This window comes from Paraburkholderia sp. Tr-20389, from assembly GCF_017104565.1.
GTDB lineage: Bacteria > Pseudomonadota > Gammaproteobacteria > Burkholderiales > Burkholderiaceae > Paraburkholderia.
In genome coordinates, this window is record NZ_JAAGPD010000018.1 from 1 (window position 1) to 57,671 (window position 57,671).

General features: G+C 63.7%; 35 protein-coding genes (1 of these 35 running past the window's edge). 27 read left to right on the forward strand and 8 right to left on the reverse strand.

Going from position 1 to position 57,671, the window contains the following annotated elements; genetic code table 11:
• The first annotated feature begins 272 nt into the window (after window positions 1–272).
• The 6 genes from G3N95_RS18210 (at window position 273) to G3N95_RS18235 (ending at window position 12,462) form a co-directional block, all read left to right on the forward strand.
• Complete coding sequence (locus G3N95_RS18210) at window positions 273–1,031, forward strand: YoaK family protein (protein ID WP_205971487.1); 759 nt, start codon at window positions 273–275, stop codon at window positions 1,029–1,031.
• Window positions 1,032–1,377: 346 nt separating this feature from the next.
• Window positions 1,378–1,518 (forward strand): hypothetical protein, encoded by a 141-nt coding sequence (locus G3N95_RS18215; RefSeq protein ID WP_205971488.1) that lies wholly within the window; start codon window positions 1,378–1,380, stop codon window positions 1,516–1,518.
• Between the two features lie 214 nt (window positions 1,519–1,732).
• Window positions 1,733–5,386 (forward strand): exodeoxyribonuclease V subunit gamma, encoded by a 3,654-nt coding sequence (recC, locus tag G3N95_RS18220; RefSeq protein ID WP_241018679.1) that lies wholly within the window; start codon window positions 1,733–1,735, stop codon window positions 5,384–5,386.
• A complete protein-coding gene (gene recB, locus G3N95_RS18225; protein ID WP_205971489.1) occupies window positions 5,383–9,216 on the forward strand; it encodes an exodeoxyribonuclease V subunit beta in 3,834 nt (1,277 codons plus the stop codon). Before recC ends, recB begins: the two co-directional genes overlap by 4 nt.
• Window positions 9,213–11,324: an exodeoxyribonuclease V subunit alpha gene (gene recD, locus G3N95_RS18230; RefSeq protein WP_205971490.1), complete on the forward strand. Its 2,112-nt coding sequence runs from the start codon at window positions 9,213–9,215 to the stop codon at window positions 11,322–11,324. The genes recB and recD overlap by 4 nt, the downstream gene beginning before the upstream one ends.
• A gap of 118 nt (window positions 11,325–11,442) precedes the next feature.
• On the forward strand, window positions 11,443–12,462 hold the full coding sequence (locus G3N95_RS18235; protein WP_205971491.1) for a WYL domain-containing protein: 1,020 nt from the start codon (window positions 11,443–11,445) through the stop codon (window positions 12,460–12,462).
• A 102-nt stretch (window positions 12,463–12,564) separates the two neighbouring features.
• Here the strand turns inward: G3N95_RS18235 and G3N95_RS18240 are convergent, their stop codons facing one another.
• From G3N95_RS18240 to G3N95_RS18260, 5 genes are all read right to left on the reverse strand, one after another.
• Window positions 12,565–13,275, reverse strand: a complete 711-nt coding sequence (locus G3N95_RS18240) for a dienelactone hydrolase family protein (RefSeq protein WP_205971492.1) — start codon at window positions 13,273–13,275, stop codon at window positions 12,565–12,567.
• 193 nt (window positions 13,276–13,468) lie between these two features.
• Entirely contained in the window at window positions 13,469–13,906 is a 438-nt protein-coding gene (locus tag G3N95_RS18245; protein WP_205971493.1) for a carboxymuconolactone decarboxylase family protein, read from the reverse strand.
• Window positions 13,907–14,158: 252 nt separating this feature from the next.
• Complete coding sequence (locus tag G3N95_RS18250; protein WP_205971494.1) at window positions 14,159–15,004, reverse strand: carbohydrate ABC transporter permease; 846 nt, start codon at window positions 15,002–15,004, stop codon at window positions 14,159–14,161.
• On the reverse strand, window positions 15,001–15,891 hold the full coding sequence (locus G3N95_RS18255; protein WP_205971495.1) for a sugar ABC transporter permease: 891 nt from the start codon (window positions 15,889–15,891) through the stop codon (window positions 15,001–15,003). Before G3N95_RS18255 ends, G3N95_RS18250 begins: the two co-directional genes overlap by 4 nt.
• A 178-nt stretch (window positions 15,892–16,069) precedes the next feature.
• Window positions 16,070–17,302 (reverse strand): sugar ABC transporter substrate-binding protein, encoded by a 1,233-nt coding sequence (locus G3N95_RS18260; RefSeq protein WP_012403353.1) that lies wholly within the window; start codon window positions 17,300–17,302, stop codon window positions 16,070–16,072.
• Between the two features lie 299 nt (window positions 17,303–17,601).
• On the opposite strand from G3N95_RS18260, the gene G3N95_RS18265 reads away from it, so the two are divergent.
• From G3N95_RS18265 to G3N95_RS18275, 3 genes are read left to right on the forward strand one after another with little or no spacing between them, the layout of a single operon-like run.
• The gene (locus G3N95_RS18265; protein ID WP_205971496.1) at window positions 17,602–18,375 is read left to right on the forward strand and encodes an SDR family oxidoreductase; all 774 of its coding nucleotides are present in this window, start codon (window positions 17,602–17,604) and stop codon (window positions 18,373–18,375) included.
• A gap of 57 nt (window positions 18,376–18,432) precedes the next feature.
• Window positions 18,433–19,497 carry a sn-glycerol-3-phosphate ABC transporter ATP-binding protein UgpC gene (gene ugpC, locus G3N95_RS18270; protein WP_205971497.1) on the forward strand — a complete coding sequence of 355 codons (1,065 nt, stop codon included), beginning with the start codon at window positions 18,433–18,435 and terminating at the stop codon, window positions 19,495–19,497.
• A 57-nt stretch (window positions 19,498–19,554) separates the two neighbouring features.
• A complete protein-coding gene (locus tag G3N95_RS18275; protein ID WP_205971498.1) occupies window positions 19,555–20,421 on the forward strand; it encodes a MurR/RpiR family transcriptional regulator in 867 nt (288 codons plus the stop codon).
• Between the two features lie 818 nt (window positions 20,422–21,239).
• Here G3N95_RS18275 and G3N95_RS18280 read toward each other — a convergent pair.
• Window positions 21,240–22,049, reverse strand: coding sequence for an IclR family transcriptional regulator (locus tag G3N95_RS18280; RefSeq protein WP_205971499.1), 810 nt, complete (start codon window positions 22,047–22,049; stop codon window positions 21,240–21,242).
• 2 nt (window positions 22,050–22,051) lie between these two features.
• Window positions 22,052–22,891, reverse strand: a complete 840-nt coding sequence (locus tag G3N95_RS18285) for an IclR family transcriptional regulator (RefSeq protein ID WP_205971500.1) — start codon at window positions 22,889–22,891, stop codon at window positions 22,052–22,054.
• Between the two features lie 249 nt (window positions 22,892–23,140).
• Here G3N95_RS18285 and G3N95_RS18290 point away from each other — a divergent pair, with 249 nt between their 5' ends.
• From G3N95_RS18290 to G3N95_RS18345, 12 genes are all read left to right on the forward strand, one after another.
• On the forward strand, window positions 23,141–24,100 hold the full coding sequence (locus G3N95_RS18290; protein WP_205971501.1) for an MBL fold metallo-hydrolase: 960 nt from the start codon (window positions 23,141–23,143) through the stop codon (window positions 24,098–24,100).
• Window positions 24,101–24,143: 43 nt separating this feature from the next.
• Window positions 24,144–25,859, forward strand: coding sequence for an FAD-dependent oxidoreductase (locus tag G3N95_RS18295; RefSeq protein WP_205971502.1), 1,716 nt, complete (start codon window positions 24,144–24,146; stop codon window positions 25,857–25,859).
• Window positions 25,860–25,896: 37 nt separating this feature from the next.
• Entirely contained in the window at window positions 25,897–26,145 is a 249-nt protein-coding gene (locus G3N95_RS18300; protein ID WP_205971503.1) for a DUF2783 domain-containing protein, read from the forward strand.
• Window positions 26,146–26,257: 112 nt separating this feature from the next.
• On the forward strand, window positions 26,258–27,589 hold the full coding sequence (locus tag G3N95_RS18305; RefSeq protein WP_205971504.1) for an MFS transporter: 1,332 nt from the start codon (window positions 26,258–26,260) through the stop codon (window positions 27,587–27,589).
• 65 nt (window positions 27,590–27,654) lie between these two features.
• Window positions 27,655–28,368 carry a 4'-phosphopantetheinyl transferase superfamily protein gene (locus tag G3N95_RS18310; RefSeq protein ID WP_205971505.1) on the forward strand — a complete coding sequence of 238 codons (714 nt, stop codon included), beginning with the start codon at window positions 27,655–27,657 and terminating at the stop codon, window positions 28,366–28,368.
• Between the two features lie 184 nt (window positions 28,369–28,552).
• On the forward strand, window positions 28,553–29,209 hold the full coding sequence (locus G3N95_RS18315) for an RNA polymerase factor sigma-70 (protein ID WP_241018697.1): 657 nt from the start codon (window positions 28,553–28,555) through the stop codon (window positions 29,207–29,209).
• Between the two features lie 55 nt (window positions 29,210–29,264).
• A complete protein-coding gene (locus tag G3N95_RS18320; protein WP_205971507.1) occupies window positions 29,265–29,498 on the forward strand; it encodes an MbtH family NRPS accessory protein in 234 nt (77 codons plus the stop codon).
• A 138-nt stretch (window positions 29,499–29,636) separates the two neighbouring features.
• Complete coding sequence (locus G3N95_RS18325; RefSeq protein ID WP_205971508.1) at window positions 29,637–30,662, forward strand: TauD/TfdA family dioxygenase; 1,026 nt, start codon at window positions 29,637–29,639, stop codon at window positions 30,660–30,662.
• Between the two features lie 2 nt (window positions 30,663–30,664).
• Window positions 30,665–31,510, forward strand: coding sequence for an ABC transporter ATP-binding protein (locus G3N95_RS18330; RefSeq protein ID WP_205971509.1), 846 nt, complete (start codon window positions 30,665–30,667; stop codon window positions 31,508–31,510).
• Complete coding sequence (fhuB, locus tag G3N95_RS18335; protein WP_205971510.1) at window positions 31,507–33,633, forward strand: Fe(3+)-hydroxamate ABC transporter permease FhuB; 2,127 nt, start codon at window positions 31,507–31,509, stop codon at window positions 33,631–33,633. Before G3N95_RS18330 ends, fhuB begins: the two co-directional genes overlap by 4 nt.
• On the forward strand, window positions 33,630–34,433 hold the full coding sequence (fhuF, locus tag G3N95_RS18340; RefSeq protein ID WP_205971511.1) for a siderophore-iron reductase FhuF: 804 nt from the start codon (window positions 33,630–33,632) through the stop codon (window positions 34,431–34,433). The genes fhuB and fhuF overlap by 4 nt, the downstream gene beginning before the upstream one ends.
• Window positions 34,430–35,458, forward strand: a complete 1,029-nt coding sequence (locus G3N95_RS18345; RefSeq protein WP_205971512.1) for an iron-siderophore ABC transporter substrate-binding protein — start codon at window positions 34,430–34,432, stop codon at window positions 35,456–35,458. The genes fhuF and G3N95_RS18345 overlap by 4 nt, the downstream gene beginning before the upstream one ends.
• Before the next feature lie 96 nt (window positions 35,459–35,554).
• Here G3N95_RS18345 and G3N95_RS18350 read toward each other — a convergent pair whose 3' ends face one another.
• The gene (locus tag G3N95_RS18350; protein WP_205971513.1) at window positions 35,555–37,348 is read right to left on the reverse strand and encodes a cyclic peptide export ABC transporter; all 1,794 of its coding nucleotides are present in this window, start codon (window positions 37,346–37,348) and stop codon (window positions 35,555–35,557) included.
• 254 nt (window positions 37,349–37,602) lie between these two features.
• On the opposite strand from G3N95_RS18350, the gene G3N95_RS18355 reads away from it, so the two are divergent.
• The 6 genes from G3N95_RS18355 to G3N95_RS18380 all read left to right on the forward strand — a co-directional run.
• The gene (locus G3N95_RS18355; protein ID WP_205971514.1) at window positions 37,603–47,205 is read left to right on the forward strand and encodes a non-ribosomal peptide synthetase; all 9,603 of its coding nucleotides are present in this window, start codon (window positions 37,603–37,605) and stop codon (window positions 47,203–47,205) included.
• 11 nt (window positions 47,206–47,216) lie between these two features.
• Window positions 47,217–52,199 (forward strand): non-ribosomal peptide synthetase, encoded by a 4,983-nt coding sequence (locus G3N95_RS18360; protein ID WP_205971515.1) that lies wholly within the window; start codon window positions 47,217–47,219, stop codon window positions 52,197–52,199.
• A 16-nt stretch (window positions 52,200–52,215) separates the two neighbouring features.
• Window positions 52,216–53,214, forward strand: coding sequence for a GNAT family N-acetyltransferase (locus G3N95_RS18365; RefSeq protein ID WP_241018680.1), 999 nt, complete (start codon window positions 52,216–52,218; stop codon window positions 53,212–53,214).
• A 64-nt stretch (window positions 53,215–53,278) separates the two neighbouring features.
• The gene (locus tag G3N95_RS18370; protein ID WP_205971517.1) at window positions 53,279–54,667 is read left to right on the forward strand and encodes a lysine N(6)-hydroxylase/L-ornithine N(5)-oxygenase family protein; all 1,389 of its coding nucleotides are present in this window, start codon (window positions 53,279–53,281) and stop codon (window positions 54,665–54,667) included.
• 70 nt (window positions 54,668–54,737) lie between these two features.
• Entirely contained in the window at window positions 54,738–55,688 is a 951-nt protein-coding gene (locus tag G3N95_RS18375) for a GNAT family N-acetyltransferase (protein ID WP_205971518.1), read from the forward strand.
• Between the two features lie 748 nt (window positions 55,689–56,436).
• Window positions 56,437–57,671: the 5' portion of an NCS1 family nucleobase:cation symporter-1 gene (locus G3N95_RS18380; protein WP_205971519.1), read on the forward strand. Its footprint extends 235 nt past the window's final position; 1,235 of the gene's 1,470 nt are visible here — the first part of the coding sequence; it begins with the start codon at window positions 56,437–56,439; its stop codon lies off the right edge, out of view.

The following is a 57,671-nucleotide window of genomic DNA, read 5'->3' on the forward strand; positions in this document are numbered from 1 at the left end:
TTCCGCGCTCGGCGGCAACATTTCGCGCTCGAACTCGTACGCCGACGACTATTCGCGCGGCTACCACCACAAGCACAAGCGTCACCATCACGACGACTGATCGCTGGGCTGGACGCTCGCGGGTTCGCCAAAGCGCGAACTCGCGGGCCTGACGGGCCGGGTCTGACAGGGGTCTGCGACAAATCATCGCAGGCCCCTGTGGCCGATCAAAATGAGATAAGCGCGATTTGAAGGTACGATTGACGTAATTCCCTTCTTTTGCAGGCATCATCGTGCCCGTCAACTACCTGCGCGGCTTCACCTCGGCCGCTCGCACCGATGCCGCCAACCGGCGGCTGGGCCTGGCGCTCGCGGGTATCGCGGGCGCCGCGAACGCCGGCGGCTTTCTGGCGATCGGCCAGTACACGTCGCACATGTCGGGCATGGTGTCGTCGCTGGCCGACAACCTCGCGCTCGGCAACCTCGCGTTCGTGCTGTCGGCGGCGAGTTCGATCGTCGCGTTTCTCGCGGGCGCCGCCAGCTCGGCCATTCTGATCAACTGGGGCAGGCGCAGAGGCACGCACAGCGTGTACGCGATGCCGCTCGTGCTCGAAGGGCTGTTGCTGCTGTGTTTCGGCGTGCTCGGCGCGAATCTCGAGCAACATCGTCTGCTGTTCGTACCGGCCACGGTCACGTTGCTCTGTTACGTGATGGGCCTGCAGAACGCGATGATCACCAAGATCTCCAAGGCGGAAATCCGCACCACGCACGTCACAGGTCTCGTGACGGACCTCGGCATCGAAATCGGCAAGGGCCTGTACTGGAACCGGGGCGTCGCGGCGACGGACGCGGGTTATGTCGGCGCCGACATGCGCCGGCTCGGCTTGCTCGCGTCGTTGCTGGGGATGTTTCTCGCTGGCGGACTGGCTGGCGCGATCGCGTTCAAGCAGGTCGGCTTCGTTGCGACCGTGCCGATGGCAGCGCTGCTGCTCGTGCTGGCCGTCGTGCCCGTCGCGGACGATCTGTTGAGGTATCCGCGGCGCGGGCGGTGAGTTACGCGCGCCGCCTCCGATCGCCCGCGGCATCGATTTCGTCCTGATCCTCGATTCCCGTTTCTTCTCCGCTTTTCCGCGCAGGCAGGTGTAGACGCTCGTCGCACCCGGATCGCGTCCCGACGTTTCGCTGTCTCTTTCTACGGGACACGATTTGTCCCAATACCCGCCTATATTCCCCTCAGCCCGTAGCCACGCGCTAACGCCGATTTGGCTTGTCAGCAAGGCGTTTAAAGAAGACCGGTTGATGTGCCGTAATCGCGCTGGTGCAGCCAGCGAATGATGGAAGCGAGACGCAGGCAATCGCGACGCAGCATGCAACCTCAGCCTGGAAGAGATCAACACGATGAATAACAATTCTCCACTTGAAAGTCTCACAGCGTTTGCCATCGTTTTCGCCACCGGCGTCCTGTCGACACTCGCGCTCGGCAAGTACATCGACGAGGTTCGCCGCGACGCATACGACGCTGCGTCGAACGCGGCCTGAGCAGCGGCACGCGGCCTTCGTCATCAGCGAGCGCTCGCCCGTCCCGAACGCCACCGGCACGTGCAACCCTGACCCGCGCCTGCATCGCCCAGTACCACAACCGCGCATCAACAGGTAGCATGCGCAACCTCATTCCACTCAGGACGATTCGCGACTGCGCGCCCACGCGACGCGCATACGCTCAGTCCGTCCATCCGCGTTTTCGGAGCCTTTCTTGACCTCGAACTCCATCTCACCCGGCCTGATGCTGATTCACGGCAACCGGTCCGAGCGGCTTCGCGATCTGCTGGTCGAATGGATGAAGCGTTATCCGCTCGCGCCGCTCGAAAACGAGACGATCCTCGTGCAGAGTAACGGCATCGCGCAGTGGCTGAAGCTCGCGCTGGCCGCCGATCGTGATCCAGAGACGGGCGCGGGCGGCTGCGGCATTGCTGCCGCGCTGGAAATCACGCTGCCGTCGCGCTTCATCTGGCAGGCGTATCGCGCGGTGCTGGGTGGGTCGTCGGTGGCCGAGGTGTCGCCGTTCGACAAGTCGCGTCTCGTATGGCGCCTGATGCGCGTGTTGCCGGCGTTGATCGGGCTTCCCGCCTTCGAGCCGCTGCGCCGTTTCATCAGCCGCGACGACGACCTCCGCAAGCGGTTTCAGCTTGCCGAGCGCATCGCCGATCTGTTCGACCAGTACCAGATGTATCGCTCCGACTGGCTCGCGAGCTGGGCGCAGGGTGACGACATCGTGCTCGACGCGCGGGGCGAGCCGCAGCCGCTGCCCGACGAACAGCGCTGGCAGGCCGCGCTGTGGCGCGAACTGATTGCCGATGTGGAGCGCACGACGCGCGGCGGGTCGGCGCAGGAAGCGATGTCGAACAGCGGGCGCGCGGCCGTCCACGAGGCGTTCCTGAAGCGTATCGACGGATGGGATAGCGAAGCGCGTCCGGCAGGCCTGCCGCGGCGCATCGTCGTGTTCGGCATTTCGAGCCTGCCGCGCCAGTCGCTCGAAGCGTTGGCCGCGCTCGCGCGCTGGAGCCAGGTGCTGCTGTGCGTGCCGAATCCGTGCGCGCACTACTGGGCCGACATCGTGCCCGACAAGGAACTGCTGCGCGCGCAACATTCGCGGCAGCAGCGCCGCGAGGGCGCGCCCGCCGAATTGCATGCCGACGAACTGCATCTGCACGCGCATCCGTTGCTGGCGTCGTGGGGCAAGCAGGGCCGCGACTTCATCGGCCTGCTCGACGAGTTCGACAGCGCCGAGGCGCGCGAGCAGTATCGTCCGCAGTTTGCGGGTATTGGTCAGCGCATCGACCTGTTCGACGAGCGCGACGCGGAGACGCTGCTGCAACAGCTGCAGGACGACATCCGCGATCTGCGTCCGCTGCGCGAAACACAAACCGAATGGCCCGAAGTCGATCCGGAGTTCGACGACTCGATCCGCTTTCACGTCGCGCACAGCGCGCAACGCGAGGTCGAAATCCTGCACGACCAGTTGCTCGACGCGTTCAACGCGGACGCGAGCTTGCGTCCGCGCGACATCATCGTGATGGTGCCGGATATCGAAGCCTACGCTCCGCATATCCAGGCCGTGTTCGGCATGCTCGACCGCGACGACCCGCGCTACATCCCGTTCAGCGTCGCCGATCGCGGACAGCGCCAGGCTGACCCGCTGGTGGGCGCGTTCGAGACACTGCTCGGCTTGCAGCATTCACGCATGACGGTCAGCGATCTGCTCGACCTGCTCGACGTTCCCGCGCTGCGCCAGCGCTTCGGCATCGACGAAAGCGATCTGCCCAAGCTGCGTGCGTGGATGCGCGGTGCGAACGTGCGCTGGGGTCTGCATGCGGAGCATCGCGAGCGGCTCGGCCTGCCGCGCGACGCGAACGCAGCGGCGCCGCATACGTGGATGTTCGGCCTGCGGCGGATGCTGCTCGGCTACGCAGTCGGCGGCGACGCGCAGGCGTGGTGCGACATCGAACCGTTCGGCGAAGTGGGCGGGCTGGACGCGGCGCTGCTCGGTCCGCTCGTCAGGCTGATCGACGAACTCGACCATGCGTGGCGCACGATGAGCGAGCCCGCGCTGCCCGCCGAGTGGTGCGAACGCCTGCGCGCGCTGAAGCAGGCATTCTTCAGCACCGACGACGGCAACGACGGCAACGACGCGTACACGCTCGCGCGCCTCGACAACATCCTGCAAACGTGGCTCGACGCGTGCACGGAAGCGAATCTCACCGACACGTTGCCACTCTCCGTGGTCGCCGATTACTGGCTGAGCCAGCTCGACGAAACCGGCTTGTCGCAGCGCTTCTTCGCGGGCGCGGTGACCTTCGCGACGCTGATGCCGATGCGCGCGATTCCGTTCCGCCGCGTGTGCCTGCTCGGCATGAACGACGGCGACTATCCGCGCACGCGCGTGCCGATGGATTTCGACCTGATGCGCGGCCACTACCGGCCGGGCGACCGTTCGCGTCGCGAGGACGATCGTTATCTGCTGCTCGAAGCCGTGTTGTCGGCGCGCGATCATCTGCATGTGTCGTGGGTCGGGCGCAGCATCAACGACAACACCGAGCGCCCGCCGTCCGTGCTGATCGGCCAGCTTCGCGATCACCTCGCGAAAGGCTGGAAGCTCGCCGATGCGGAAGACGACGATAGCGCCGCGCTCGTCGATGCGTTGACGATCGGGCATCGCTTGCAGCCGTTCAGCATCGAGTACTTCCCCGTCGATGCCGACGCTTCGACGCTCTTCACGTACGCGGCGGAGTGGCGCACGGCGCCGCGCGAAACGGGCAAGCCGCCGGCGGATGCCCAACTGCCCGCGCTCGTGCGCGATGAGCCTTTGTCGTTGCGCGAACTCGCCGACTTTCTGAAGAACCCCGTCAAGGCCTTTTTCGGCCAGCGCCTGCGCGTCGCACTCGACGCCGAGGAAGCGGTTAGCGACGACCAGGAGCCGTTCGAACTCGACGGGCTCGCCAGATGGAAGCTGCAAGACGAGCTGATCCATGCGCAGGCCGCCGATCTCGACGATGCGAACCAGGACGATGCGTTGATCGTGGCCGCGCGTGAAGCGCGCCTTGCGGTGATCCGCCGACGCGGCGACGTGGTGGCGGGCGGCTTCGGCGATATCGCGAGCGGCGAGCTGGTCGAGCCGATGGACGCGTTTCTCGTGGCGTGCCGCAAGCAGCTGGAACGCTGGCCGACGGCCATTGCGCGCGAACAGGAGATCGGCTACGAGGCACAGGGCGAACCTGGGCTGCTGGCCGTCGCGGACTGGCTCGGCAAGTGGCGCACCGATGCGGACGGGCGGCTCGCGCGCGTGTTGATCGAGACGAGCGAACTCGTCGAAGGAGCGGCGCAGCGCTATCGCTATCCGAAGCTCGTCGGACCGTGGGTGCAGCATCTCGCGGCCAATCTCGCGGGCCGCGCCGTGACGACGGTGATCGTCAGCAAAAAAGGCACGATCGAGTTCTCTCCATTGAACGCGGGCGACGCCGAGACGCATCTCGGCACGCTGCTGCGCATGTGGGAAGAAGGGATGCGCCGGCCGTTGCCGCTCGCTGTTGCAACGGGCTTCGAATGGCTGTTCGCGAGTGGCGCCATTCAGGGCAATGGCCCGAAACAGCACGCCGAACCGCAGGCGGTCTCGCGCAAAAAGTATGAAGGCGATGGCAGCGACTACGCGAAGGGCGAAATGGAAACGAGCGCGAGCTTGCGACGTGCGTATCCCGACTTCGATGCACTGACCGCGAGCGGCGAGTTCGAGTCGCTTGCCAAAACGCTGCTCTTGCCGCTCGAGCGGGCGGTGAAGAAAGATGAGAAGGACGCCAGGAAGACCACGAAGAGCAGGAAGACGGCAACCGCCGCCGCAGGAGCAGAAGAATGAACGCGCCCATCACTCCCATTCACTCGATGCACTCGCCGCAGCCGCTCGATCCGCTGCGCTTTCCGCTCTCCGGCCGCAGCCTGATCGAAGCCAGCGCCGGCACGGGCAAGACCTTTACGATCGCGATGCTCTATGTGCGGCTTGTGCTCGGACACGATCCGTCGAATCAACGCGCGCGGCCGCTCACGCCGCCCGAAATTCTCGTCGTGACGTTCACGGATGCCGCGACCAAGGAACTGCGCGACCGCATCCGTGCGCGGCTGACGGAAGCGGCCGCGTATTTCCAGGCCGATCCCGACGACGTGATGGATCTCGAACCCGGCGAGACCGATCTCCTGCACGCATTGCGCGGCGACTATCCGCCGCAACAGTGGGCCGCGTGCGCGCGCCGCCTGCAACTCGCGGCAGAATGGATGGACGAGGCGGCCGTCTCGACGATTCACGGCTGGTGCAACCGCATGCTGCGCGAGCATGCGTTCGACAGCGACAGCCTGTTCACGCAGACGCTCGAAACCGACCAGTCCGATTTGCTCGCCGAGGTGGTGCGCGACTACTGGCGCACCTTCATGGCGCCGCTCGATGCGGCCGACGCAACCGAGGTCGCCCGGTGGTTGAAAGGGCCGAACGATCTGCGCAAGAAGCTGGGCAACCTGATCGACATCGCGCCGTTGCTGAACGATGCCGCAGCGCCCGCCGATGCATTGCGCGTAAGCCGAGATGAATGCGTGCGCCGGCTAGACGCACTCAAGGCGCCGTGGAAGACGTGGCCTGCGGAGATGATCGGCGTGCTGGATGTCGCGCGCGAGGCCGGTCAATTGGGCCGGCCGTTCGCGAAGGGCAACTGCGACCGCTGGCTGAACGAACTGGCAGCGTGGGCGCACGATCCTGAGAAGCGCCAGCCGGATCTGACCGAGACAGCATGGAGCAGGCTGACGCCCAAGGCGATCGTGGACGAGTGCCAGCACGGCACGCCGCCTTCGCACGCCGGCTTCGACGCGCTCGTGACGTTGCCCGCCGAACTCGCCGCGCTTCCCGACGCGCACAGCGACCTGTTGTCGCACGCGGCGCGCTGGGTCGCAGACCGCTTCGCCGGCGAGCAGTCACGCCGCGCGCAGATGGGCTTCGACGATCTGTTGACGCGTCTCGACGAAGCGCTGCGCGGTCCCAATGGCGAGCGTCTCGCCGAGATCGTGCGCAAGCAGTTTCCCGTCGCGCTGATCGACGAGTTCCAGGACACGGACCCGCTCCAGTACCGCATCTTCGATACCGTCTATCAGCCAGGCGGCGTCGACATGCCGGGCAACGCGCTGATCCTGATCGGCGATCCGAAGCAGGCCATCTACGCGTTTCGCGGCGCGGACATCTACACGTACCTCGCTGCACGGCGCTCGTGCGGTGCGCAGTTGCACACGCTCGCGACGAACTTCCGCTCGACGCACGCGATGGTCGACGCGACCAATCACTGCTTCAACGCCGCCGAGCAGCGCGACGAAGGCGACGGCGCTTTTCTGTTTCGCAGCGGCGACGGCAATCCTGTGCCGTTCGTCCATGTCGACGCGAAGGGCCGCAGCGATGTGTTCGTCGTCGATGGCGAAGCGCCGCGTGCGCTGACGGTCTGGTGGCTTCAGCCTTCCGGCGATGGCAAGCCGATCGCGAGAACGCCGTATATCGAGCGCATGGCGCAATGCTGCGCGACGGAGATGGTGCGCCTGCTCGATCTCGGACAGCGCGGCAGCGCCGGATTTGCCGCCACGGACGGCGCAAGCGCGTTTCGGCCGCTGCGCCCCGCCGATATGGCCGTGCTCGTCAACAACCGGAAGGAAGCCGACGCAATTCGTGCGGCGCTCGCGCGGCGCAATGTGCGCACGGTCTATCTGTCCGATAAGGATTCCGTGTTCCAGAGTCCGCAGGCCGCCGAACTGCAGCATTGGCTCGCGGCCTGCGCCGATCCGGACGACGGACGGCTGGTTCGCACCGCGCTCGCCACCGCGACGCTCGGCCTCGGCTGGGCGCAACTCGATGCGCTCTACAGCAATGAAATGAAGTGGGAAGCATGCGTGCTGCAATTCCGTGGCTATCGCGAATGCTGGCGCCGCCAGGGCGTGCTGCCGATGCTGCGCCGCCTGCTCAACGACTTCGGCGTACCTGCGCGTCTGCTCGGTCTGCACCCGCAAGAGAAGCAACCTATGCAAGCGCCGCAGGCCATGCAGGACGGCGAGCGGACCATGACGGATCTGCTGCATTTGGCCGAACTGCTGCAACAGGCGAGCACGATGATCGAAGGCGAACATGGCTTGATCCGCCATCTCGCCGAACAGCGCCAGGCGGCGGAAGACGGCAATGGCGCTGGTGACGCGCCGCAGATCCGGCTGGAAAGCGACGGCGATCTCGTGAAGGTGGTGACGATCCACAAGTCGAAAGGGCTAGAGTATCCGCTCGTGTTCCTGCCGTTCGTCTGCGCGCATCGGCCCGCCGACGCAAAGGACGTGCCGCTCAAATGGCACGACGCAAACGGCGACTTGCAGGTCGCGCTCGCCGATACGGGCGGCGTGCTCGCCAAGGTCGACCGCGAGCGGCTCGGCGAAGACCTGCGCAAGCTCTACGTGGCGCTCACGCGCGCGCGCTACGCGACGTGGATCGGCCTCGCGGAAATGAAGGAACTCGAACGCAGCGCGATTGGCTATCTGCTCAACGGCGGAAACGTGGTGGCGGCGGGCGGTCTCGAATCCTGTCTGCAGGACGCGTTCGGCGCATCGCCCAACATCGCGATTGCACCGGCGCCCGAAGCCGGCGACCAAAAGCTTCCGCGCCAAAACGAAACGTCACGGCAAGGCGCGGCGCGCAAATCGGCGCGCGTGATGCGCGAGCCGTGGTCGGTCTCGAGCTATTCGAGCCTCAAGAAGATGAGCTACGGCACCCTGAATCAGGGTGTGCCCGTTGCGCCGGACACATCGAGCGAAGAGGACTTCATCGAGGCGCGCGACGCGCAGACGGAAATCGCCGAAGCCGACGCGCCGCTTCTCACGCAGGCGCCGCGCATCGCCGCGACGCAACCCGGCGCACGCGTGTTGCACGATTTTCCGCGTGGCTCCGACGAGGGAAGCTTCCTCCACGATCTGCTCGAATGGGCCGCGCAGCATGGCTTCGCGCAGGTCGCGGCAGACGCCGCGCCGCTGCGCGAGGTGGTTGCGCGCCGTTGCAGCGTGCGCGGCTGGGAGCGCTGGATCGATCCGTTGACGCAATGGATCCAGCAGATCGTGTCGACGCCGCTCGCGCTGAAAGCAGGCGGCGGCATCGAAGCGACGACGGTCGCGCTGTCGGGGCTGCGGACGTCGATTGCCGAAATGGAGTTCTGGCTGACGGCGCATCGCGTCGACACGGCCGCTATCGACAGGCTCGTCAGCGAATACACGATGGACAAGGCAGAACGCCAGGCGATCGAGCCGACGCAGTTGAACGGCATGCTCAAGGGCTTCATGGATCTCGTGTTCGAGCACGAGGGCCGTTACTACGTCGCCGACTACAAGTCGAACTGGCTGGGCAACGACGACGCCGCCTACACGGACGACCGGATTCGCGCGCAAATCTTGCGCTCGCGCTATGACCTGCAATACGTGCTGTATCTGCTGGCGCTGCATCGGCTGCTGAAGGCGCGTCAGCCGGATTACGACTACGACACGCACATCGGCGGAGCGGTCTATCTGTTCCTGCGCGGTCTGAACGCGTCGACGCAGGGCGTGTTTGCAGAGCGTCCGCCGCGCGAGCTGATCGAACGGCTCGACGCACTTTTTACGGGCGAGCTTTCGTTCGATGACCTGGAGGCAGCATGAGCGCGATTCTTTCAGACACCGGCGTTGCGATGGCGGATGACTTCACATCGCGCGAGCGCATCGAGCGGCTGCTTGCGGGCTGGGTCGAGCGCGGCTGGCTGCGCGAGGTCGACGCGGCGTTCGCGCGTTTCCTCGGGCGCGAAGTGCCCGACGCACAAGCGCTGCTGATTCTCGCTGCCGCGCTCGCGAGCCATCAGCTCGGGCGCGGCCACGCCTGTCTCGATCTCGACGCGACGCTCGACGATCCGACCTCGGTGCTCTCGCTGCCGCCCGATGGCGTCGCGATGCGCGACATCGACGACGCCGAAGAAGTGATGCTGCCGTCGAAGGTGCTCGCGGACGTCACGCTGGCGCGCTGGCTGTCGGCGCTCGATCACGCCGCGCTCGTCGGCGGCGGCGCGGGCAACACGCCGCTCGTGCTTGTCGGCATGCGGCTCTATTTGCGCCGCTACTGGCAGTACGAACAGAACGTCTGCCGCGCGGTCGGCGAGCGCCTCGAAGCGGGCGTGCGACTCGAAAGCGCGTTGCCCGTCGACGGCTTGCGCCGCGCACTCGATACGCTTTTCCCTCCCCGGCCGGTTCGTGACGACGCACACGCCGACTGGCAGAAGCTCGCCTGTGCGCTCGCCGCGCGCAGCGGGTTCAGCATCGTCACGGGCGGTCCGGGCACCGGCAAGACGACGACGGTCGTGAAGCTGCTCGCGTTGTTGCAGTCGCTGGCGCTCACGGGCGACGAAGCCCGCCCGCTGCGCATCCGTCTCGCCGCACCGACGGGCAAGGCGGCGGCGCGGCTGAACGAATCGATCGCGGGCGCCGTCGCGCGTTTGCCGTTGAGCGATTTCGCGCAGGGCGAGGCGATCCGCGACGCGATCCCCGTCGCCGTCACGACGCTGCACCGGCTGCTCGGCACGCGGCCCGACACACGTCGCTTCCGGCATCACGCAGGCAACCCGTTGGCGCTCGACGTGCTGGTGATCGACGAGGCGTCGATGGTCGATCTGGAGATGATGAACGCGGTGCTCGATGCGCTGCCCGCACAGGCGCGGCTGATTCTGCTCGGCGACAAGGATCAGCTCGCTTCCGTCGAAGCGGGCGCCGTGCTGGGCGAGTTGTGCCAGCGCGCCAACGAAGGCCACTACACGCACGCGACGCAGGCGTGGCTGCAGGCGGCGACGGGCGAGCAGATCGAGGCGGAACTGGTCGACGCGGCGGGCAGCGCGCTCGATCAGTCGATCGCGATGCTGCGCTTCAGCCATCGCTTTTCGAAGGAGAGCGGTATCGGCCAGTTGGCGGAAGCTGTCAACAGCGGCAAGCCGACGGAGGTCGCGAAAGTGTGGGCGTACCGTCACGCCGATCTCGCACTGCTCGAATGCGCGGAACAGGGCGATGCGGCGTTCAAGGCGCTCGTCGTGGACGGTGTCGTGCGCGGTGCGGTGCATGACGAGGGAGCTATTCACGCGCGGCGCGGCTATCGCCACTATCTGCAAACCTTGCGCGATGGGCAGCCGCCGCACGATGCCGACCAGGACTCGTTCGATGCATGGGCCGACGGCGTGCTCGATGCTCACGGCGAGTTTCAGTTGCTGTGCGCGCTGCGGCGCGGTGCGTGGGGTGTCGAAGGCTTGAACCGGCGTGTCGCGCATCTGTTGCAGGACGAGCATCTGATCGCGGCGACGGGCGAATGGTATCTGGGGCGGCCCGTCCTCGTGACGCGCAACGATTACGAACTGGGGTTGATGAACGGCGACATCGGCATCACGCTCGCGCTGCCCGTGGAAGGCGACGGGTGGAGTCTGCGCGTCGCGTTCCCGGCAGGCGACGGATCGCGCCGCATCAAGTGGGTGCTGCCGAGCCGCCTCCAAGCCGTCGAAACCGTGTTCGCGCTGACGGTTCACAAGTCGCAAGGCTCGGAGTTCACGCATGCGGCCCTGGTCTTGCCCGACACGCTCAGTCCTGTGTTGACGCGCGAACTCGTCTACACGGGCATCACGCGCGCGCGCAGCTTTCTGACGATCGCGAGCGCGGGCGGCGCGGCGATCGTCGAGCGTGCCGTCGAAGCTCAGGTGCAGCGTGCGAGCGGACTTTCTGCGGGGTTCGCGTTTCAGTGACGCTTTACGTCCTTGATTGAAGGGGGCTGCAGGGATGGAACGCAGTGCCCCGATCTCAAGAAACATGCATAGGTGCCGATAAATTCGGGATCATCCATTCAGGCGACACCATCGTTCAATGTCCGATATCGATCGCGAAATCATGCGTGTGCTTCCCGACGCGGCCACGCAAAGCGCCTATCTCAGCACGCCGGATATCCACCGGCGGTTGACGGGCACGGTGCAGAACATGCCCTCGTCGAAGACGATTCACCGGCATCTCGCGAGGCTCGAAGAAGAAGGCCTCGTCGAAATGGAGCAACGCGGCACGGCTTCCGTATGGCGCAAGAAGGCCGGCGCAAGCGGCATGGCGGCGAAGGCGGGCGCGATGATGAATTTCGACGAGGCACTGGCGCTGCAAACGCTCAAGCGCTTCTCGTCGCGGCAGATTCCCGACCTGGTGGCGGAGTCGCTATTGCCGCTGTTCCAGATCGCGGACACCCGGCTGCAGAAGACCAACAACGAAACCGAGCGCAAGTATTCGCGCTGGGCGAGCAAGGTGGCCGTGGAGAGCGGCGGCTTTGCGCTGCACTATCCCGTGATCGATCGCGAGCTGTTCTCCACCGTGTCGCGCGCGCTGTTCGAGGAGCGTCAGCTGGAGATCGTCTATCGTCCGCGTCACAACACCGAAAACGATCGGCCGAAAGTCGTTCTTCCTTATGGTCTCGTCGAGGTGGGCGGCCTCGTGTATCTGGTGGCGGGCATGGAAGGCAAGCCGCATCCGACCATGTACCGCATGGACCGCCTCACGAGCGCGAAGGCGCTGCTCGAACCGTTCGCGTATCCGGCTTCGTTTTCGCTCGATGCGTACGTGCGTCAGCAGCGCAGCTTCGACTTCATGGTCGAGAAAGAGGTGCTGCTCAAGCTGAAGTTTTTTAGCAGTGCGGGCGAGCATCTGCTCGAAGCGCCGATGTCGAAAGACCAGAAGTACTCGCGCAAGGACGATGCGTTGCACGTGCAAGGCACGGTGATGCTCAGCCAGCGGCTGCGCTGGTGGTTGCGCTCGTTCGGCCCGAATGTCGAAGTGCTCGGTCCGGCGAGCTTGCGTGCCGAGCTTGCCGCGGAAGCGGCTGAGCTTGCGAAGATGTACGGCAAGTAACGGCTCGCGGCCTGGATCTATCCACGGCTGGAACACACCACATGTGAGGGGCGCCGCGCGGCGCGGGATCGAAACGCTCACGCGCGGGCCATGTTCATCCGCTTACTTGTCCCAAAGTGTGCGGCCGAAGAACGTCAGCGTGCGGTCCCAGGCCATTTGCGACCAGACGGGGTCGTACTGCGTGCCGGCGATGCGGCTATGACCGACGGCCGTTTCGTTAGCAAATGCATGATGCGCGAGATAGCGATGAAACTCGGCGTCGACCTTCGCTTCGCGCAGTTTCGACTCCAGCGAATCGACCGTCGCGGCAGCGAAGAACACATCCTGCGTGCCCCAATGCGCGAGCACGGGAGCCTTGATCTTCGACGCGTCGATGTATTCGAGCGGAGGGAAGCCGTAGAACACGACGCCCGCCGACACCTCGGGGCTTTGACATAGCGTGAGGAAGGTCAACGCGCCGCCCATGCAGTAGCCCATCACGGCGACGCGGCCGGAGCGCTGCTTGAGGTACTGCACGGCGCCGCGAACGTCTTGCGATGCGGCATCGCCGAAGTCGAGACCATCCATCAGATGATGAGCCTCTTCTTCTTCGACCGTCGATTTGCCGCGATACAGATCGGGCACGAGCGCGAAGTAGCCGGCAGCCGCAAGACGATCCGCGACACCGCGAATCTGATCGTTCAAGCCCCACCATTCCTGAATGACGACCACTGCGGGCGCGCCTTCCGTTTTCTCGGGCGCCGCGAGATAACCTTGCAATTCTTTGCCGTCCGGGCGGCTAAAAGTGATCGTCGATCCCGTCGTCGTGTTCATGGTTGTGTTCCTGTTGAATGGACCCACTAGCATAGCGCCAACGTGCGCGACATGCAGGTTCGCGGACTCACAGGAAATGAAAGCGCACTGCAAGCGGCTTCGTGCGTCCGACTGCGGCGCGCCGGCTTCGAAAACAAAAAAAGCGGGCACTGCCCGCTTTCTTCACACAGCACGTACTACGTGAACGTCTGCATTACGCCGGCATTTTCCGGAACGAAATCGCCAGGCGGTTCCATGCGTTGATCGCCGAGACCAGCAGGGTGAGGTCGACCAGTTCGGCCTCGCTGAAATGCGGCTTGACGGCTTCCCACACGGCATCGGGCACATGATCCTGAGAGATCAGCGTCACGGCTTCCGTCCATTCCAGCGCCGCGCGCTCGCGTGCCGTGAAGAACGGTGTTTCGCGCCATACGACGACCGTCGCCAGACGCCGCTCGGTTTCGCCGCCCTTGCGCGCATCGGCGGTGTGCATGTCGACGCAGAACGCGCAACCGTTGATCTGCGATGCGCGCAGGCGCACCAGTTCCGTCAGCGACTTTTCGAGGTCGCTCTTGTTGATGCGCTCTTCGAGCGCGAGCAGCGCCTTGATCGCATGCGGGTTGGCTTTGTAGAAGTCGAGACGTTGTTCCATGATCGGTTCCTCAGTGAGAGTACGCATTGGCTTGCGCGACACATGAAGATTAGGCGTGAAACTGGCCATATGAAATGGCCAATTATCGGTAATTTCAGGTAACCACTTTGGGAGCGAGGCGCCTGCGTATCCGCTTCTTCTTCTTATGAATGGCAGAGCGTGTCTAGCGGAACGACTCTACAAGGCGCCGGGAGAAAGTGCAGACGAAGGACCGCCGTTCACGGGCGGCCCTTGTGTGACAGCAAGAAGACGCTACTTGACCGCGCCGAGCGCGAGGCCTTTCACCAGATAGCGCTGCAGCCACGCGAACACGATGGACACGGGCAACGTCGCGCACAGCGTCGCGGCCATCACCAGATGCCATTCGACGACATACTTGCCCGCCACCATATCGGTGACCTGCACGGTCAGCGTCTTGTTTTCGGGCGAGCGGATCAGCGTATAGACGACGGCGAACTCATTCCACGCGTTGATGAACGTGAAAATGGCCGTGACGACGATGGCAGGCACGGCGAGCGGCAGGAACACCTTGAACACGGCGCGCGTGCGGCTGCATCCTTCGAGCCATGCCGACTCTTCCAGATCGCGCGGCACGGTCTGGAAATACGACGACAGCATCCACACCGCGAATGCGATATTGAACGCCGCATAGGACACGATCACACCGATCTTCGAATCGACGAGATTGCCGTCGCCGTACGGAATCATCGCGGCGAGACGGAACAGGCCGACCACCAGCAGGATCGGCGACAGCATCTGCGTGACAAGCAGGAACTGTCGATACAACCCGCGTCCGCGAAACGGAAAGCGTGCGAGCGCATACGCGGCAGGCAGGCTGACGGCAAGCGCGAGCGCTGTCGAGAGCAGGCTGATGACCGTGCTGTTGCGCAGCGCGACGCCGAAGTTCGCGGCCGTCCACATGTCGGCGAAGTTCTGCCATTGCCAGTGCACGGGGAGCCAGCGCGCGGGATAAATGAACACTTCCTGCGCGGGTTTCAACGCGGTGAACAGCATCACGGCAAACGGAAACAGCACGACCACGACCAGCGGCGACAGCGCGAGCCAGCACCACACGGTGCGTTTCATCTTCGCGTTCATGCGGGCTCTCCTTCCTTCGACGGCTGCACGCGCAGGTACAGCACCGAGAACACGAACAGCATGATGAGCATCACGAGCGACACGGCCGCGGCCTGACCGGGACGTCCGAGTCTGAAGCCGAGTTCGTACAGATAGGTCACGAGAATATGCGTGCCGTTGTCCGGTCCGCCTTGCGTCATCACCCAGATGATCGGAAACGAGTTGAACACGTAGATCACGTTGAGCAGGATCGCCATATTGACGAACGGGCGCAGCAAGGGCAGCGTGAGCTGGCGGAACTGCTGCCACGCACTCGCGCCGTCGATGCGCGCGGCCTCGTAGATATCGCCGGGCACGGACGACAGGCCGCCCAGCAGGATCGTCACCGTGAACGGAATCGACACCAGGATGCCGACTGCGATCTCGACGGGGAACGCGAGTTCGGGCGTCGCGAGCCAGTGGATCGGACCGCCGATCAGACCGAGCCGCTGCAACGTGACGTTGACCATGCCGTAGTCGTCGTTGAACGCCCAGCGCCATACGACGGCCGTCATCGTCAGTGACACGGACCACGGCAGCATAATGATCGTCCGTGCAATGCCGCGGCCGTGAAAGTCCTGATTCAGCACGAGCGCGACGGGCACGGAAATGACCACGGTGCCGCCCACCACGCACGCGGTCCAGACGACGGTCCGGCGCAGCGAATCGAGAAACACCGGGTCGGCGAACACCGTGAAGAAGTTCTTCAGTCCGGTGAAATCGCGAATCGCACCGAAGCGCGATACCTCGTGAAGCGACTGCCACACGATGTTGAAGATCGGATAGCTGATGATGAACAGCGCGAGGATCAGACTCGGCGCGATCAGCCACCACGGCGCGGCGGCGCGTGGTGCGATGGAACGGCTCATGCCTGCTCGATCGGCGGATGCTTGGGCGTTGGAACTCATGAAGCCCTCAGGACGGAATGGGCCGGATGCAACACAGCGCTTCGCTTGAAAAGAAGCGCGCTCATCGAATATGAAGCCGCATCGACGTCGAATCGATGCGGCTTCCGGTGCTGCGCTAACGGATCGTCAAGGCAAGGGCTCAGTGACCGAGCGCCTGGTTCGCCTGATTCGCGGCCTGCTTCAGCGCATCGTCAGGCTTGGCCTTGCCGAGGTACACGGCCTGCATCGCGTTCGTCACGGCCTTCGCGGTGTCTTCCCAGCCCGTCACCGTCGGCGCGAAACGCGCTTGCGGCAGCAATGCGATGAACGCCTTCGTGTCGGCATCGTTGAACGCCGGGTCGGCTGCTTCCGCCTTCGTCGTCGGCAGGAAGCCTTCCGTGCTCGTGAACTCGACGCGCGGCTCCTTCGTGAACAGATAGTCGAGGAACTTCCACGCGTCCTTCTTCACCTTCGAGTTCTTGAACATCACGATCGAATCGGTGACGGCATACGTCGCGCCGTTCGTGCCGACAGGCAGCGGATCGATGCCGTATTTCAGGTTCGGCGCTTCCTTCTTGATCTGCTTCGCGAGGAACGGCGCGGAGATCATCATCGCGACGCGGCCTTGCTTGAAGAGGTTCTGCACGTCTTCGCGGCTGTAGCCCGTCACGCCCTGTTGCGTCAGACCCTGATCGATCATCGACTTGTACAGCGTCGCCGCCTTGATGCCCGCGGGCGAATCGAAGCCGGCCTTGCCTTCCTTGTTCAGCACGTCGCCGCCGTTGGTCCACAGCGCGTAGTAGTAGTACACGTCGGTTTCGATTTCCTTGCCTTGCAGGCCGAAACCGGCGACGCCCTTCGCCTTCAGCTTCTTCGACGCGTCGATCACGTCATTCCACGTCTTCGGGCCGTTCGGATAGCCGACGCTCGCGAGCAGGTCCTTGTTGTAGTAGAGCGCGCGTGCGGACGCGGCGATCGGCAGGCCGTACGTCTTGCCGTTGATCTGGCCAGGCGCGAGGAACGGACCGATGAAGCGGTTCTTGAAGTTCGCGTCCATGTAGCCGTCGAGCGGCTCGGCCACGTCGTCCTTCACGAAATCGAGCAGCCAGCGCGTGCCGACGATCGCGAGGTCGGCGTTGGCGTTGCCCGAGATATCCGTTTGCAGCTTCTGTTGCAGCGTGTCCCAGTTCACGTCTTCGATCTTGATCGTGGTGCCGGGATTGGCCTTCTCGAACTGGCGGGCCATTTTCTCGAAGTACGGCGCCGTCGCATCGCTGTAGTGAGCGACCGTCACACGCACCGTGTCGGCGTGCGCCGAAAGGGCTAGACCTGCAAACGCGAGCGCTGCGGCGACTTTGCCGAGCGTAAGGGAAGCACGTGCATGCAACGACATTTCGTCTCTCCTGGGGTGGTCCGCCGCCGTAGCCGGCTGCTTGGGTTGAATTGTTTGAAAAAATCCTACACACGAAAAAAAATGTTGTCACGTAGGGCTGACGATATTTTTTGTTCGGCCGTTTTTTGCATAACATGCTGTAAATGATGGCCTTTTTGTGCGGTGCAGGGTACGTCGTGTCTGGAGCGGATGCATGCTTCGCCTGGCCTGAAAATGTGCAATATGTAGGAAATTTTCATGATTGAACGCGGCGGCGTGGCTTGCGCGCCGGCTGTCGGGAAACGCGGAGAGGACAACCCATGAAGCGTGTCGTGCTGGTGACGGGAGCGTGCGGCGGGATCGGCAGCGTGTTGTGCCGGCGTTTCGTCGAGGACGGCGCGACGGTGCTCGCGCTCGACGTCGATGCGGGCGCGCTCGATCAACTGGTTGCGGAACTGGGCGCCGAAAGCGTGACGCCTGTCGCCGTCGATCTCGGCGACGCCGACGCCGTGCGCGAATGCGTCGCGCAGGCGGTCGCGGCGCGCGGCCCGGTCGACGTGCTGGTGGCGAACGCGGGTGCAGCTGAGGCGATGACGCTCGCGAAGACGGACGCTGCGAGCTGGCAGCGCGATGTGCACCTGAACCTGAACGGCGCGTACCACACGGTCGAGGCGGTGCGTGCGTCGATGATCGGGCGGCAGACGGGATCGATCGTGCTGATCGGCTCGGTGAACGGCATGACGGCGCTCGGCCATCCCGCGTACAGCGCGGCCAAGGCGGGACTCATCAGTTATACGAAATCGCTCGCGATCGAGCTTGGCCGCTACGGCATACGCGCGAACATCGTGTGTCCGGGGACGGTGAAAACGAAGGCGTGGCAGGCGCGTGTCGACAAGAACCCGCAAGTGTTCGAAGACCTCAGGAAGTGGTATCCGCTGCGCGACTTCGCGACGCCCGACGATATCGCCGACTCGGTGCTCTTTCTCGCGTCGCCGATGGCGCGCGTGATCACAGGAGTCGTGTTGCCCGTCGATGGCGGCCTGATGGCCGGCAACCGGCTGATGGCGGAAGACTTGACGCTCGAATCGCTTTAGTACCTGAAACCGGGCTCAAAAGAGAACGCGAGAACACGCAACGACGGTGAGGAAAGCATGGCAGCAGTGCAACTGAGCGGCATCTACAAGCGTTACGGCGACACGCAGGTCGTGCACGGCATCGACCTGCATATCGACGACGGCGAGTTCGTCGTGCTGGTCGGCCCGTCGGGTTGCGGCAAGAGCACGCTGATGCGGATGGTCGCGGGCCTCGAGGAAATCAGTGGTGGCGAACTGACGATCGGCGGTACGCGCGCGAATAGTTTGCCGCCGCAGCAGCGCAATATCTCGATGGTGTTCCAGAGCTATGCGCTCTATCCGCACCTGTCCGTCTACGACAACATCGCGTTCGGACCGCGCATCCGCAAGGAAGCATCGACGAGTTTCAAGCCGCGCATCGAGGCCGCCGCGAAGATGCTGAACCTGAGCGGCTATCTCGACCGTTTGCCGCGCGCGCTGTCGGGCGGTCAGCGGCAGCGCGTCGCGATGGGGCGCGCGGTGGTGCGCGAGCCGTCGCTGTTCCTGTTCGACGAGCCGCTGTCGAATCTCGATGCGAAGCTGCGCGTGCAGATGCGCACGGAGATCAAGGCGCTGCATCAGCGGCTGAAGAACACGGTGATTTACGTCACGCACGATCAGATCGAAGCGATGACGATGGCCGATCGCATCGTCGTGATGAACGCGGGGCGCATCGAGCAGATTGGGCGACCGCTGGAGCTTTACGACAGGCCGGCCAATCTGTTCGTCGCGAGTTTTCTCGGCTCGCCGTCGATGAATTTTTCCGCAGGGGAAGTGGTGAGCGCACCAGCCGGCGTCGCGTTGAAGCTCGGTGATGGCGTGCAGATTCCGCTGCCCGGCGCAGCGGTGACGCCTGGCGCGAAAGTGACGCTCGGCGTGCGGCCGGAGCACATCGAAACCTCGACTGAAGGCATCCCGATGGATGTGGAGGTGATCGAGCCGACGGGTGCGGAAACGCATCTGTACGGCAAGATCGGCGGCGCGGCGTGGTGCGTGACGACGCGCCAGCGCGCGTCGATCGAGCCGGGCCAGCGCGTGACGGTGCGCTTTCCCGAGCAGCACATGCATCTGTTCGATACGGAGAGTGGGAGCAGATTGGGTTGACGGCAAGCGACGGGATCGCACGACGCTGATTCACCTTCCATCGAAAGGAACGCACGGGTGTCCGCACCGAACCTGATTCCTCACATCCGCAGCGCGCTTGAATCGCTGCGGCCGGCCGAGCGCAAGGTCGCCGACATGGTGTTGTCCGATGTCGACTTCGCGATGCGCGCGAGCATCACTGAGCTTGCGCAGCGCGCGGACGTGTCGGAGCCGTCCGTGACGCGTTTTTGCCGCGCGGTGGGCGCGCACGGCTTGCGCGACTTCAAGATGCAGTTGGCGCAGAGCGTCGCGGGCGGGATGCCGTATGCGTCGACGGCGGTCGCGCGCGACGACGACACGCAGACGTTATTCGACAAGGTCGGCGAATCGGCCGTCGAGGGCATCACGCAGGCGCGTGGTGCGATCGATCCTGTAGCGGTTAATGCTGCGCTGGCTGCTTTGACTGGGGCGCGGCGTGTGTATTTTTTTGGTGTCGGCTCTGGATCGGGGCTTGTTGCTCAGGATGCTGCATTACGGTTTTTGCGGCTTGATATTGCCGCGGCTGCTTTTACGGATGCTCATTTGCAGCGGCTTTATGCAGGCTTGCTGGAGCCTGGCGATGTTGCGTTTGCTATTTCTCATTCGGGTCGTAGTGTCGAGGTGAATGAGAGTATGCAGATCGCTAAAGAGCGCGGTGCGACGACGATTGCTTTGACTAATGTCGGCTCGCGGCTTGCCTGGCTTGTGGATATTCCTTTGCTGCTGCGCGTGCCGAGTCCCATCGATCCTAATACGCCGGGTGTTTCCCGGCTTGTCCATCTTTGCGTGATGGATGCGCTCGCTATTGGTGTTGCGCTTAGGGTCGAGCCTTCTACGCTCGAGAAGATGCGGAATGCTAAAGCACGATTAGGGGATGTGGCGGCTGAGGGGGAGCCGCCGGTTTAACGATTGGTTTTTTTGTCTGCGACGCAGTCGCCATCCGGGTTTTTTTGCTGGCGCGCGTCTTTTTTTTTCGCTGGCATCCGCGATTTGCCTTCGTAGTTCATGCGTTGCCCCTGTGCGGGGCGGCACTTACTTTCTTTGCCGCCGCAAAGAAAGTAAGCAAAGAAAGCGGGCTCACACCGCCAGTGCTAGTGATTGCCTGCGGGCCCCCAACAGTTCTTACACTTCACGCGGCAACGTGCTTGTTCGCGCCCGTTGCCAGCGTGCTCACTCACGCATCACCCGCTTCACACTCACGCGTCACAGACTGCGTTACCAGACGTCCACCGCCGCCCAGGTGGCAAACGGTGTGTAGGCCATCGCGACGGAAGGGCACCACTCCGGACCGAAAAGCGGGATCGGTGTCGTAGAAGCGCGAACGCATGCGTTGCGACAACCTACACATAGTTTGCCACCTGGGCGGCGCCGACGAGTCGCTGCCGCTGGCTGCCTGCGGGTGACTGGAGCGGGTGATGCGCCTGTTCAGGGCGCTGGCAACGGGCGCAGAACAATGTGTTGCCGTGTGGAGTGCGGGACCCGTTGGGGGCCCGCAGGCAAGAACACGGGCTGGCGGTGTGAGCCCGCTTTCTTTGCTTACTTTCTTTGCGGCGGCAAAGAAAGTAAGTGCCGCCCCGCACAGGGGCAACGCCAGCAAACCAGAAACATCGAGCGGATGCCAGCGAAAGCGAAAGCGAAAGCGCAGAACCAAAACCAAAAGGCGAAGCCCGCGCCGAGAAGGCAAGAATGGCGACTGCGTCGCAGACAACAAAAAACCGGACACATCAAACCACAAACCCAAACCTCCGCGACAACCGCTGCGTCGCAGCAACCAACACCTGCGCTGCGCCGCCCCGCGTATCGCTATCAAAGCTCCCAGCCGTACCCATCACGGCGACAACAAGCACGATGCTACCCGTGTGATCGAACACAGGCGCCGCCAGCGTATTGATCCCAGGAATCGGCTTGTTGAGCGCAGTATCGATGCCCTGCTCGCAAATCAGAGCGAGCCGCTCATCGTAACCAGCATCAGCAACATCGCCAGGCCCAACACCAGCGAGCCGCAACGAATCCTGCAAAAGCAGACCTTGCCGCACATCGTCGGCAACAAAAGCAGCAAAAACGCGCCCAATCGCAGTATTGACGAGAGACATCACCGTACCCACCCGCAAACTCACATGCAGCGGCCGCGCCGATTCCTCCAGCCTCACGACCGTCGGCCCCAGCGGCCCCAACACCGCCATCGCGACGCTCATGCCCGTCGTCACCGCGAGATCGACGATCTCCGGCTCCGCTTCGCGCGTCGGCGACAGGCGCTGTAGACCGATCAGCCCCAGTTCGAACGCGAGTGGCCCCGCCTCGAAGCAACCCGACGCATCGCGGCCCAGCAAGCCAATCTTCTGCAGGCTCACCAGATGAGGAAACGCCTTCGCGGGCGGCATGCCGGCCGCCGCCGCGAGATCGCGCAACGATAACGGCTTGCCCGCTGAGACAAGGGCAGTCAGAAGTTCACCCGTGCTGTCGAGCGACTGGATGCCACGTTGCTGTTTCGCGTCGCCGCCGGCGGCCAATGACGTATTCAATGCTTCGCTCATGTTCAGTGCGACGCGATGTCCGCGCCGATTGCACGCGCCGTATCCCGCAGCGCGCGCGCAATGGGTCCGTCCCAGTCGACATCGATCGCGCCGCTCGGCCCGATGACCGTCAACGCGAGGCACAACTGCCCTTCGACATCGAACACGGGCGCAGCAAGACTGCTGATGCCGGGACTCGGCGCATCGATGCCACGTTCGATGCCGCGCTCGCGAATCGCAGCAAGCGTCGCATCGAACGACGCGCGATTCGCAGCCGTCACCATATCGTCCGTGCCGCCCGACTGGTTCGTCCACATCGTCTGCAATGCGTCGGGCGAAAGGAACGCACAAAACAAGCGTCCCGTCGACGTGGCGGGCAGCGACATCACCGTGCCCACATGCAAGTTCACATGCAGCGGAAAACCCGCGTGCTCATAACGGACGATGGTCGGACCTTGCGGCCCCCTCGTGCAGATCGCGACGCTGAAGCCGATCGCCTCGGCCAGCGCGCCGACGCGCGGCACGGCCGCGCGAAACGCAGGCTGGTTCGCCAACTGCATCAGGCCGAGCCGCAGCGACAACGGACCGGGTTCGTAACGCCCCGATAACTCGTCGCGCTTGATCAGTCCGAGCCGCGTCAGGCTCACCAGATACGCATGCGCCTGGCCCGGCGCGATGTCGGCGCCCGCGGCCAGGTCGGACAGCGCGAGCGGCACGCGGGCCTTTGCGAGCGCATGCAGCACCCGTCCGCCGACCTCGACGCTCTGGATGCCACGCTGCGGCTTGCCCGCGCCCGTTTCGCCGTCTTTCGCCGTCTTCGCCATGCCGTTTGCGCCGCCCATCCGTGCCGAAAAAAGATCCATGTTAAACGAACGCCCGCCTTGGACCGCGATCCAGGCGCTGCCGATCACTCCGTCGCCAGGGTTAACTCTAGATTAGCGTATAACAACACGATTAGCCATTGACAAATAATCGGCAGAGTCTAAGATGAAATCACGCCGGCCCGACAGGCGTCGGACATGATTCCAACCAGACAGAGCGAGACAACTCATCAACGCCGCGCACGCGTGCGCCGTCTCGCCCTGCACCCCCTCAATTTGATGGAGACGAGCATGGCCAAGGCATTTGCATCGCAAGCCGACGTCGAAGAAAAGAAGATCACGTGGACGCAACTGTCCGAGAACGCATACGCGTACACGGCTGAAGGCGACCCGAACTCGGGCGTGATCATCGGCGACGATGGCGTGCTGATCGTCGACACCACCGCGACGCCCGCGATGGCGCAAGACCTGATCGCGAAGATCCGCAGCGTCACCGACAAGCCGATCAAATACGTCGTGCTGTCGCACTACCACGCGGTGCGCGTGCTCGGCGCATCGGCGTATTTCAAGGAAGGCGCGCAGCAGGTCATCGCCAGTCGCGGCACGTATGAAATGATCGTCGAGCGCGGTGAAGCCGACATGAAGTCGGAAATCGAGCGCTTTCCGCGTTTGTTCGCCGGCGTCGAAACGGTGCCGGGACTCACGTGGCCGACGCTCGTGTTCGAGAAAGAAATCACGCTGTTCCTCGGCAAGCTCGAAGTGAAAATCGCGCATCTGGGCGCGGGTCATACGAAGGGCGACACCATCGTGTGGCTGCCTTCGCAGAAGGTACTGTTCTCCGGCGACCTCGTCGAATACGAAGCCGCCTGCTATTGCGGCGACGCGCAACTCGAACAGTGGCCCGCTACGCTCGAAGCGCTGCGCGCGCTCAACGCCGAGAAGCTCGTGCCGGGCCGCGGCCCCGCGCTGACGACGCCCGAAGACGTGCACAAGGGTCTCGACTACACGAAGGACTTCGTCACGACGCTGTTGCAAAGCGGCCGCGAAGCCTTCGCTGACAAGCTCGATCTGAAGGCCGCAATGGCGCACACGCGCAAAGCGATGGATCCGAAGTTCGGCCATGTCTTCATCTACGAACATTGCCTGCCGTTCGACGTGTCGCGCGCATTCGACGAAGCGAGCGGCATCACGCATCCGCGCATCTGGACCGCGCAGCGCGACAAGGACATGTGGGACGCGCTGCAGGCCTGATCACGCAGCACACAACACAACGCAGATGGATGGAGACAGCAGAATGAGCAGCATCAACTACCAGACCTTGTCGTTCGAATACAAACGCTGCGCCGAACAGGATGCAGCGGCGGCAGACGCGGCGCGGCATCCTGTGATCGTGGTCGGCGCGGGACCCGTCGGCCTCGCGACGGCAATCGATCTCGCGCAGCATGGTGTGCGCGTCGTGCTCGTCGACGACGATTGTTCGCTTGCAACAGGTTCGCGTGCAATCTGTTTTTCGAAGCGTTCACTCGATATCTTCGATCGCCTCGGCTGCGGCGACCGCATGGTCGACAAGGGCATCAGCTGGAACGTCGGCAAGGTGTTCCTGCAAAACGAACTGGTGTACACGTTCAATCTGCTGCCCGAGGCGGGGCATCATCGGCCGGCGTTCATCAATCTCCAGCAGTATTACGTCGAAGGCTTTCTGCTCGAACGTGCGCAGGCGCTGCCGAATATCGACATCCGCTGGAAGAGCAAGGTGGTCGGTCTGCAACAACACGGCGAGCCGGGTTCGGCCAATGCATCGGTCACGCTGACCATCGAAACACCCGACGGCGAGTATCCATTGTGCGGCCGTTATGTGGTCGCGGCAGACGGGTCGCGCAGTCCCGTGCGCAACATGATGGGCCTCGACAGCAAGGGCCGCGTGTTCAAGGACCGCTTCCTGATCGCGGATGTGAAGATGGAAGCGGAGTTTCCGAGCGAGCGCTGGTTCTGGTTCGATCCGCCGTTCCATCCGAACCAGTCGGTGTTGCTGCATCGACAGCCGGACAATGTGTGGCGCATCGACTTCCAGCTAGGCTGGGACGCGGATCCTGCACTGGAGAAAACGCCGGAACGTGTGCTGCCGCGCGTGCGCGCGCTGCTCGGGCCGGACGTCAAGTTCGAGCTCGAATGGGTCAGCGTCTATACGTTCTCGTGCCTGCGCATGGAGCGTTTCCGGCACGGCAACGTGCTGTTCGTCGGCGACGCGGCGCATCTGGTTTCGCCGTTCGGCGCGCGCGGTGCGAACAGTGGCTTCCAGGACGCGGAGAATGTTGCATGGAAGCTCGCGATGGTGCTGGGCGGCCGTGCACCGGATGGATTGCTCGACACGTATGCGAGCGAACGCGAGTACGCCGCCGACGAAAACATCCGCAACTCAACGCGTTCCACCGATTTCATCACGCCGAAGTCGCCCGTCAGCCGTACGTTCCGCGATGCCGTGTTGAAGCTTGCACGCAAGCATTCCTTTGCACGTTCGCTTGCAAACAGCGGGCGGCTTTCGGTGCCCGCCGTGCTGCACGACTCGGCGCTCAATACCGCCGATCACGACAGTTTCGAAGGCAAGATGGTGCCGGGCGCTTCGTGCGTCGATGCACCCGTTGCATTGCATGGCGCCCCTGCGTGGCTGCTCGCCCAACTCGGCGACGCTTTCACGGGCGTCCTGTTCTGCGGGAAAAATAGCCTCGACGCGGCCAGGCTACGCACGCTGAAGACGCTGCAAACGGGCGCGATTCCGTTGAAGCTGGTCATCGTCACGCCGCATGGCGTCGGCGACATCGCACATGAGTTGAGCGATACCGTCGTGCTCGAAGATGCCGAAGGGCTTGCTGCCTCGCGCTATGACGCGAAGCCCGGCACGTTCTATCTGATTCGTCCGGATCAGCATGTGTGCGCGCGCTGGCGCACGCTCGATGCCGCACATGTCGACGCTGCGTTGAAACGGGCACTATGTGTCGAAGGCGTTGCCTGAACGAACGGCACAGACAGACAAGACACAGGAGACAACCGTGGCACTCATCACCCAACTCAATCTGACGCAGCCCGACGACTTCTACGAAGCGCTGATCGACATGCATCGCGATTTCGACGAAGCGCAAAGCCAGGCTGCGAACGCGCAACTGATTCTGTTGCTCGCGAATCATATCGGCGATTACGCGACGCTGATGGAAGCGATCCGATACGCGCGCGAAGGCGTCGATCAACCGGGCGCAAGCGCTGCACAGCATACGGCCGACGCTCCGCGCGTCGCGGCCTGATCCTGCACGGCTCGCCCGCCAAGCGAAGCGCGAGCCGTCTTACCTGACAACACGGCGCAACAGACGCCGGACCCAATGGGTCCGTTGGACCCGCATTGCCTGGAGATCTTCGATGAGTCAGTCAATCACGCATGCCTACGAGCCTGGCGGGTCCGCCGCCTCGCATCAGGACGACACCGCGCTGTATCGCAAGGTCACGTTGCGTATCGTGCCGTTTCTGTTTCTCTGCTACGTCATTTCGTTTCTGGATCGCATCAACATCGGCTTCGCGCAGTTGCAGATGAAGCACGACCTCGGTTTCAGCGACGCGATGTATGGACTCGGCGCGGCGGTCTTCTATATCGGCTACGTGCTGTGCGAAGTGCCGAGCAACATGCTGCTCGCACGCTTCGGCGCGCGCCGCACGTTCACGCGGATCATGCTGCTGTGGGGCGCCGCGTCGGTATGCATGATGTTCGTCTCGCAACCCTCGCATTTCTATCTGCTGCGCTTCATGCTCGGCGTGTTCGAAGCGGGCTTCTTTCCCGGCATCGTGTTGTATCTGACGTACTGGTATCCGGCGCGAAGGCGCGCTGTGATCCTGTCGATCTTCTTCGCAGGCGTTGCGGTGGCGGGCGTGCTCGGTGGTCTCGTCTCAGGCTGGATCATGCGCGACATGGCCGGCGTGATGGGCCTGTACGGCTGGCAATGGATGTTCGCGATCGAAGGCGCGCCCGCTCTCGTGTGCGGACTGGTGGCGGCATTCTGGCTCGTCGACGGCCCGCAGGAAGCAAAGTGGCTCACGCAGGAGGAGAGGGTGCATCTCGTCGCGCAACGCGACGCGGAACATCGTCCTGCCAGTTCGCATTCGTCGCGCGCGTTCGTCGATGCCTTGCGCAATCCGCGCGTCTACCTGTTCGCGTTCATTTACTTCTCGCTGACGTGCGCGTCGTTGACGCTCAACTTCTGGATGCCGCTGATGATCCGCGATTTCGGCGTGCACGACGTGCTGTGGATCAGCCTGTACACGGTGATCCCCAACGCGATCGGCGCGGTTGGACTGATTCTGATCGCGCGTCATTCGGACCGTCACGGCGAGCGGCGCAAGCACTTCGCGGCCTGTACGATCGGCGGCGGGGTCGCGCTTTCTCTGTTGACGCTGCATTTGAGCAGCTTTGCCGCGATGCTCGGTATTCTGTCGATCGCCGCCGTGCTGATTTTCGCTGCGCTGCCGATCTTCTGGACGGTGCCGTCGGGTTATCTGTCGGGCAAGGCGGCTGCGGCGGGCATCGGGCTGATCAGCAGCATCGGTATTACGAGCGGCATCGTGAGCCCTTGGGTGATCGGAATCATCAAGACGCGCACGGGCAGCATGGATAATGCGTTGTATCTGTTGACGGCCTTGCTGTTCATGAGCGGCATCGCGTTGTTGCGCGGGGTGCCGAAGCAGCGGGCGGCGGGGTAAAAAAGCGCGCCGCTCGTTCGTCAATGCTCATGCAGCGTTGGGCTGTGTGAGCGTTTTGTTATCGCATGAACCTTGTTGACTGTATTCCTCTGCCGCATCCCGGCCCGCACGACGTTGCGTTGTGGCGGGTCGATTTCGCTTTTGACCGGACTCTCGCCGCACCCGCATTCGACACGTTATCTGTCGAAGAACGCGAGCGCGCGGCCCGATTCCACCGTCATCAGGACGCGATCCGCTTCGCGAGCGTGCGTGCCGCGTTGCGCGCAGTGCTGTCCCACACGACGAAGATCGACGCTGGGCGCATTCGCATCGCAGCGGACGAAGCGGGGCGTCCGTGCATGCTCGATTCGCCCGTGTCCGTCGACTTCAACGTGTCGCACTCGGGCGCGCACGGCTTGATCGCATTGTCGACGCGGCGACGCGTGGGCGTCGATATCGAAACGCGCGCGCCCGGCTTCGACTGGCGCAGCATCGCCAGATCGACGCTGACGGCCGACGAACTCGCGTGGCTGCAAGGTCTCGACGCAGCGCAATCCCAGCATGCGTTCTTCGACGCGTGGGTTGCAAAAGAGGCGCTGCTGAAGGCGGTGGGCGTCGGAATATCGGAGCATCTCACGCAACTAACCGTCCTTCCGTCGTGCATCGGCGGGTTCGTGCCGCGGAAGCAGCGGCCTCTTGCTGTCCGAACCTTTCTGGCCGCCTGGACCCAAGCCCCGCAAGGCTATGCGGCCTGCATCGCCTGGTCGGAAAGTCCCGCCGAAGTCACTCAGAACGCGTGAATGTCACCAAAAAATAATAAGAATAGTCGGTGACAATATTGAGAATGATTCGCGTTTACGTTAGATTCGCTTCCATCTGATCGAAAGGCAAGATGGAGACGAGTCGATGGCTGAATCAATGGCGGGATTTGCGGCGCGTGTCGAACGTCATCCGGCGGCGTTCGCACCTGGCGTACTGGACGACATGGAGTGCGAGCCGCCGATGTGCGCAACACGCACGTCAGCAGAGCCGCGCGCAGCGCGCTCGTGCAGCCAACCCGGCTGTGAAGGATTGCTGCTCGATGTGCTGATCGAAAACCGGCGCTCGCTGATCCAGCTGGCGCGCTCGTTCGTCGGATGTTCGAGCCGTGCCGAGGACGTCGTGCATGACGTGTTCATCAAACTCACAGGCTTTCCGAATCAGGACGACGTGCGTCAACCGCTCGCCTATGTCGCGCGCATGGTGCGCAACGCATCGATCGACGCGTGCCGCCGCCAGTCCCTCGAAAACACGTGGCACGCGTGCGAGGAAGACGGGCTCGATGTGCCGTCGCCGGAACCTACGCCCGAGTCCGCGCTTGTCACGCGCGACACCTTGCGTCACGCATTCGATGCACTCGCGCAGTTGCCCGAACGCACGCGCAGTGCGTTCGAGCGCGTGCGTCTGCGCGAAGAGACCTTGCAGGAGACCGCGCGTGCATTGAACGTTTCGCAGACGCTCGTGCACTTCATGGTCCGCGACGCCGCGAAGCATTGCGCGGAGTGCATGCACGCAGGCGCGAAAAACGTCGCGTATGCGAAGACGGCGGGGCGCAGTAAAAAAACCTGCGCGTCGAACGTCAAGCAGATGACGGCCTCGTAATCCGACGAAGGCAAACGTTCAACTGCATCTCATCCGATACGCAAGCAGACACGATATGACCCAGAACACGCATCAAGACGCACAGGACGACGTTCAATACACGGTCGTCATCAATGACGAAGAACAGTACTCGATCTGGCCGACCTTTCGCGACGTGCCCGCCGGCTGGCGCGAGGTCGGTGTGCGCGGGCCGAAGGCCGCGTGCCTCGAACATATCGAAGCGGTGTGGACGGACATGCGTCCCGCGAGCCTGCGCCGACACATGGACGCCGCGCCGAACACGCGCTGAGCCGCGCGCGGCCATGCGGATGGCCGAACGCGACACATACCTTCTCGCGCGCCACGAGAGCGCCGCGCGGGACCGTTGTTCGAGCCGCGTCCACGCATGCAGTGCGTGATCGACGCGGCTTGCCACTGAGGACACGTCATGACAGCGACTCTCCCGACACTCGACGATCTGCGCATCGAGCCCGGCCTGCCAACCATCGTTTCGCCACGCGGCGACAGCACGCTGACGCTCGAAGCCGCCGCGCCGCTGCTGCGGGACATCGCGAACAACTGCATCGAGCGTGCGGGCGGCGTGCTGTTCACTGGCTTCGCCGTGCCGTCGATCGATGCGTTCCAGCAATTCGCTGCGTCGTTCGGTTCGCCGCTGATCGGCTATGAGTTTGCGTCGACGCCGCGCAGCCAGGTCGAAGGCGCTGTGTATACGTCGACGGAATATCCGCCGCATCGCTCGATTCCGCTGCATAACGAGCAGTCGTATACGCGCGAGTGGCCGATGCGTATCTGGTTCCACTGCGCGCTTGCCGCGCGGACGGGCGGCGCGACGCCGATTGCCGACAGCCGTGCGATCTATCGCGCGCTCGATCCTGCATTGATCGAACGCTTCGCGCGGCGCGAACTGCTGTACGTGCGCAACTTCGGGCAGGGCCTCGATCTGCCCTGGCAGCACGCGTTCGGCACCGATCAGCCGCGCGCCGTCGATGCGATGTGCGCGGCGCGCGGCATCGAATGCGAATGGCGCGAGGGCGATGACGGCGACATGCTGCTGCGTACCCGCGAACGGTGCCAGGCGGTGGCGATGCATCCGCGCACGGGGGATCGCGTGTGGTTCAACCAGGCGCATCTGTTCCATCTGTCCGCGCTCGACGAAGACATGCAGGAAGCGCTCGTCGATGCGGTCGGAATAGAGAACGTGCCGCGCAACGTGTATTACGGCGACGGCGCACCGCTCGAAGCCGATGCGCTCGCAGAGATTCGCGGCGTGCTCGATCAGCAGCGCGTCGTGTTTCCGTGGGTAGGCGGCGACGTGCTGATGCTCGACAACATGCTGACCGCGCATGCACGCGATCCGTTCGAAGGCCCGCGCAAGGTCGTGGTCGCGATGGCGGAGAGCTATCGTGTGCCGGCGAACGCGCAACAACCGAAGACATTCGCTACCACCACCTGACGATGAAGAGCAGTTCCAACATGGCACTGTCGGCGAGTTCGCTGACAGTGGGGTATCGTGATCACATCGTGATCGATTCGCTCGACATCGACGTTCGCGCGCATCGCGTGACGGCGCTGTGCGGGCCGAACGGCTGCGGCAAGAGTACGCTGCTGCGTACGCTCGCCGGTTTGCAGCCGGCGCTTGCAGGCGAAGTGACGGTGGCGGACAAAGCGCTCGCGTCGTATCGGCGGCGCGATCTTGCGCGCACGCTGACGATGCTCTCCCAGTTCAACCAGATTCCCGCCGGGCTCTCGGTGCGCGAACTGGTCGCTTATGGACGCTACGCGCATGGCGGCTGGATGCGCGGCTTGTCGAAAGAGGATCACGCTGCCATCGACGACGCGCTCGCTGCAAGCGGTATCGCCGACGATGCCGCACGCGACGTCGCGGCACTGTCCGGCGGCGAGCGTCAGCGCGCGTGGATTGCGATGGCGCTCGCACAACGCGCGCCCATCGTGCTGCTGGATGAACCGACCACCTATCTCGACATTCATCATCAACTCGACATTCTCGGCGAATTGCGCAGGCTGAATCGCGAGCGCGGCCTGACGATCGTGTGGGTGCTGCACGATCTGAATCAGGCCGCCGCCTACAGCGACGAAATCGTGCTGATGCGCGACGGCCGCATCGTCGCGCAAGGCACGCCCGATGCGATCATCGACCCGCAGCATCTCGAAGCGACGTTCGGCGTGCCGATGCTGCGCATCGCGCATCCGCAAACGGGCGCGCCCATGTGCGTGCCCGCGCATCCCGAAAGCGACGCAGTGACGACCGAGTCCGCCGACGACAAGGATCTCGCCGCATGACCACGCTCGCCGCACGAAAGCGGATGCAGCGCGCTAAACCGCACGCCGCATCGCATTGGCGCGATGCGCAGCGCAGCCGAGTCGGCGTGCTGGCGGTGTCGCTGACGGCATGGCTCATCATGGTCGCAGCACTGCGCGTCGCTCCCGATCTGTCGATGCTGCTGCAATCCGCAACCTCGAACGCAGCGCACGCCGGCGAAGACAACGCGCTCGCGCATGTATTGCTGTTCAACCTGCATGTGCCGCGCGTGCTGGCCGCGCTGGTCGCGGGCGCGTGCCTCGGCGTCGCGGGTGCGCTGTTTCAGGCGTTGACGCGCAATCCGCTCGCGTCGCCGGATCTGCTCGGCATCACGGGCGGCGCACAACTCGGTCTGCTTGCCGCGATGCTGGTTCCAGCGCTCGCAGGCACGGCTTCGGTGCCGTTGCTGTTCGGTTGCGGCCTGCTCGCTGCGGCATGCGTCGCTGCGGCGGCGGGCGGCTGGCGCGCGACGCCGTTGCGGATGGTGCTCGCGGGCAGCGTCTGCATGCTGCTGTTCTCGGCGATTTCGACGCTCACGCTCGCGTTCTTCGAGCAGAGCATCGCAGGCGTCGCGTTGTGGGCAAGCGGCAGTCTCTATCAACCGGGCGCGGACGGATTGCTGACTGCCGTTCTCTGGCTGCTGGTGCCGCTTGCTGCGCTGCCCTTCGTCGTGCGCCCGCTCGATCCGATATCGTTGGGCGACGATGCGGCGCTCGCTGTCGGCGTGCGCGTGGACGCAGCGCGCTTCTATGCGCTGCTCGTCGCAGTCGGTTTTGCGAGCGTGGCAGTGAGCATCGCGGGACCGATGTCGTATGTCGGATTGATCGCGCCGAATCTGTTGCGCCATGTACGCGGCTCGCGCTCGACGCGTCTCGTCGCGCTTGCACCATTATCCGCGCTGGTCGGCGCGCTGCTCGTACTCGCGACCGACAGCATGGTGCTTGCGCTCGATCTCGACGGTACGCTGTCGACGGGCGTCGCGATTGCCGTCGTCGGCACGCCGTTGATGCTCGCGATGATCCGTCACGGCGGCGCATGGACGTCAGCGCTCGCGCACACCGCCGAAGGCACCGCGCAATCGGCGCGTGGCCGTTTTGCCGCATGGATTGCGGGGCTTTCTCCATTTGGCGTCGCGTTGATGGTTGCCGCTGTCGCCGTTGTTTCGATCTATGCGGCAGGCACCCTCGGCCCGACCTGGCTCGGTCCGTCGCGCTGGCTCGCTGCATTGAACGGCGACGATGCTGTCGCGCGCATGCTGCTCGATCTGCGTTCGCCGCGCGTCGTATGTGCGTTGCTCGCGGGCGCCATGCTTGCGGCGAGCGGCGTACTGATGCAAAGCGTCGTGCGCAATCCGCTCGCGGGACCTGAAGTGCTGGGCGTCACACAAGGCGCATCGCTCGCGACACTCGTCGCGCTGCTGTTCTGGCCGCTCGCTGCACACGCGACCATTGCAGTCTCGTCGTTGATCGGCGGCGGCGTTACGCTCATCGCGATTCTCGCGTTGAACCGGCGCACACGTTATGCACCGCTCGCGGTCGCGTTGACGGGGTTGGTCGTCGGCACGCTATGGACGACGCTCGCGCAGTGGGTGATCGTGCAGGAAAGCGTGCAGCCCGCGCGCTTCGTCGTGTGGCTCGTGGGCGGGACGTATGGGCGCAGCTGGAGCGACGTGTTCGCGCTGTTGCCGTGGTGTGCGTTGGCGCTGCCTGCGTTCGTGCTGCTCGCACGTCCGCTCGATCTGCTCGCGCTCGGCGACGATCAGGCTGCATCGCTCGGCTTGCCCGTTGCGCTGTTGCGTCCGCTCGCGCTGACTGTTGCGACGATCGCGGCATGCGCCGCCGTTGCGGCAGTCGGTCCGATCGGCTTCGTCGGCTTGATGGCGCCGCATCTCGCGGCCATGCTCGGTGCGCGCGCGCATCGCGTGCGCTTGTGGCTCGCAGCGACCTGCGGTGCCGCCATTCTTGCCGCCGCCGATATCGGCGCACGCACGCTGCTCGCGCCCCGCGAAATTCCGGCGGGCGTGCTGACGGCACTGATCGGCGCGCCGTATCTGCTCGGGTTGCTGATCGTGCAGGCAAGGCGCGAACGCAGGCGCGGAAGATGACGATGTCCTCGGATGCCAGGCCCTTCGCCGCACTCGCCGCCGATACGCCATTTGCCGCTTACGTCGAACGCGTGTGGATCGGCATGCGTGGCAACGCACATGACATCAGCGGCGGCATGCAGGTCCGTGTGCCGCTCACTGAACTCGCGACGCAGCGCGCGGCGATCCTCGATGCGATGACGTTGCGCTACGGCGGCGATGCCGAGCGCCATGCTCGCGCGCTGCTATCGCAGTGGAGCAAATACTATTTCGCCCTTGCCGTGCCGGCCGCGCTGGTGTCCGCGCTGGTCTTGCAGCGGCCGCTCGATATGGCGCCCGCGCGCTGCGTGGTGCTGCTGAACGAAGGCATGCCCGAAGCGCTGTATCTGCCGCACGACGCGCTCGGCGAGCCAGCCGACGATCCTGCGCGACGGTATGCCTCTTTAATCGATGAACATCTGCACGGCGTGATAGACCAGCTCGCGAGCATGACGAAGATCGCACCGCGCGTGTTGTGGAGCAACGTCGGCAATCTGCTGGACTCGCTATTCGAACGATGCGCAGCGATGCCGGGCGCGTCGCGTGACGCCGCGTGGATGTTCGAATCGCGCGTGCTGTTCGGCGGCGACGAGCCGAATCCGCTGCGCACGCCTGTGCGTAACGCGACGCCGCGTTCGAAGCTGTTGCCCGCGCCGTTCCGCGCGCGCCGTGTCTGCTGCGTGCGTTATGAAATCCCCGGAGAAGATCAACTGTGTGCGAGCTGTCCGCTACTACTCACGATGAGCGACGAGAAGCTCGCGCTACAAGAATGCCTGCGATGAAGCGTGCGTTGCGCGCAACCGTCTGCGCTGCTTGCTTTGCGTTTGCCTGTTCTGCGGGAGCAGCGGGCGTCACGAGCACGCGGGATCGCACGTCTGCATTCGCCTGCACGCCGCTGTCTGCGAATCCCACCGTGACGCAGGCGAGCGACACGCTGCCGGCGCATCCGAAGCGCATCGTCGTGCTCGAGTTCATGTTTGCCGAAGCGCTGCTTTCGCTCGACATCACACCTGCCGGCATGGTCGACACGGCGTATTACCCTTCGTGGATCGGTTATGGCGTCGAGCGCATGCAGTCGGTGCCGGATGTAGGCACGCGCCAGGAGCCGAGCCTCGAAGCGATTGCCGCGCTCAAGCCGGATCTGATCATCGGCGTCGGCTTCCGGCATGCGCCTATTTTCGGGGCGCTGAAATCGATTGCGCCGACGGTGCTGTTCCAGTTCAGCCCGGACATGAAGCTCGACGGCGAAATGGCGACGCAGCTCGAATGGGCGCGCAGGATCTTCGATACGATCGGTTGCATGACGGGGCGTATGGTTCAGGCACAGGCCGTCGAACGGCAACTCGACGAGGGGCTCGCGCGCGATGCAAAGCGTCTCGCCGATGCCGGGCGCACACATGCTGATTTCGCGCTGTTGCAGGAACTCGGCTTGCCCGATCGATACTGGGCCTACACGGGAAACAGCATGGCGGGCGGCGTCGCGAAGCAACTCGGCCTGACGCTGTGGCCCGCGCAACCGACGCGTGAAGGCACACGCTACGTGACCTCCGAAGACCTGTTGAGGCGACCGCAAACCAGCGTATTGCTGACGAGCGCGACCGGTCCGGAAGTAAAGCTCGACGCGAAACTGGATTCGCCCGTGTGGCGTTTCGTGCCCGCGCGTCGCGACGGACGCGTGACGCTGGTCGAACGCAACGTATGGGGCTTTGGCGGTCCGATGTCGGCGCTAAAGCTGTCTCACGCGTTGACGGATGCGCTGCTCTCGTTGCCTGCCGTTACGCCGTCGCAGGCTTCCGCGTCGCGCTGAGTCGCTTTTACGCATCGGCTCGCTCGAATGCAAAGCGCCTCGGGATGTGTCGTCCCGAAGCGCTTTTCACTTCATCGTATTTACAGCTACAAGACTTCAGCTTGCATCCAGCTTCGGCTGTTGCACGTCGGCGTGCATCGTCGTACGCGCTGCGCCATGTCCCGCGACCGCATGCGGCACGCCATGCGTCTCGTTGACGATCGCGCCGTTGTCGAGCTTGAGCACGCGGTCCGCGAGCGGGAAGTAGCGGTCGTCATGCGTAATCACCACGACGGTCTTGCCACGGCCACGCAGCTCCGGCAGCAGTTGCTCGTAAAACACGGCCTTGAACGAAGGATCCTGATCCGCGGCCCATTCGTCGAACAGATAGAACGGCCGATCTTCCAGATACGCGACGACGAGCGCGAGACGCTTGCGCTGGCCAGTCGACAAGGCGCGTGTCGAGAACGTGCCGTTTTCCACGCTGACCTTGTGATCGAGCGCGAGCTTCGTGAGCAATGCGTTGGCGCGCGCATCGGCGGCGGCGCGGGCATCGCCGTTCGTATCGTCGGGATCGACGATGCCGAGCAGCGTATCGAACAGATGGAAGTCGTTGAACACTGTCGAGAAGCGCTCACGATAGGCGGGGCGCGTGTCGCGTGTGACGGGCAAACCATCGACTTCGATCACGCCGCCTTCCGGCTCGTAGAGACCTGTCAGCACTTTCGCGAGCGTCGTCTTGCCGCTGCCGTTGCCGCCGACGATGAACACCAGCTCGCCCGGCCTGAAGCTCAGATCGATAGGCCCGATGCGGAACATGCGCTCGTCGCGCTCATGAAAATACGCATGCGTGATGCCGCGCAGCGTGAGCGTTTCGAAGCCTGAGGACTGTGCGCCCGATGCACCTGCGGGCACTGCTCCGCGATCCGGTTCCTCGAACTCGGCAAGCACGCGCTCGATGCGATCCAGCGACACGCGCGCTGCGTTGACGGTCGGCAGATTGTTCAGCAGGCCGTCGAGCGGCACCAGCATGAACAGGAACACGATCACATAGCCCGCTGCCGCATGCGCGTCGGCGTGCACACCGATCGACGGCAGAAAGGTCGCCGCGCCGAGAAAAACATAGAACAGAAAGATGATCCAGCCGACGCCGACCGCATACGCAACGAACGCGCGGCGTCGATGGTCGCGCACTTCGGTGATCGCGGAGCCGAGCTGTCCATCGACGAACTGCCGCGCCCGTTCGCGATGCAGCTTCAGTTCCTTCGCGCCCGCGAACAGCGAGCCCAGATAGTCGAACAGGCGGTCCTGTGCGCGTCCCGCTGCTTCGAGCGATGTAATCGCGCGAATGTCGCCGAAACGGTAACCGAGCGAGCCGATCACGATCGCAGCAAGCGCCAGCACGCAGACGGGCCACGACAGCCACGCGAGATACGCGAGACAGCCCGCGACGATCGAGCCATGCATCACGATGTTGGGCAACGCGAAGAACAGCATCGACACGTTGGTCGCATCGTCCGTGAGGATCGATTGAACGGGTGCTGCGCCGACGCGTTCGACGTCGCGCAGTTCCGCTGCCGCGACGCGTGCGGATACATGCTCGCGCATGCGGCCCATCGTGTCCTGCGACAACCCGGCGAACAGCACACCCGACACGATGCGCGCGACCAATGCGACCAGCGCGCAAGCGCCGAAGCGCAGCGCAAGCGGGAGATCCGCGGCGGCGGGCGCACTCAACGCGAGATTGAGCGTCGCGACGAGAAGCACGCTCGACACGCCGTTCGCAATGCATGCGATCAGCGCGAGCGCGAGCGCGCCGCGCGAACGACGCAATAGCGACAACAGCAGACGGGTGGCGGGTTTGTTCGGGCGATCCGAACCATTCATGGGCGGTGCGTTGGAAACAGTCATCGAAAGCTGGCGTGAGAGTGAATGCGCGGAAAGCGCATGAAAGGGTGTCAACGGAATAGACGTTTGAGCGGCACAAAACTTTAGTCGAACGACGGCGAGCGCGAACCGGTAAGGCGCGCACAGAATTTATTCCGTCAAAGGGGTAAATTTTTTTGCGCGCGATTCGTCACCTGTGTGAAGCCGCTGAAACGGGACCAGGACAAACCATGTCCCGATGCGGCGGCATAGCGGCCATGCCGAAGGACTTCACACGAATGACGACTTTTCCGACTGCCTTGCATCTTCGACTTCGCGAACTCGCTCGCTGTGCGCCTCATGCGCCTGCGCTCGCTGCGTTTTCGCCGCATACCGTACGCATGTCGCGCGGCGAACTCGACGCTCGCGCGTCGCGGGTCGCCGCCGCCTTGCGCACGCGAGGCGTGGGCGCGGAGGTGCGGGTTGGCGTGTGCATCGACAGGTCGTGTGATCTGTTCGTCGCGTTACTCGCGGTGTTGAAGGCGGGCGGCGTGTTCGTGCCGCTCGATCCGCGACACCCCGCGGAACGGCTTGACTGGATGGCGCGCGATGCAGGCTTGCGTCACGGTATCGTCACGCGTGATGCGAACGCGGCGATGCGCGCGAGGTTCGAGCATTGCATCGACGTCGATGCGATCGACACCGAGGAACCGGTCAAGTCCGACGATGCGCAGGTGCATCCGCGTTCGGCCGCATACATGATCTATACGTCGGGCTCGACGGGCACGCCGAAGGCCGTCGTCGTCGAACATGGTCCACTTGCCGCGCATTGCGATGCCGTGATCGACGCCTATCCGATGACAGATGCAGACCGTGTGTTGCATTTCGCGTCGGTGAACTTCGATCTCGCGCATGAGTATTGGCTCGCGCCGCTTGCTGCGGGCGCGAGCATTGCGATCACCGCGCCCGGAACCGTTGCGCCGGACGATGCGCGTCTGCTGGTCGAACAGGAGCGCGTGACGATTGCCGCATTCCCGCCTGCCTATCTGCGTGAGTTCGCGCAAGCCGCGCGGCGTCATGGTGTGCCCGATGCGTTGCGTGTGCTCGCGTTCGGCGGCGAGGCAATGCCGGGCGATGTGTTCGGCGAAATCAGGCAAACGTTTAACAACGTGCGTCTGATCAACGGCTACGGTCCGACCGAGACGGTGATCTCGCCGATGCTGTGGCCGCTCGATCCACATGCTGACTATGAGGACGCCTCGTGCGCATCGTTGCCGATCGGCAAGCCGATCGGTTTGCGCACGGCCCGCGTGACGGACGCCACTTCCGCCGATGGCGCTGCGATCGACGAGGCTTCTTGCGGCGAGTTGCTGCTAGGCGGCGCATGCATCGCGCGCGGCTATCACGGACGCGCCGCGCAAACGGCCGAACGCTTCATTCCGGATGCCGATGGCGAACCGGGATCGCGCGTGTATCGAACGGGCGACCTTGCGCGATTGCGTGCGGACGGTGCTTACGATTACATGGGGCGCGCCGACGATCAGGTGCAGATTCGCGGCGTGCGCGTCGAACCGGGCGAGATCGCGCAGTGTCTGCGCTTGCATCCGCATGTGCGAGATGCCGCCGTATTCGTTGAACAGATTGCGGGGCGCGTGCAGCTTACGGCTTGTGTCGTCATTACGGATGCCATTGAAGAAAACGCGTTGCGCGAGCATCTGTCGAAGCGCTTGCCGGACGCGTGGCAGCCGCATCGCTTTGCGTTGCTCGATGCGTTGCCCTATACGTTGAACGGCAAGCTCGACCGAGAGGCGTTGCGTGTGCGCGTTGCAGCGCAGGCCACGCAAGCATCGATTCGCGAGCCGCAAAGCGAAACCGAACGAACACTGGCCGCAATCTGGCATGTGATTCTGGGTGACGACCGCGTTGTCGGGCTCGATGACCGGTTTCATGTGCTCGGTGGCGATTCGATTGCGATCATGCGTCTGCAAGCGGCCATTCGTGAGGAGCTGCATGTGAATCTGCGGCTGGATAAACTGTTCGCCGACCCTACGCTCGAAGCGCTCGCAGCGCTCGTCGATGCGAGCGAGCATGAAGCTGCCGTGCAGATGTTTCCTTTGAAGACGATCGCTCGCGGCGATGCATCTCTCGCATTCGTCGATCATCGTGCGTCATTCGCGCAACAGCGTTTCTGGGTTCTCGCGCAAACGCGCGACGCGGGCAATGCTTATCACATCGCCGCGCACTGGAACATTCACGGATCGATCGATACCGCGTTGCTGGAAAGCGCACTTGGGCACGTCATCGAACGTCATGAGGCGTGGCGCACCACGCTGCACGAAGATGAGAATGGCATCGTCATGCAGCGCGTTCATGCGCGCATCGCCGTGCCTATGGAGCAGATCGATCTGCGCGAGCTTCCCTTCGAATCGCGCGACGCACGCGGCACCGAGCTTGCCGACGAACACGCAACGCGGCCGTTCGATCTGCAGAATGGACCGTTGCTGCGCGCGTCGCTAGTCACGTTCGCTGATGACGAGCATCGTCTGATGCTGACTGCGCATCATGCGATCAGCGACGGATGGTCGTCGCGTTGCGCGTTTGCGGAACTGGCCGAAATCTATGCGGCGCTGAACGAGCGGCGCGTTACCGGGTTGCCTGCCCTTGCCGCGCAATACGCGGACTTTGCGCAATGGCAGCGCGATTGGCTGGACGGCGCGGAGCGCGATCGGCAACTCGCCTATTGGCGCGAGGCTTTGAACGACGCGCCCGCGCCGCTCGCATTGCCCGTCGATCGCAGCGTGACTGCCGATCGCACACTCGTCGGCAAGCGCGCATCGCGTCGACTCGACGCGCGCGCGTCTGCTGCTGTGCGCGACCTGGCAAACGTCGCGCATGCATCGACGTTCATCGTTTTGCTTGCCGCATTGCATGCGTGGCTGCATCGCTTGACGGCGGCCACAGACGTGGTCGTCGCTGCGCCGGTCGCGAACCGGCAGCGCGAGGAAACGGCCAGCATGCTCGGTCTCTTCATCAACACGGTTGCGTTGCGCGCGCGCGTGTCGCCGTATGAGTCCTTTTCTGCTCTGCTCTCGCAAGTGCGAGACACGACGCTCGGCGCTTACGCAAATCAGGACGTTCCGTTCGATCAGGTGATCGATGCTGTCAAGCCGCCCGTGCGACGCGGCGAGGAATGGCTGCGTGTGAAGTTCGCGCAACAGTTCGTGTTCGATGAACCCGTTGCGTTGCCCGGTGCCGTCGCGACCTTGACGCCCGGTCCCGACAATGCAGCGCGTTTCGACTTCGCGCTCGATTTCACGGACGATGCGCGCGGCATCGAACTGGTTGCGGCATGGGCGACGGATTGCATCGACGACGCGACCGCACATGCGTGGCTCGACAGCTTCATTGGACTGGTGATGGACAGCGTCGCGAATCCTGCATCGCCTGTTAGCTCGCTCGATTGCTCCCGTTCACTGAGCAAGACGCTGCAAGGCCGTGCGCAAACATTCGAATTCGATCACGTGGTGGCGGCACTTTCACATCACGCAAACGCGACGCCGAATCAGATCGCCGTCACCGACGCGCAATGTCAGCTTACGTTCGAAGCGCTCGATGAAGCGTCATCGCGTGCCGCGCATGCGTTGATCGCACAGGGCGCGGGGGCGGAGCGGGCCATTGCGCTATGTATCGATCGCTCCGTCGATTTCGTTGTCGCGCTGCTGGCGGTGTTGAAGTCTGGCGCGATGGCCGTCCCGCTCGATCCCGCAGCGCCGCGCGAGCGCATTGAAGCATCGATTGCCGCGTGCAATGCGCGCTGCGTGATCGTGACGAGCAGCGCACCGCACATCGAAACCGACGCACGCGTCGTGTCGCTAGACGCGTTGATCGCAGCGGGCGACAGCGGCGCACTCGCAGTCATTGCACCGGATCAGGCTGCGTATCTCATCTACACATCGGGTTCGACGGGCATACCGAAAGGCGTCGTGGTATCGCATCGCGCGTTGGTCGATTACGTTCAGGGCGTCCTTGACGAATTGAAGTTCGCGCCCGGCGCGAGCATGGCGATGGTCTCGACCGTCGCCGCCGATCTCGGTCACACGACGCTGTTCGGCGCGTTGTGCTCGGGCCGCACTTTGCATCTCCTGTCGAAAGAATCTGCGTTCGATCCCGACCGCTTCGCCGCGTCCATGCGCGAGCGCGCAGTCGGCGTGCTGAAGATCGTGCCGAGCCATCTGCACGCGCTGCTGGAAGCACAACACCCCGCCGACGTGTTGCCGTCACATGCGCTGGTGCTGGGCGGCGAGCCGCTGCCGTGGACGCTCGTCGAACGGATCGCGTCGTTGCGGCCCGCGTGCCGCGTGATCAATCACTATGGGCCGACGGAGGCCACGGTCGGCGCGCTCACATTCGATGCGACGGCGAGCGTTCGCGCTGCAAACGCATCGACGGGTGTACCGACGGGCCGTCCTTTGCCGAACGCGCGCGCTTGCGTGCTGGATGCGCATGGCGCGCCGGTGCCTGTCGGGGGAATCGGCGAACTGTATCTGGGCGGACCGGGCGTTGCGCGCGGCTATATGGGTCGTGCTGCAGCGACGGCGGAGCGTTTCGTGCCCGACGCCAGCGGGCCGAGGGGCGCGCGGCTGTATCGAACGGGCGACCGCGTGCGTTTGCGCGCCGACGGCGCGATCGACTACCTGGGCCGTCTCGACGATCAGGTGAAGATTCGCGGCTATCGCGTCGAACCGGGCGAAGTGAGCGCGACACTGCGCGCGATCAATGGCGTCAAGCAAGCGGAAACGCTCGCAATCGTCGAGGATGGGCGCGCACGTCTTGCGTCATTCGTCGTCGTAGAAGGCTCGCGCGATGAAGCGGCGCTGCATACCACGCTCGCCGCGCGTTTGCCCGACTACATGGTGCCCGCGACGCTCACGCTGTGCGACGCGTTTCCAGTCACGGCGAACGGCAAGATTGACCGCGCGAAGCTGCGTGAACTTGCACAGCAGCCTGTTGTACAGTCGGCAGGCGACGCGCCGCTCGAAGGCGCTGAACGCATTCTCGCGGACGTATGGAAAGAAGTGCTGCGCGCGGAGCGCGTGGGCCGCGACGACAACTTCTTCGAGTTGGGCGGCGACTCGATTCTCGCGCTGCAGGTGATCGCCCGTTCGCGCAAACGCGGCGTGCGCTTCACGCCGAAGCAGCTTTTCGACAAGCCGACCGTCGCGCAACTGGCGCAGGTCGCGCAAGCGGTTGCAGCGCCTGAACCAAAAGCGGAAGCGCGTGCACCAGCAGTATCTGCGGACAATTCGCGCGTCGCCTTGACGCCCGCGCAGCATCGCTTCTTCGAACTGGATGTGCCGAAGCGTCACCACTGGAATCAGGCCATCGAACTGCATGCGCCGGAGCGCTTCGATCTCGATGCGTTCGCGCAGGCGTTCGACGTGGTGCTCGCCCATCACGACGCATTCCGTTTGCGCTTCACGCAGGACTCGGCTAAATCATGGAGCGCGCGATACGCAGACAAGCCGTTCGACACGCTGCCCCTCGTCGCGATCGAAGCGCGCGATGAACACGATGCACTCGCGCAATTCGACGAGTTGCAACGCGGCTTCGATCTCGCGCGCGGTCCGCTTGCAGGTGCGCTCGTCGCGATGTTGCCCGATGGAACGCCGCGCGTGTGGGTCGCGATTCATCATCTGATCGTCGACGGCGTGTCGTGGCGCGTGCTGCTCGAAGACCTCGACACCGCCTATCTCGCGGCGCGCGAACGCCGCTCCGTGCGTCTCGCTGCGCAAGGCGTACGCGCGTCTGACTGGGCGCGACGTCTTGGCGCTAGATCGTTTGCGAAGGAATTGCCGTACTGGACGTCGATACAGCGAGCCAGCACCGCGCTGCCTTTCGATCAGCCGCACGGCACGACAACGAATGCCGATGCGTGCACGGTCGAATGGACGATCGACGCAACGCTCACGCAGACCTTGCTCACGGATGCGAACGGCGCATGGCGCACGCAGACCATCGACCTGCTCGTCGCCGCGCTCGCGCACACGCTCGGCATGAGCGTCCAGACTGATTCTCTGCTGATCGAACTGGAAGGCCACGGACGCGAAGCATTGTTCGAAGACTGCGATGCGAGCCGCTCGATCGGTTGGCTGACGAGTCACTATCCGATGGCGTTGCCCGTACACGAATCGCGCACCGACACGCTCTCGGCCGTCAAGGACGCATTGCGCGCTGTGCCGCACAAAGGGCTTGGTTTCGGCGTGCTGCGTTATCTGGCGGACGAATCGACTCGCGCCGCGCTTGCCGCGTTGCCGCGTCCGCGCGTCACGTTCAATTATCTCGGTCAGTTCGGCGATGCATCGAATGACCGCGCGCTGAATGCACGTTTCGGCGGAGCAGGCTGCGAGCGCGACCCGGCCGGACCGATGTCGAATGCGCTCGCGATACACGCGCACATCGACGGCGCTCGCAAGCTCAAGGTGCATTGGGTGTACAGCTCGGCGATGTTCAACGCGGGCACGGTAGAACAGCTTGCGCGTCAATTCGAAACGGCGTTGCGTGACATCGCGGCGCGCTGTATCGAACGCGTGTCGAAGCGTGGAGCCAGTGCTACACCCGCCGACTTCCCGCTTGCGCGGCGCGCAGGTCTCACGCAACCGATGCTCGAACGTCTCGAACTCGATTTGCGTAGCGTCGACGATATCTATCCGCTGTCGCCGATGCAGCAGGGCATTCTGTTTCACTCGTTGTATGCGCCGGATCGCACGACCTATGTGAACCAGTTCGTCGCGACGTTGACGTCGCCGGATATTGCGCGTGTGACGGCTGCATTCGAGCGTATCGTGCCGCAGCACGACATCTTGCGCACGAGCTTCTGGCACGACGGCGATGTGCCGCTGCAAATCGTGCATCGTCAGGCGAAGCTGCCCGTCGCCGTGCTCGACTGGTGCGGTGGTGACGCGCAGACAGTGAGTTTCGAGCAATGGCTGACAGAAGACCGCGCGCAAGGCTTCGATCTGAGCCAGGCGCCGTTGATGCGCGTGACGCTGATCCGCCTGAGCGACGATGAATGGCGACTTGTGTGGACGCGCCATCACTTGCTGCTCGACGGTTGGAGCACCGCGCGCATGTTCGCCGATGTGCTGCGCGATTACATGAGCGAGCGTCGCGCGTTGTCTTTCGGTCAAGCAGGACGTTTGCGTTACCGCGATTTCATCGCGTGGCTGGACGCGCGTGATCATGAAGCCGACAAGGCATTCTGGCTCGACCGCCTCGCGCGCTTCGACGAACCTACCCTCGTTGCGCCGAATATATCGCCGGATAGCGCCGCGACTGCAACGAGCAGTACGTGGCGCGCACAGTTCGATGCCACGACGACCGCGAAGCTGACGACCCTCGCGCGCAATCTCAAGCTGACCGTGAACACGCTCGTGCAAGGCGCGTGGGCGCTCGCCTTGCAGCGAATGACCCATCACGCGACAGTAGCGTTCGGCGCGACGGTTGCAGGCCGACCCGATGCATTGCCCGACGTCGACGATGTGCTCGGTCTTTTCATCAACACGTTGCCCGTCATCGCGACGCCCGCGCCGCAACGGCGTATCGCCGACTGGCTCGCCGGCCTGCAACGCGACAACGCGGCGAACGCCGAACACGCTCACACGCCGCTGTTCGACATTCAGCGCTGGGCGGGTCAAGGCGGCGGCGCGATGTTCGACACGCTGGTTGTGTTCGAGAACTATCCCGTCGATCCGGCATGGTCGGCGAACGACGAGCGCGCATTGCGGCTGTCGGAACTTCGCAACGTCGAATCGACGGATCTCGCCGTCACGCTGATCGTTCAGGCAGGCGATACGCTGACGATCGACTACGGCTACGACACCGCGCGTCTCGATGAAGCTCGCGTGCGTGCGTTGCATCGCGCGTTCGACGCATGCATCGAAGCGTTCATCGCCGATCCGCACGCGCTGCTTGGCAGTGTGTCGATCGCGACGCAAGACGACCGCGTGCAGCTTGCAAGCTGCAACGACACGGCTCACGCGTGGCCGGATGAACTGCAATCGCCGCTTCATCGACAGTTCGAGCGCCATGCGGCCGCCACGCCCGATGCGATCGCACTCGATCTCATCGACGCGAACAAGGCTCGCACACGGCTGACCTACGCCGAACTCGACGATCGCGCCATCCGCGTCGCGGGTGCGTTGCTGAAAGCGGGCGTGAAGGCGGACAGCGTGGTCGCGCTGTGCGTCGAGCGCTCGATTGAAATGGTCGTCGCGCTGTTCGGCGTGTTGAAGGCCGGCGCTGCATATCTGCCCGTCGATCCCGACTATCCGGCGGAGCGCATCGCGTATCTGCTCGACGATGCACGGCCCGCCGTCGTGCTGACTCAACGTGCGCTTTATGCACGGGTTGTCGATTCGATCGGCGACGCGGATGCACGAGTATTGTGTGTCGAAGAACTGGATGCGAGTTCTGCGCTTGAACTGAGCGTCGATGTCGAACCCGATCAGCTTGCCTATCTGATCTACACGTCGGGCTCCACTGGCAAGCCGAAGGGCGCGGGCAACACGCATCGCGCGCTTGCGAACCGCATCGCGTGGATGCAGAGCGCGTATCGGCTCACGCCGCGCGACGTGGTGCTGCACAAGACGCCGTTCGGCTTCGACGTGTCGGTGTGGGAATTCGTGTGGCCGTTGTCGGTTGGTGCGACGCTGGCGATTGCAGCGCCCGGAGATCATCGCGACCCCGCACGCCTCGCCGCTGCCATCGACGCATACGGGGTGACGACGCTGCATTTCGTGCCGTCGATGCTGGGCGCGTTGCTCGGTTATCTGAAGGACTTCGATGCCGCTGCGCAATGCACGAGCATCGCGCGCATCGTGGCGAGCGGCGAGGCGCTTTCGCCGGAACTCGTGGCGCGCGCGCGTGCTCTGTTGCCGCAAGCGCAACTGCACAACCTGTACGGTCCGACGGAAGCTGCGATCGACGTGTCGCACTGGACCTGCACGGACGACGACGCGCGAGCCGTCGCGGTGCCGATCGGCGAGCCGATCGCGAACATTCAGCTGCATGCGCTCGATGCTGCGCTTCATCCGCTTCCAGCAGGCGCAATGGGTGAACTGTACCTGGGCGGCGTCGGACTCGCGCGCGGGTATCTCGGGCGAGCGGCCTTGACGGCAGAGCGCTTCGTGCCCGATCCGTTCACGCCCGGCGCGCGCCTCTATCGTACGGGCGATCTGGTGTGCCGACGCGCGGATGGTGTGCTCGACTATCTCGGCCGCGCCGATCAGCAGGTCAAGCTGCGCGGCCTGCGCATCGAGCCCGGTGAAATCGAAGCGTTGTTGCGTGCCGCGCCCGGCGTGCACGATGCCGTCGTGATCGTGCGCGACGAGCAGTTGATCGGCTATGTCGCGCGACGTGCCGAAGAAGCGTTCGATCAAGCCGCGCTGTTCGCGGCGCTGCATGCGCAATTGCCCGCGTACATGGTGCCCTCGCACGTGATCGAACTCGACGCGTTGCCCGTCACGCCCAATGGCAAGTGCGACCGCAACGCGTTGCCTGCGCCGTCGCTGCAATCGGCAGAGATCGTGGAGCCGAACACCGACACCGAGCGCGAACTCGCGGCGATCTGGCAGCGCGTGCTGCGCCTTGACGAAAGCCACGCGATGGGCCGCGATGCCGACTTCTTCGCGCTGGGCGGTCACTCGCTGCTCGCCACACAGGCGAACGCGCAAATCAATCTGCACTGGTCGCTCGCGCTGCCGCTGCGCACGCTGTTCGACGCGCGCACGCTGGCGCGCTGCGCGGCGGCCATCGACGCGGCGCTCGAAGCGCGCGGCGCCCATGCACTCGACGATGCAGCGCGCGCGATCGACGCGCTGCTCGGCGAACTCGAAGCGCAATGAGGAACGATCGAATGAAATCCACCCCTGATCTGATGGCGCTGGCCGCGCGTTTCGCGCAATTGCCCGATGCACAGCGCAAGCTGTTCATCACGAAGCTCGGCGAAGCCGGCATCGACTTTCGCATGCTGCCGATTCCGGCGCGCTCGGACCGCTCGTCCGCCATGCCCGCATCGTTCGCACAGACCCGGCTGTGGCTGCATGCGCGCATGATCGACGAACCGGCCGCATATCACGTCACGAGCCGGCTGCGCCTGGACGGCGAACTGAACCGCGCGGTGCTGCGTCACGCATTTGATGCGCTGATCGCACGTCACGAAGCATTGCGCACGACATTCGCAGAATCCGCCGATGGCGGCGTCGAGCAGATCGTGCATGCGCCTTCGCGCTGTCCTTGGCGCTTCACGGATCTGTCGCGTGTGGCCAAGGCCGATCGCGAGAACATCGCGGCTGACATCGCGGTAAAGGACGAAGACCAGCCCTTCGACCTCGCGAGCGACGCGCTCGTGCGCGTGCATCTGATCGCGCTCGACGACACGACACACTGGCTCGTGCTGACGATGCATCACGTCGTGTCGGACGGCTGGTCGATCGACGTGCTGCTCGATGAACTGGCTGCGTTCTATCGCGCGTATGCAAACGGCGAAACGGTCGTGCTCGCGCCGTTGCCTGTTCAATACGCGGACTTTTCGCTGTGGCAGCGGCGCTGGCTCGATGCGGGCGAGGCCGAGCGCCAGTTGCAGTTCTGGCGTGAGCAGGTGAAAGCCGATGCGGGCGTGATCGCATTGCCCGGCAGCGGCGCGCGGCCGATGCAGCGCAGCGCACGCGGCGGGCGGCATTACTTCACGATCGAGGTCCCCATCGCGCAGCGCGTGCGCGCGCTCGCGAAGGCGCGCCGCGCGACGCCGTTCGCGGTGTTGCTCGCGGCCTTGCACGCATTGCTCGCGCGGGCGAGTGGCGAGACGCATATCCAGATCGGTGTCCCGGCTGCGAATCGCGAGCGCGCGGAAACCGCCGGGCTGATCGGCTTCTTCGTGAATACGCTGGTGGTCGGCGCACGCGTGGATATGCGCAAGCCGTTCGATGCGCTGATCGATCAGGTGCAGCGCGCGCTCGTCGATGGGCAATCGCATCAGGACGTGCCGTTCGAGCAGATCGTCGAGGCGCTCGGCGTGCCGCGCAGCGCGAGTCATCATCCGCTGTTTCAGGTGATGGCGTCGTATGCGGCGCGCCGCGCGTTGCCTATGTTCGATGACGTGCGCGTCACCGATCTTCCGTTCGGCGCGCCGTATGCGAAGTTCGATCTGACGCTGGGTTTCGAAGATCGCGAAGACGGCGCACTCGACGCCGCGTTCGTCTACTCGGCCGATCTGTTCAACGCGCAGGCCGTACAGCGCATTGCGGACGAGTACGCGCAGTTGCTCGATAGCGCGCTGGCTTCATCGCAGGCGCCCGTCGGCGATCTCGAATGGTTGACCGAGGCCGAGCGCGCGCAAATCGATGCGTGGAATGTCTACGAACCTGCCGATGCGCCGTTCGTGCCCGTACACGTGAAGCTCGCGCAGCATGCGAAGAATAAGCCCGATGTAAGCGCGGTGATGGACGCGGAGCGAACGCTCACGCGTGCCGAACTCGATGCGCGCGCCACGCGTCTCGCGGCTCGCATGATGGCGGCGGGTGTCGGCGCGGAAGTGCGGGTCGGTATCGCGGTCGGGCGCTCGACGGATCTGTTCGTCGGTCTGCTCGCGATTCTGAAGTCGGGTGGCGCGTTCGTGCCGCTCGATCCGACGCATCCGCGCGAGAGGCTCGCGCATATCGTCGACGATGCGTCGATCGAGCATGTCGTGACCGAGCGGCGTCACGTGCCCAGGCTGCCGTTACGGCATGGCACGCGAGTATGGCTGATCGATGCAGACGACGATGCGCAGCAGGAAGACATCGCGTGGCGCGAACCGGCGATTGCGCCGACGCAAGCTGCGTATCTGATCTACACGTCGGGCTCGACGGGGAAACCGAAGGGCGTCGTCGTCGATCATGCATCGATTGCGATGCACTGCGCGGCGATCGTCGCGCGTTACGGCATGCGCGAAAAGGACCGCGTGCTGCATTTCATGTCGATCAACTTCGACGGCGCGCACGAGTGCTGGCTCGCGCCGTTGTCGGCGGGTGTCGATATTCGGATTACCGACGACGCGCTGTGGCCGCCCGCGCAAACGTGCGAAACCATTGCGCGCGAGCGGGTCACGATAGCCGCGTTTCCGCCGAGCTACGCGTTGCAGATGGCCGAATGGGCGCGCACGCATGGCGCGCCGCGTTCGCTGCGCTCGCTCACGGTGGGCGGCGAAGCGACTTCGCGCGAAGCGTTCGCGGCGCTGCGTCAGGCGTTTCCCGAGGTACGCGTCGTCAACGGTTATGGTCCGACGGAGACGGTCATCACGCCGCTACTGTGGATGATCGACGCGCACGAAGACGCGAGCGATATCGCCGATGCTGCGTATCTGCCCATCGGCACGCCTGTCGGCGAGCGTACCGCGCACGTGCTCGATGCGAATCTGCGGCCCTTGCCGATCGGCGTGACGGGTGAACTCTATCTGGGTGGTACAGGTGTCGCGCGTGGCTATCACGCGCGCGCCGCGCTGACGGCCGAGCGCTTCGTGCCCGATCCGTTCGGCGCGCCCGGTGCGCGTCTTTATCGAACGGGAGACCTGGTACGCCGTCGCGCGAATGGTGTGCTGGAGTTCGTGGGACGCATCGATCATCAGGTGAAGGTGCGCGGCTTGCGTATCGAACTCGGTGAAATCGAAGCACGTCTGATGGCGCACGGCGATGTGCGCGATGCGGTGGCGGTCGTGCGTGGCAGCGGTGCGGATGCGGCGCTCGCTGCGTACGTCGAGTTGAGCGAAGAGGCAGGCAAGCGCGGTAAGCGTGCGGACGGCGATGCACTCGCGGACCATCTGCGTCGCACGTTGCCTGACTATATGGTGCCGCCGCATATCGTCGTTCTCGTTGCGTTGCCGCGCAATGCGAACCGCAAGATCGATCGCGCGGCATTGCCCGAGCCGGTGCGAGCCGAGCGCGCATTCGATGCGCCTGCACCCGGCATCGAGACGGCGCTCGCGAAGATCTGGGGTGAGGTGCTGCGCGTCGAGCGCGTGGGCCGTGCCGATCACTTCTTCGAACTGGGCGGTCATTCGCTGGCAACCGTCAGCGTGGCCACGCGGGTCCGCGAACGCCTCTCGCACGATGTTGCCGTGCGCACGCTGTTCGAAGCACCGACGCTCGCTGCGTACGCGCAGCGCGTGGCGGAGTCGGCGCGCGTCGATCCGCGCGAGGGCACGCGTCACGTGCAGGAAGAGGGCGATGTCGGTGACCTCGCATTGAGCGATGCGCAACGTGCGCTGTGGTTTTTGTGGCGCGCGCAGCCGGAGAGCGCCGCGTACAACATTCCCGTCGCATTGCGTTTGCGCGGCGCGTTGGACGTGAGTGCATTGCGGAGCGCTTTCGATCATGCGGCGCGGAAGCATCCTGCTTTGCGTGTACGTCTCGTCTCGACGAAAGACGTTCCGGAAGTGCGTCAGGTGATCGACGAACATTGCCGTGCAACGTTGCCTGTTGTCGAGTTGTGCGAGCTTGCGTCGATGGACGATCGGCTCGCGGCCGCTACACGCCTCACGGACGAGGACGCGCTCACACCGTTCAATCTGGCCGAAGCGCCGTTGTGGCGCGCGCGTCTGATCCGTCTCGCCGACGACGATCACGTGCTGTCGATCGTGATCCATCACATCGTCGCGGATGGCCGGTCTATCGACGTGTGGCTCGACGACGTGCACAGTGCTTACGTCGCGGGCGCGACGGGCAAGCCGTCGATTGCGTCGGCGATGAAGCCCGCATTCGCTGCCCGTACGCAGATCCGGCAAGCCGACATGACCTTCTGGCGCGACGCGCTGCGCGGCGTCGATACGCTGCATCTTCCGCAACCTTCAGCGACGCGTCCCGTATCGCCCGACTGGAGTGCGGGGCGCATGGCATTCGCACTCGATGCTCGTTCGATTGAACGCGCGAAGGCGTTGGCCCTATCCACTCAAGCGACGTTGCCGATGCTCTTGCATGCGGTGCTGAACGTGGCGCTCGCGCGTCAGATTGGCGCGCTCGATCAGGCCGTCGGTGTGCTCGCATCCACGCGCGATGCCGATACCGACGACGTGATCGGTCTGTTCATCAACGCAGTCGTCGTCCGCACGTTGATGCGCGAATCGGGCTCGCCACGCGACGTGATCGCCGCTGTGCGCGAAGCCGCACTGGGCGCCTATGCGCACGTCGCGGCGCCGTTCGCGCAGATCGTCGACTCGGTTCGCGCACCGCGAACGGCGAACGGCAATCCGCTGTTCCAGGTGATGTTCAACTATCTGCGTCCCGCACAGAGCGATAGCCGCGAGTGGCACGGTATCGCGGTGGATGAGTTCAACGACGTGCGGCATCGCGTCGTGTTCGATCTCGAACTCGACATCGTCGAGCATCACGATGGCCGCGTGACGGGTGCGTTTTCATATGGACGCGAACTGGTCGATGGCGCGTTCGTCGAGCGTCTGTGCGCCGATTACCTGGCCACTGTCACGCGTTTTATTGATGCGCCGGATGAAGCGATTGTCATTTCGGGGACGCGCCTCGCGGCTGCCCGTGTCAAGAAAGCCGATGCATTTCGTGAGTCGTCGCCGCGCGCCGCGCAACTGATGCAGATACTCGCTCGATTGTGGGCGCGCACATTTGAAGGCGAAGCGCCTGAGGTAAGCGACAACCTGTTCGAAGCCGGCGCGACATCGTTCGACGTTGTGCGCTTCGTCGATGCGGCGAACGCAGCAGGGTACGGCATCGCGATCGACGACGTGTTCGTGCATCAAACGCTGGCAACGCTTGCAGGCGAGTTGGCGCAACGACTCGACATGCACGTCGAACAGGACGCACGCGAAACGGTTACAGAGGTGCGCGATGCACGCTGAATTCACACGGGAAGACATGAATACGTTCAAGCAGCCTTCGCTGGCAGCTTATCTGGAAGGCGATGCGATCACCGTGGCGGAAGACGGCCGCGCCGAAGGGATCGTGCTGCATGCGAGCTGGACGCGCGCAGACGGTATGCGCATCGTCGAATGGTGCAAGGGCATCTCGCCGCTCGGACAGCGTCGCGCGGTGCTGGCTGCATTGCGCGCGGCGTTCGGTGCGAGCCGCGACAGCAAGAGCGTTGCGCTCGATACCGGCAAGCTGCATCGCGATGCGCTCGACGCGCTGCGTTACAGCGGCGTGCTGACGGCGCAGAACGTCTGCATGCGCGACGCGTGGGCGCAGCAGCCCGATTTGTGGCTCACGCGTGCCGCATCGACACCCATCACGGCGCTGTCTTATGCGATGACGGATGGCGCACGGCATCCGCGGCGTGCGCCGTATGGCGACGGGATCGTGTATGCGCGCGACGTGCCGGAGTTTGGGCATCGCTTCACGTTGCGCACGGCGTCCGTCGCGCAAGACCTCGAACACCTGCATGCATGGATGAACGAGCCGCGCGTCAATGCGTTCTGGGACGAAGCGGGCATGCTCGACGCGCATCGAGCGTATCTGGAACGCGCGTTGGCGACCCCGCATATGCATCCGTTGATCGGCGCGTTCGATGGCGAGCCGTTCGGCTACTTCGAAGCGTACTGGGCAAAGGAGGACCGCATTGCGCCGTTCGCGGCATCGACGGATTTCGATCGCGGCCTGCACATGCTGGTGGGCGATACGCGTTGGCGCGGCGCCGAGTGTGTCGCGGCCTGGCTGCCGTCGCTCGTTCATTACCTCTTTCTCGATGATCCGCGTACTCAGGCCGTCGTCTGCGAGCCGCGCCACGATAACGCACGCATGATCGATTACCTCAAACGACACGGCTTTTCGAGCATCGCGCATTTCGATTTTCCGCATAAGCGCGCGCTGCTGATGCGTGTCATCCGCGAAGGGTTCTTCGACGGCAGGCATCTGTGATGTTCCGCCGCATTCTGGATTGCAACCATAACGTCCGTCGCCACTGGTAGAAGGGAGACATTTGATGACTCATTTGACGACTCAACGAGAACACATTCACGATTTGATCGGCGTCGGCTTCGGGCCGTCGAATCTGGCGCTGGCCGTGCGCCTCGCGGAGACCGGCAGTGCGCCGGCCGCGCACTGCTATATCGAACGGCAGCCGGAATTCGGCTGGCATCGCGGTATGCTGCTCGACGATAGTCGCATGCAGATTTCTTTTCTGAAGGATCTCGTCACGCTGCGCGATCCGAAGAGCCGCTTCACCTTCATCAACTATCTATTCGAGCGTGGGCGTCTGCAGGATTTCGTCAATCTGAAGAACTTCTATCCGACGCGAATCGAGTTTCACGACTACCTTCGCTGGGTCGCGAGCGCGTTCGACGATCAGGTGCATTACGGCGAGTCGGTGACGAGGATCGAGCCTGTGATGGACGCCAACGATCCGCGCACCGTCACGCATCTGCGCGTGCATTCGCGCGATGCGCAAGGCAAGGAACGTCATCGTTTGACGCGCGCGCTGTCGGTTGGGATGGGGGGCGTGCCGCAGATTCCGGCTGCGTTCGAGGCGTTGCGCGAGGCCGCTGTGATTCACTCGTCCGGCTATCTGACGTCGATCGACGGTCTCGTCGGCGGCGGAACGCGCGACATTGCGCAACGCCGACGCGTTGCCGTCGTAGGCAGCGGCCAGAGCGCGGCCGAAGTGTTCATCGATCTGGCGCGCCGTTTCCCGCACGTCGATGCGACGCTCATGATGCGCGCGCCGGCATTGAAGCCCGCCGACGACAGTCCGTTCGTCAATGAAATTTTCAATCCGTCGTTCACCGACCTTATTTACTCGCAGCCCAAAGACGCGCGACGCTCGCTGCTCGATACGTTCCGCGACACCAACTACTCGGTGGTCGACCGGCCATTGATCGAACAGATCTACGAGTTGCTGTACGTGCAGAACGTGAGCGGTGCATCGCGTCATCGTCTGCTGAACAACTGTGCGATCGAATCGGTACGTGAATTGCAAACCGCAGACGGAAACGAGATCGAAATGCGCGTGCGCGATCGCATGGACGGCGATGCGGCGATGGAGCGCTTCGATGCCGTTGTGCTCGCGACGGGCTATCGGCGCGATGCGCATCACACGCTGCTCGATCCGCTCGCAGAGGCGTTGGGCAAGCCCGTCGAGCAATGCGAAGTCGCGCGCGATTATCTGCTCGCGACGCCCGCGCATTTTCAGCCGCGCATCTATCTGCAAGGATGCTGCGAGGACAGTCACGGCTTGAGCGACACCCTGCTTTCGGTGCTCGCGCGCCGCGCAGACGAGATCGCCGGCTCGCTAGAAGCGGGCAAGAACGAAGGCGGCGTTGCAGTGCAAGCGCGGACGGCGCAGAGCGGCGATCGCGTGGCGTTCGCTCTTTGAAAATAATGCCGACCTGGCAAACCGATCGACTACCCGATCAGCTGGATCAATTGAGGAAAGGAAGACAGGCATGAACGCTCGCGTGGGCTTTGAGGAACTTGTTCCGACGCCGGACGGATTTGCATTGACGGCGTGGCCGCGCGATGCGGCGCCCGAACAGTTGTTGCCCGCGCTCGCGGAGATTTTTTGCCGCGATGCGAAGCGGCAGCTGGTATCGCTGAACGTGCCGTTCGAACCCGCCGATGACGCGACGCATGCATTCGTCACGCGCGCGATTCGCGAGGGCATCGTCGACACGGCGGAATGCGTGGGTTCGACACTACGGCTGACGGCATCGCGCGCGACCTTCTGGCAGCAGCCGTCGTTGTGGCTTACCGCGCCTTCATCGGCGGGCATGCCGGTGCGTTATACGGTCGATCACAAGCGGCGTCATCCCGTGCGCGCGCCGAAGCCGGAGGGCGTCGTGTATCGCCGCTTCATGCCGACCGTGGGCATGACGTTCAGCCTGCGCACGGTGGATGTGGAGCGCGATACCGATATCTTTCACTATTGGCAGAATCAGGAGCGCGTCGCGCACTTCTGGGACTTCAAGGGCACGCGCGAGGAGCATGCGGCATATTTGACCGAGCAGTGCGCGGACCCGCACGTGCATCCTCTGATAGGTTGTTTCGACGATGTGCCGTTCGCGTACTTCGAGGTGTATTGGGCGAAAGAAGATCGCGTTGCGCCGTTTTACGATGCCGGTGATTTCGATCGCGGCCTGCATCTGCTGGTGGGTAACAGCGACTATCAGAGCGCGGGGAAATTGCGCGCGTGGTTCAACGGCATCCTGCACTACATGTTCATCGACGATCCGCGCACGCAACGCGTGGTCGGCGAGCCGCGCATCGATCACACGCGGCATATCGCGTGGATGCATCGGCTGGGCGCCTATACGCTGAAGGAGTTCGATTTTCCGCACAAGCGCGCGGCGCTCGTCATTGTCGAGCGCGAGGCGTACTTCGGGCAGTTCGGGCCTTGAAAGCGATGAATCAGGTCAGGCGCAATTGGCGCTTTACGTCACCGCCTTTGCGCTTTTTCGCCTCGGCCTTTTTGCAAATGTCGAGTAATAACCAGCGCGCGACTGTCTCAGGACGGTCCATTCCGCATTGAGCGGAGCGGATATCCCAACCGAAATAGACAATAACGGTTCCGTCGATTACCCGATAGGAGCCCGTGTGTGTGATCCCTGCGACCGTAACGGTAAGCGGTCGCCTCTCGTCGTATTGAGCTGAAGCCACTGTTTTTGATTTTTGAATTACAAAGCAAAAACTTATACGGACGATTATCGCCCGTCAACTGAATATACTTTTGGAAGCGCATTTTGGATTTTCAACAACAGGCGGAAATTGAAAGTGCGATTCCAGCGCAGGCGAAACGCATTTCAATGGAGAATTGAGGATTCGTTCGGCGCGCAAGGCCTCCCAAGGGGTTGGGTTCTACTTGAAGACTTGCGATATCGTCTGAAGATATAGCAGGCGTATTGTCATCGCTAACTCTCGCGGGGACCGCGTTCGGGGCTATCTCCCCTCAAAAATCGGCTGCCAGCCCATTTTTGACGATATCGACAAGCGCTTTTATTACTAGAACAATCTATATTGCAGAAACAGGACCCTTCATCGCAGCCTGCGATTTCGACCGGGTCTTAATCCGTGCCTTCGCGCTACGTTGCATCGTCATGCCATGGCGGTCTTCGGGAGACGGCCATGCTTCTTTCAGCAGGGGGAGCCATGTCCACCTCACCGCTTTTCGATGCACCGCACGGTGTCGGCGATTCCATCGAACAGGCCGATTCGCGCTTGCACAATCGCGACCTGGCGCCCGTGCCTCATACGCGGCGCACGTGGACGGGCTATAGCATCTTTGCGATGTGGATGTCCGACGTGCATAGCGTCGGCGGGTATACGTTCGCGGCGAGTCTCTTCCTGCTCGGGATTTCCGGCTGGCAGGTGCTGATCGCGCTGACAGTCGGCATCCTTGTCGTCTACGTGCTGATGAACTGGGTCGGCAAGCCGAGCTACATGCACGGCATTCCATTCCCCGTGATGGCGCGGGTGAGCATGGGCGTGATGGGCGCGAACCTCGCCGCCGTGATACGCGGCGTGGTGGGCATCGTCTGGTATGGCGTGCAAACCTACTTCGCTTCCAAAGCGGTTGCGACGCTGCTGCTCCTGTTCATTCCGGCTTCGGTCGCATTGCGCAACGTCAGTTTCCTGAGCCTGGACGGTTTGGGCTGGGTAAGCTTCCTCTTCATGTGGATCTTCCAGCTGATCATTTTCCAAAGAGGCATGGAGACAATCCGCAAGTTCATCGACTTTTGCGGGCCTGCCGTGTACGTCGTGATGTTTGCGCTGATGGCGTGGATTCTTTCGCAGGCCGGGCTTGGCAGCCTGAGTCTGACGCTTGGCGGCAAAACGCTAACGGGCTCGGAGCAATTCGCGGGCATGGGCAATGCGGTGCTGCTCGTCATCAGCTATTTCGCTGCGCTGCTGCTCAACTTCGGCGACTTCTCGCGCTTTGCGAAGAGCGAGCAGCAAATGAAGATCGGCAATTTTCTCGGACTGCCCGTCAACTTCATCGTCTTTGCGATCATCACGGTGATCGTGACGTCGGGCAGCGCAAGCGTGTTCGGCTCGATGATCATGGACCCCGTCGCGATCGTCGCGCACATTCAGAACAAGGTAGCCGTGGTGATCGGCAGCCTCACGTTCATCGTGGCGACAATGGGCATCAATATTGTCGCCAATTTCGTCTCGCCTGCGTATGACGTGGCGAACCTGTTCCCCAAACATGTCGACTTCAAGCGCGGCGGATTGATCGCGTCGATTCTCGCAGTCGTCGTTTGCCCGTGGATCTTCGTCGACAGTCCCAAGGCCATTACGATTTTCGTCAGCGTGTTCGGCGCCGTGCTCGCACCGCTATACGGGGTGATGATGGCCGACTTCTACCTGATCAAGAAGCAGCA

Coding starts and splice junctions, on each gene's coding strand:
- fhuF (WP_205971511.1), top strand. CDS start 33,630: ATGACGATGTCCTCGGATGCCAGGCCCTTCGCCGCACTCGCCGCCGAT.
- ugpC (WP_205971497.1), top strand. CDS start 18,433: ATGGCAGCAGTGCAACTGAGCGGCATCTACAAGCGTTACGGCGACACG.
- G3N95_RS18260 (WP_012403353.1), bottom strand. CDS start 17,302: ATGTCGTTGCATGCACGTGCTTCCCTTACGCTCGGCAAAGTCGCCGCA.
- G3N95_RS18370 (WP_205971517.1), top strand. CDS start 53,279: ATGACTCATTTGACGACTCAACGAGAACACATTCACGATTTGATCGGC.
- G3N95_RS18345 (WP_205971512.1), top strand. CDS start 34,430: ATGAAGCGTGCGTTGCGCGCAACCGTCTGCGCTGCTTGCTTTGCGTTT.
- G3N95_RS18320 (WP_205971507.1), top strand. CDS start 29,265: ATGACCCAGAACACGCATCAAGACGCACAGGACGACGTTCAATACACG.
- G3N95_RS18290 (WP_205971501.1), top strand. CDS start 23,141: ATGGCCAAGGCATTTGCATCGCAAGCCGACGTCGAAGAAAAGAAGATC.
- G3N95_RS18330 (WP_205971509.1), top strand. CDS start 30,665: ATGAAGAGCAGTTCCAACATGGCACTGTCGGCGAGTTCGCTGACAGTG.
- G3N95_RS18365 (WP_241018680.1), top strand. CDS start 52,216: ATGAATACGTTCAAGCAGCCTTCGCTGGCAGCTTATCTGGAAGGCGAT.
- G3N95_RS18350 (WP_205971513.1), bottom strand. CDS start 37,348: ATGACTGTTTCCAACGCACCGCCCATGAATGGTTCGGATCGCCCGAAC.
- G3N95_RS18255 (WP_205971495.1), bottom strand. CDS start 15,891: ATGAGCCGTTCCATCGCACCACGCGCCGCCGCGCCGTGGTGGCTGATC.
- G3N95_RS18250 (WP_205971494.1), bottom strand. CDS start 15,004: ATGAACGCGAAGATGAAACGCACCGTGTGGTGCTGGCTCGCGCTGTCG.
- G3N95_RS18325 (WP_205971508.1), top strand. CDS start 29,637: ATGACAGCGACTCTCCCGACACTCGACGATCTGCGCATCGAGCCCGGC.
- G3N95_RS18240 (WP_205971492.1), bottom strand. CDS start 13,275: ATGAACACGACGACGGGATCGACGATCACTTTTAGCCGCCCGGACGGC.
- G3N95_RS18280 (WP_205971499.1), bottom strand. CDS start 22,049: ATGAGCGAAGCATTGAATACGTCATTGGCCGCCGGCGGCGACGCGAAA.
- G3N95_RS18215 (WP_205971488.1), top strand. CDS start 1,378: ATGAATAACAATTCTCCACTTGAAAGTCTCACAGCGTTTGCCATCGTT.
- G3N95_RS18295 (WP_205971502.1), top strand. CDS start 24,144: ATGAGCAGCATCAACTACCAGACCTTGTCGTTCGAATACAAACGCTGC.
- G3N95_RS18265 (WP_205971496.1), top strand. CDS start 17,602: ATGAAGCGTGTCGTGCTGGTGACGGGAGCGTGCGGCGGGATCGGCAGC.
- recD (WP_205971490.1), top strand. CDS start 9,213: ATGAGCGCGATTCTTTCAGACACCGGCGTTGCGATGGCGGATGACTTC.
- fhuB (WP_205971510.1), top strand. CDS start 31,507: ATGACCACGCTCGCCGCACGAAAGCGGATGCAGCGCGCTAAACCGCAC.
- G3N95_RS18375 (WP_205971518.1), top strand. CDS start 54,738: ATGAACGCTCGCGTGGGCTTTGAGGAACTTGTTCCGACGCCGGACGGA.
- G3N95_RS18245 (WP_205971493.1), bottom strand. CDS start 13,906: ATGGAACAACGTCTCGACTTCTACAAAGCCAACCCGCATGCGATCAAG.
- G3N95_RS18355 (WP_205971514.1), top strand. CDS start 37,603: ATGACGACTTTTCCGACTGCCTTGCATCTTCGACTTCGCGAACTCGCT.
- G3N95_RS18305 (WP_205971504.1), top strand. CDS start 26,258: ATGAGTCAGTCAATCACGCATGCCTACGAGCCTGGCGGGTCCGCCGCC.
- recB (WP_205971489.1), top strand. CDS start 5,383: ATGAACGCGCCCATCACTCCCATTCACTCGATGCACTCGCCGCAGCCG.
- G3N95_RS18310 (WP_205971505.1), top strand. CDS start 27,655: ATGAACCTTGTTGACTGTATTCCTCTGCCGCATCCCGGCCCGCACGAC.
- G3N95_RS18285 (WP_205971500.1), bottom strand. CDS start 22,891: ATGGATCTTTTTTCGGCACGGATGGGCGGCGCAAACGGCATGGCGAAG.
- G3N95_RS18315 (WP_241018697.1), top strand. CDS start 28,553: ATGGAGTGCGAGCCGCCGATGTGCGCAACACGCACGTCAGCAGAGCCG.
- G3N95_RS18360 (WP_205971515.1), top strand. CDS start 47,217: ATGAAATCCACCCCTGATCTGATGGCGCTGGCCGCGCGTTTCGCGCAA.
- G3N95_RS18235 (WP_205971491.1), top strand. CDS start 11,443: ATGTCCGATATCGATCGCGAAATCATGCGTGTGCTTCCCGACGCGGCC.